This window comes from Actinoplanes sp. NPDC048988 (assembly GCF_043197815.1).
GTDB lineage: Bacteria > Actinomycetota > Actinomycetes > Mycobacteriales > Micromonosporaceae > Actinoplanes.
In genome coordinates this window covers 289130-345925 of the sequence record NZ_JBICTW010000001.1, presented here as the reverse complement: position 1 = coordinate 345925, position 56796 = coordinate 289130, and the positions used below count along the sequence as shown (strand labels likewise).

General features: G+C 71.1%; 52 protein-coding genes (1 of these 52 running past the window's edge). 34 read left to right on the top strand and 18 right to left on the bottom strand.

Annotated features, from left to right (window positions below):
- From ACGFJ7_RS01690 to ACGFJ7_RS01675, 4 genes are all read left to right on the top strand, one after another.
- Positions 1-1140: the 3' portion of a serine/threonine-protein kinase gene (locus ACGFJ7_RS01690; RefSeq protein WP_360241747.1), read on the top strand. Its footprint begins 537 nt before the window's first position; only the last 1140 of its 1677 coding nucleotides appear in the window; the start codon falls outside the window, past its left edge; it ends in the stop codon at positions 1138-1140.
- Positions 1141-1256: 116 nt separating this feature from the next.
- Entirely contained in the window at positions 1257-2549 is a 1293-nt protein-coding gene (locus tag ACGFJ7_RS01685) for a hemolysin family protein (RefSeq protein ID WP_360241744.1), read from the top strand.
- Positions 2546-3589, top strand: a complete 1044-nt coding sequence (locus ACGFJ7_RS01680; protein ID WP_360241741.1) for a hemolysin family protein — start codon at positions 2546-2548, stop codon at positions 3587-3589. Before ACGFJ7_RS01685 ends, ACGFJ7_RS01680 begins: the two co-directional genes overlap by 4 nt.
- A gap of 58 nt (positions 3590-3647) precedes the next feature.
- The gene (locus ACGFJ7_RS01675; protein ID WP_392640209.1) at positions 3648-4694 is read left to right on the top strand and encodes a sporulation protein; all 1047 of its coding nucleotides are present in this window, start codon (positions 3648-3650) and stop codon (positions 4692-4694) included.
- Positions 4695-4758: 64 nt separating this feature from the next.
- Here ACGFJ7_RS01675 and leuE read toward each other — a convergent pair whose 3' ends face one another.
- Both leuE and ACGFJ7_RS01665 read right to left on the bottom strand, forming a co-directional pair.
- Positions 4759-5403 (bottom strand): leucine efflux protein LeuE, encoded by a 645-nt coding sequence (gene leuE, locus ACGFJ7_RS01670; RefSeq protein ID WP_360241736.1) that lies wholly within the window; start codon positions 5401-5403, stop codon positions 4759-4761.
- A gap of 1 nt (position 5404) precedes the next feature.
- Positions 5405-6643 (bottom strand): bifunctional pyridoxamine 5'-phosphate oxidase family protein/GNAT family N-acetyltransferase, encoded by a 1239-nt coding sequence (locus ACGFJ7_RS01665; RefSeq protein WP_392640206.1) that lies wholly within the window; start codon positions 6641-6643, stop codon positions 5405-5407.
- Positions 6644-6693: 50 nt separating this feature from the next.
- Between ACGFJ7_RS01665 and ACGFJ7_RS01660 the strand changes: the two genes are divergently transcribed.
- Positions 6694-8040, top strand: a complete 1347-nt coding sequence (locus ACGFJ7_RS01660) for an aminotransferase class I/II-fold pyridoxal phosphate-dependent enzyme (RefSeq protein WP_392640204.1) — start codon at positions 6694-6696, stop codon at positions 8038-8040.
- Here ACGFJ7_RS01660 and ACGFJ7_RS01655 read toward each other — a convergent pair whose 3' ends face one another.
- A complete protein-coding gene (locus ACGFJ7_RS01655) occupies positions 8041-8820 on the bottom strand; it encodes an ABC transporter permease (protein WP_360241727.1) in 780 nt (259 codons plus the stop codon).
- Positions 8817-9749, bottom strand: a complete 933-nt coding sequence (locus tag ACGFJ7_RS01650) for an ATP-binding cassette domain-containing protein (protein WP_360241724.1) — start codon at positions 9747-9749, stop codon at positions 8817-8819. The genes ACGFJ7_RS01655 and ACGFJ7_RS01650 overlap by 4 nt, the downstream gene beginning before the upstream one ends.
- A gap of 75 nt (positions 9750-9824) precedes the next feature.
- Between ACGFJ7_RS01650 and ACGFJ7_RS01645 the strand changes: the two genes are divergently transcribed.
- A complete protein-coding gene (locus ACGFJ7_RS01645; RefSeq protein WP_360241721.1) occupies positions 9825-10571 on the top strand; it encodes a TetR/AcrR family transcriptional regulator C-terminal domain-containing protein in 747 nt (248 codons plus the stop codon).
- Here ACGFJ7_RS01645 and ACGFJ7_RS01640 read toward each other — a convergent pair.
- A complete protein-coding gene (locus ACGFJ7_RS01640; protein ID WP_360241718.1) occupies positions 10568-11233 on the bottom strand; it encodes a UdgX family uracil-DNA binding protein in 666 nt (221 codons plus the stop codon). The two genes, ACGFJ7_RS01645 and ACGFJ7_RS01640, sit on opposite strands and share 4 nt — an antisense overlap.
- 42 nt (positions 11234-11275) lie before the next feature.
- Between ACGFJ7_RS01640 and ACGFJ7_RS01635 the strand changes: the two genes are divergently transcribed.
- The 7 genes from ACGFJ7_RS01635 to rny all read left to right on the top strand — a co-directional run bounded on the left by ACGFJ7_RS01635 (position 11276) and on the right by rny (position 18921).
- A complete protein-coding gene (locus tag ACGFJ7_RS01635) occupies positions 11276-11476 on the top strand; it encodes a DUF3046 domain-containing protein (RefSeq protein WP_360241715.1) in 201 nt (66 codons plus the stop codon).
- A gap of 199 nt (positions 11477-11675) precedes the next feature.
- Positions 11676-12722 carry a recombinase RecA gene (gene recA / locus ACGFJ7_RS01630; protein ID WP_097318782.1) on the top strand — a complete coding sequence of 349 codons (1047 nt, stop codon included), beginning with the start codon at positions 11676-11678 and terminating at the stop codon, positions 12720-12722.
- 265 nt (positions 12723-12987) lie between these two features.
- A complete protein-coding gene (locus ACGFJ7_RS01625) occupies positions 12988-13662 on the top strand; it encodes a regulatory protein RecX (RefSeq protein ID WP_392641266.1) in 675 nt (224 codons plus the stop codon).
- Positions 13663-13690: 28 nt separating this feature from the next.
- Positions 13691-14311 (top strand): hypothetical protein, encoded by a 621-nt coding sequence (locus ACGFJ7_RS01620; RefSeq protein WP_360241712.1) that lies wholly within the window; start codon positions 13691-13693, stop codon positions 14309-14311.
- Between the two features lie 136 nt (positions 14312-14447).
- On the top strand, positions 14448-15389 hold the full coding sequence (locus ACGFJ7_RS01615) for a hypothetical protein (protein WP_392640199.1): 942 nt from the start codon (positions 14448-14450) through the stop codon (positions 15387-15389).
- 426 nt (positions 15390-15815) lie between these two features.
- On the top strand, positions 15816-16862 hold the full coding sequence (locus ACGFJ7_RS01610; RefSeq protein WP_392640196.1) for a hypothetical protein: 1047 nt from the start codon (positions 15816-15818) through the stop codon (positions 16860-16862).
- 343 nt (positions 16863-17205) lie between these two features.
- Entirely contained in the window at positions 17206-18921 is a 1716-nt protein-coding gene (gene rny / locus ACGFJ7_RS01605; protein WP_360243534.1) for a ribonuclease Y, read from the top strand.
- Here rny and ACGFJ7_RS01600 read toward each other — a convergent pair.
- The 5 genes from ACGFJ7_RS01600 to ACGFJ7_RS01580 form a co-directional block, all read right to left on the bottom strand.
- A complete protein-coding gene (locus ACGFJ7_RS01600) occupies positions 18895-19395 on the bottom strand; it encodes a DinB family protein (RefSeq protein ID WP_360241704.1) in 501 nt (166 codons plus the stop codon). The two genes, rny and ACGFJ7_RS01600, sit on opposite strands and share 27 nt — an antisense overlap.
- A 12-nt stretch (positions 19396-19407) precedes the next feature.
- On the bottom strand, positions 19408-20298 hold the full coding sequence (locus tag ACGFJ7_RS01595; protein WP_392640192.1) for an amino acid ABC transporter permease: 891 nt from the start codon (positions 20296-20298) through the stop codon (positions 19408-19410).
- Positions 20295-20969, bottom strand: a complete 675-nt coding sequence (locus ACGFJ7_RS01590; protein WP_360241698.1) for an amino acid ABC transporter permease — start codon at positions 20967-20969, stop codon at positions 20295-20297. Before ACGFJ7_RS01590 ends, ACGFJ7_RS01595 begins: the two co-directional genes overlap by 4 nt.
- Before the next feature lie 65 nt (positions 20970-21034).
- Positions 21035-21892: a glutamate ABC transporter substrate-binding protein gene (locus ACGFJ7_RS01585; protein WP_360241695.1), complete on the bottom strand. Its 858-nt coding sequence runs from the start codon at positions 21890-21892 to the stop codon at positions 21035-21037.
- A gap of 37 nt (positions 21893-21929) precedes the next feature.
- On the bottom strand, positions 21930-22673 hold the full coding sequence (locus ACGFJ7_RS01580) for an amino acid ABC transporter ATP-binding protein (RefSeq protein ID WP_360241692.1): 744 nt from the start codon (positions 22671-22673) through the stop codon (positions 21930-21932).
- A 140-nt stretch (positions 22674-22813) separates the two neighbouring features.
- Here ACGFJ7_RS01580 and ACGFJ7_RS01575 point away from each other — a divergent pair, with 140 nt between their 5' ends.
- Genes ACGFJ7_RS01575 through ACGFJ7_RS01565 form a run of 3 tightly spaced genes read left to right on the top strand, consistent with a single transcriptional unit; the run spans position 22814 to position 26180 of the window.
- Entirely contained in the window at positions 22814-23215 is a 402-nt protein-coding gene (locus tag ACGFJ7_RS01575; RefSeq protein WP_360241689.1) for a hypothetical protein, read from the top strand.
- Between the two features lie 21 nt (positions 23216-23236).
- A complete protein-coding gene (gene miaB, locus ACGFJ7_RS01570; protein WP_392640187.1) occupies positions 23237-24724 on the top strand; it encodes a tRNA (N6-isopentenyl adenosine(37)-C2)-methylthiotransferase MiaB in 1488 nt (495 codons plus the stop codon).
- Positions 24725-24761: 37 nt separating this feature from the next.
- On the top strand, positions 24762-26180 hold the full coding sequence (locus ACGFJ7_RS01565; protein ID WP_392640184.1) for a diguanylate cyclase domain-containing protein: 1419 nt from the start codon (positions 24762-24764) through the stop codon (positions 26178-26180).
- Between the two features lie 48 nt (positions 26181-26228).
- Here the strand turns inward: ACGFJ7_RS01565 and ACGFJ7_RS01560 are convergent, their stop codons facing one another.
- On the bottom strand, positions 26229-27437 hold the full coding sequence (locus ACGFJ7_RS01560; protein WP_360241680.1) for a DUF349 domain-containing protein: 1209 nt from the start codon (positions 27435-27437) through the stop codon (positions 26229-26231).
- A 159-nt stretch (positions 27438-27596) separates the two neighbouring features.
- Between ACGFJ7_RS01560 and miaA the strand changes: the two genes are divergently transcribed.
- From miaA to ACGFJ7_RS01545, 3 genes are read left to right on the top strand one after another with little or no spacing between them, the layout of a single operon-like run.
- Positions 27597-28526, top strand: a complete 930-nt coding sequence (gene miaA / locus ACGFJ7_RS01555) for a tRNA (adenosine(37)-N6)-dimethylallyltransferase MiaA (RefSeq protein ID WP_392640181.1) — start codon at positions 27597-27599, stop codon at positions 28524-28526.
- An 8-nt stretch (positions 28527-28534) separates the two neighbouring features.
- Positions 28535-29383, top strand: a complete 849-nt coding sequence (gene dapF / locus ACGFJ7_RS01550) for a diaminopimelate epimerase (RefSeq protein ID WP_360241674.1) — start codon at positions 28535-28537, stop codon at positions 29381-29383.
- Complete coding sequence (locus ACGFJ7_RS01545) at positions 29380-30204, top strand: glycerophosphodiester phosphodiesterase family protein (RefSeq protein WP_360241671.1); 825 nt, start codon at positions 29380-29382, stop codon at positions 30202-30204. Before dapF ends, ACGFJ7_RS01545 begins: the two co-directional genes overlap by 4 nt.
- 58 nt (positions 30205-30262) lie before the next feature.
- On the opposite strand, the gene ACGFJ7_RS01540 is transcribed toward ACGFJ7_RS01545, so the two are convergent.
- Positions 30263-31720: an NAD-dependent malic enzyme gene (locus tag ACGFJ7_RS01540; protein ID WP_360241668.1), complete on the bottom strand. Its 1458-nt coding sequence runs from the start codon at positions 31718-31720 to the stop codon at positions 30263-30265.
- A 223-nt stretch (positions 31721-31943) separates the two neighbouring features.
- Between ACGFJ7_RS01540 and hflX the strand changes: the two genes are divergently transcribed.
- Complete coding sequence (hflX, locus tag ACGFJ7_RS01535) at positions 31944-33362, top strand: GTPase HflX (protein WP_360241665.1); 1419 nt, start codon at positions 31944-31946, stop codon at positions 33360-33362.
- 71 nt (positions 33363-33433) lie between these two features.
- Positions 33434-35626: a hypothetical protein gene (locus ACGFJ7_RS01530; RefSeq protein ID WP_392640176.1), complete on the top strand. Its 2193-nt coding sequence runs from the start codon at positions 33434-33436 to the stop codon at positions 35624-35626.
- 371 nt (positions 35627-35997) lie between these two features.
- Here the strand turns inward: ACGFJ7_RS01530 and lexA are convergent, their stop codons facing one another.
- Positions 35998-36792: a transcriptional repressor LexA gene (gene lexA, locus ACGFJ7_RS01525; RefSeq protein ID WP_392640173.1), complete on the bottom strand. Its 795-nt coding sequence runs from the start codon at positions 36790-36792 to the stop codon at positions 35998-36000.
- A 293-nt stretch (positions 36793-37085) separates the two neighbouring features.
- On the opposite strand from lexA, the gene ACGFJ7_RS01520 reads away from it, so the two are divergent.
- The 4 genes from ACGFJ7_RS01520 to ACGFJ7_RS01505 all read left to right on the top strand — a co-directional run bounded on the left by ACGFJ7_RS01520 (position 37086) and on the right by ACGFJ7_RS01505 (position 42627).
- The gene (locus ACGFJ7_RS01520; RefSeq protein ID WP_392640171.1) at positions 37086-37409 is read left to right on the top strand and encodes a LysM peptidoglycan-binding domain-containing protein; all 324 of its coding nucleotides are present in this window, start codon (positions 37086-37088) and stop codon (positions 37407-37409) included.
- Between the two features lie 272 nt (positions 37410-37681).
- Positions 37682-38200: a transcriptional regulator NrdR gene (gene nrdR, locus ACGFJ7_RS01515; RefSeq protein ID WP_360241656.1), complete on the top strand. Its 519-nt coding sequence runs from the start codon at positions 37682-37684 to the stop codon at positions 38198-38200.
- A gap of 59 nt (positions 38201-38259) precedes the next feature.
- Positions 38260-41190: a vitamin B12-dependent ribonucleotide reductase gene (locus tag ACGFJ7_RS01510; RefSeq protein ID WP_360241653.1), complete on the top strand. Its 2931-nt coding sequence runs from the start codon at positions 38260-38262 to the stop codon at positions 41188-41190.
- Positions 41191-41442: 252 nt separating this feature from the next.
- Entirely contained in the window at positions 41443-42627 is a 1185-nt protein-coding gene (locus ACGFJ7_RS01505; protein ID WP_392640167.1) for an MFS transporter, read from the top strand.
- A 681-nt stretch (positions 42628-43308) separates the two neighbouring features.
- On the opposite strand, the gene ACGFJ7_RS01500 is transcribed toward ACGFJ7_RS01505, so the two are convergent.
- Positions 43309-44538, bottom strand: a complete 1230-nt coding sequence (locus tag ACGFJ7_RS01500; protein WP_392640164.1) for a WD40/YVTN/BNR-like repeat-containing protein — start codon at positions 44536-44538, stop codon at positions 43309-43311.
- 35 nt (positions 44539-44573) lie between these two features.
- Here ACGFJ7_RS01500 and ACGFJ7_RS01495 point away from each other — a divergent pair, with 35 nt between their 5' ends.
- Positions 44574-44984, top strand: a complete 411-nt coding sequence (locus tag ACGFJ7_RS01495; RefSeq protein WP_360241644.1) for an SRPBCC family protein — start codon at positions 44574-44576, stop codon at positions 44982-44984.
- On the opposite strand, the gene ACGFJ7_RS01490 is transcribed toward ACGFJ7_RS01495, so the two are convergent.
- Together ACGFJ7_RS01490 and ACGFJ7_RS01485 are read right to left on the bottom strand one after the other, a co-directional pair.
- The gene (locus ACGFJ7_RS01490) at positions 44959-45858 is read right to left on the bottom strand and encodes an alpha/beta hydrolase (protein ID WP_360241641.1); all 900 of its coding nucleotides are present in this window, start codon (positions 45856-45858) and stop codon (positions 44959-44961) included. The genes ACGFJ7_RS01495 and ACGFJ7_RS01490 overlap by 26 nt on opposite strands.
- Positions 45851-46357, bottom strand: coding sequence for a hypothetical protein (locus tag ACGFJ7_RS01485; RefSeq protein ID WP_360241638.1), 507 nt, complete (start codon positions 46355-46357; stop codon positions 45851-45853). The genes ACGFJ7_RS01490 and ACGFJ7_RS01485 overlap by 8 nt, the downstream gene beginning before the upstream one ends.
- Before the next feature lie 94 nt (positions 46358-46451).
- Here ACGFJ7_RS01485 and ACGFJ7_RS01480 point away from each other — a divergent pair, with 94 nt between their 5' ends.
- Complete coding sequence (locus tag ACGFJ7_RS01480) at positions 46452-47012, top strand: hypothetical protein (protein ID WP_392640159.1); 561 nt, start codon at positions 46452-46454, stop codon at positions 47010-47012.
- A 1-nt stretch (position 47013) separates the two neighbouring features.
- Here the strand turns inward: ACGFJ7_RS01480 and ACGFJ7_RS01475 are convergent, their stop codons facing one another.
- Positions 47014-47736 (bottom strand): metal-dependent transcriptional regulator, encoded by a 723-nt coding sequence (locus tag ACGFJ7_RS01475; RefSeq protein ID WP_360241632.1) that lies wholly within the window; start codon positions 47734-47736, stop codon positions 47014-47016.
- A gap of 217 nt (positions 47737-47953) precedes the next feature.
- On the opposite strand from ACGFJ7_RS01475, the gene ACGFJ7_RS01470 reads away from it, so the two are divergent.
- The 6 genes from ACGFJ7_RS01470 (at position 47954) to dtd (ending at position 54697) form a co-directional block, all read left to right on the top strand.
- On the top strand, positions 47954-49138 hold the full coding sequence (locus ACGFJ7_RS01470; RefSeq protein WP_392640156.1) for an acetoin utilization protein AcuC: 1185 nt from the start codon (positions 47954-47956) through the stop codon (positions 49136-49138).
- Positions 49139-49147: 9 nt separating this feature from the next.
- On the top strand, positions 49148-51694 hold the full coding sequence (locus ACGFJ7_RS01465; protein ID WP_360241629.1) for a GNAT family N-acetyltransferase: 2547 nt from the start codon (positions 49148-49150) through the stop codon (positions 51692-51694).
- Positions 51695-52077: 383 nt separating this feature from the next.
- Complete coding sequence (locus tag ACGFJ7_RS01460) at positions 52078-52626, top strand: macro domain-containing protein (protein ID WP_392640153.1); 549 nt, start codon at positions 52078-52080, stop codon at positions 52624-52626.
- A 580-nt stretch (positions 52627-53206) separates the two neighbouring features.
- A complete protein-coding gene (locus ACGFJ7_RS01455) occupies positions 53207-53557 on the top strand; it encodes a hypothetical protein (RefSeq protein ID WP_360241626.1) in 351 nt (116 codons plus the stop codon).
- Positions 53558-53596: 39 nt separating this feature from the next.
- Positions 53597-54274 carry a phosphotransferase gene (locus ACGFJ7_RS01450; protein WP_392640151.1) on the top strand — a complete coding sequence of 226 codons (678 nt, stop codon included), beginning with the start codon at positions 53597-53599 and terminating at the stop codon, positions 54272-54274.
- The gene (gene dtd / locus ACGFJ7_RS01445; RefSeq protein WP_392640148.1) at positions 54275-54697 is read left to right on the top strand and encodes a D-aminoacyl-tRNA deacylase; all 423 of its coding nucleotides are present in this window, start codon (positions 54275-54277) and stop codon (positions 54695-54697) included.
- Here the strand turns inward: dtd and ACGFJ7_RS01440 are convergent.
- A complete protein-coding gene (locus tag ACGFJ7_RS01440) occupies positions 54694-55482 on the bottom strand; it encodes a sporulation protein (RefSeq protein ID WP_360241617.1) in 789 nt (262 codons plus the stop codon). The genes dtd and ACGFJ7_RS01440 overlap by 4 nt on opposite strands.
- Before the next feature lie 245 nt (positions 55483-55727).
- Here ACGFJ7_RS01440 and sigB point away from each other — a divergent pair, with 245 nt between their 5' ends.
- Positions 55728-56699 carry an RNA polymerase sigma factor SigB gene (sigB, locus tag ACGFJ7_RS01435; RefSeq protein WP_360241614.1) on the top strand — a complete coding sequence of 324 codons (972 nt, stop codon included), beginning with the start codon at positions 55728-55730 and terminating at the stop codon, positions 56697-56699.
- Positions 56700-56796 lie beyond the last annotated feature (97 nt).

The following is a 56796-nucleotide window of genomic DNA, read 5'->3' as shown; positions in this document are numbered from 1 at the left end:
CAGTACGTGTCGCCCGAGCGGGCCCGCGACGGCACGTCCACGCCGCAGTCGGATCTGTGGTCGCTCGGGGCGACGCTGTACGCCGCGGTCGAGGGCCGTTCGCCCTACCAGCGCGAGAACGCCATGGCCACCCTGATGGCCCTGGCCACGGAGGAGCCGGATCCGCCGGTACGGGCCGGAATGCTGGGCCCGGTGCTGACCGGGCTCCTGCGGCACGAGCCCGAGGCCCGGCTGAGCGCGCCCGAGGTGGAGCGCCGGCTCCGGATGATCATCTCGTCGGCGCCCAGCCCGGGTCAGGTGGGCGTGCCGGCGCCGCGCCGGGCCAGAGCCGTCGTCGGGTCCGATATCGATCAGATCAGGGCGCCGGCTCGGGCGGCCGTGGCCGCGCTTCCGCCGCCGGATCCGCCGGACCCGCCGGCCAGCCCTTCGACCGCGCCGCGGAAACCGTTGATGGCCGCCGGGCTCGCATTGGTCACGGTGCTCGGTGTCGGCGGCATCCTGGCCGGTTATCTGGTGCAGCGCGACGAGGACACGGCGGCGCCCGCGCCCGTCTCGGCGCCGACGATCTCGCCTTCGCCCCTGCGGACGGTGACGGCCGGCTTCTCCCCGGCGACCTGCGACGTCGTCGCTCCGGAGAACCTTCCGGTCACCCCGCAGCGGTCCGCCGCCCGAGGGGTCAAGGGCTGGTCGCTGCTGGGCGGGTGGTCCTATTTCACGGACGGTTCCGGCTTTCACATGCCGGTTCCGGACGGCTGGACCTACCAGCGGATCGGTACGACGTTCTGCTTCCGCGACCCGGTCGGCACCCGCGTGATGACCCTGTCCCTCAACCGCGATCCGGCCGGCGATCCGGTCAAGGCCTGTCGCGCCGAGGCCCAGCGTCTGGTCCGCTCCGGCGCGCTGCCCGGATATCAGCAGATCGCCCTGGAGAAGAAGGAGCTGCTGAACAAGGCGGCCGACTGGGAGTACACGTACGTCACCGACGGCGCCCAGCGGCATGTGCGTACCCGCTGGCTGGCCACCGACAGCAAGGCGTACGCCATCAGCTGGGCCACCCGCGAGTTCGACTGGACCGCCGATCTGCCCAAGGTCAACATGGTGCTGAGCACGTTCTACGCCGATCGACCGGCCGGGTCGTAGCTCACAGCGATCACACAGCGGGACTTGCTACCGTCTCTCTTCATGATCGGCAGTAGTCAGCCGGGCTCGGCCCGGCTCCCCGTCGACCGTCCGCTCGCGTACGGACCTCCTCGGCCGTGTTAATCCTTACCGGCCTTCTCCTGGTAATCGTGGTGACCGCCGTCACCGGCTATTTCGTCGCGCAGGAATTCGGTTATGTCGCCGCCGACCGCGGACGACTTCGCCACGACGCCGCCCAGGGTGATGAGGCCGCCGCCCGCGCACTCAAAGTCACCGAACGCCTCTCCTTCGTGCTGTCCGGCGCCCAGCTCGGCATCACCGTCACCGCACTGCTCGTCGGCTATGTCGCCGAGCCGTACCTCGGTGAGGGTCTGGCCGACCTGCTCGGCGTGGCCGGCGTGCCGGCCGCCGTGAGCGTGCCCCTGTCGGTGGCGTTCGCCCTGCTCATCGCGACCGTCGTGCAGATGGTGCTCGGCGAGCTCGCGCCCAAGAACCTCGCCATCGCCCGCGCCGAGGCGCTGGCGAAGGCGCTCAGCCGCTCGACGCTGATCTACCTGACCGTCTTCGGCCCGGTGATCAAGCTGTTCGACAAGACCGCCGGCCGTCTGCTGCGCCGCATCGGCATCGAGCCGATCGAGGAGCTGCCCGAGGGCGCCACCTCCGAGGACCTCGAGCAGATCATCGCCGAGTCGCGGGCCAACGGTGGTCTCGACGCCGAGATGTCCACGCTGCTCGACCGCGGTCTCGACTTCCGCGGCCGGACGGCGGCCGAGGCCATGGTGCCCCGCGTCGACGTGCACACCGTGTCCCAGTCGGCGACCGCGGCCGACGTGGTGGCGCTGCTCGACACCCACCGCTCGCGGTTCCCGGTGCGCGGCGCCGTCCTCGACGAGATCGTCGGTGTGGTCGGCATCGCCGACATCCTGGCCATTGCGCCCGCCGACCGCGACAAGGTCGCCGTCTCCGAGGTGATGTCGGCCCCGATCCTGGTGCCGTCGTCGCTGCGGCTGCCGGCCGTGCTGGAGCGGTTGCGGTCCGCGCACCGCCAGCTCGCCTGCGTCGTGGACGAGTTCGGCGGCTTCGCCGGCATCATCACGCTCGAGGACATCGCCGAGGAGCTGGTCGGCCAGATCCGCGACGAGGACGACGAGGCCGAGCCCGAGCCGGTACGCCAGGACGACGGCTCGTGGCTGGTGCCGGCCCGCTGGCGGATCGACGAGATCACCGACGCGACCGGCGTCGACCTGCCCGTCGGCGACGACTACGAGACCGTGTCGGGCCTGGTCATGGCCCGGCTCGGGCGGGTGGTCCAGGCCGGCGATTCGGTCACCCTCGACGACGGTTCCCTGTCGGTACGCGTCGTGAGCGTCGACCGCCACGTCCCGCAGACCGTACGGATCAGCCGATGAACGTGCTCTGGATCGTCCTGTTGCTGGCCGGCAACGCCTTCTTCGTCGCGGCCGAGTTCGCGCTGGTGGCCAGCAAGCGTCACCGCCTCGAGCAGGCGGCCGCCGCCGGCAGCCGGGCCGCGCGCTCGGCGCTGGACGGCACCCGCGAGCTGTCGATGATGCTGGCCGGCGCCCAGCTCGGCATCACCCTGTGCTCGCTGGGCCTGGGCGCGCTGGCCGAGCCGTCGATCGAGCACCTGCTCGGCCCGGCCCTGCACGCCGTGGGCCTGCCCGAGATGGCCAGCCACGTGATCGCGTTCCTGATCGCGCTGATCGTGGTGACCTTCCTCCACCTGGTCATCGGCGAGATGATGCCGAAATCGTGGGCGATCACCGACCCGGAGCGGTCGGCCACCCTGCTGGCGCTGCCGTTCCGCGGCTTCGTCACGCTGGTGCGCCCGGCCCTGCGGGTGCTGAACGCGCTGGCCAACGCGGCGCTGAAACCGTTCGGCGTGCACGCCCAGGATCAGCTGGCGCAGGCGCACGGCCCGGCCGAGATGCGTATCCTGCTCGACCGTTCCCGCGCCGAGGGCCTGATCGAGGAGGAGCAGAGCGAGCTGCTGACCAGCGTGCTCGGCCTCGGCTCGCTCAAGGTGCGTGAGGTCCTGCTGCCGACGTCGCAGCTGGTCACGATCCCGGCCACGGCCGGCGCGGCCGAGATCGAGCTGGCCTCGCTGACCAGCGGCCGCTCGAGGATCGCGGTGACCGGCGCCGACGGCGACGTGATCGGCGTGGTCCACGTCCGCGAGGCCGTCCGGGCGACGGCCGCGGGCCGCGACGCCGAAGCCCGCGACCTGATGGAGCCGGCCTTCACGGTCGGCGCCGAGGTGAGCGTGGTGGAGGCGGTGGCGGCGCTGCGAGCGGGCCGCGCCCAGCTGGCGATCGTCTGCTCGGGCCCGGACCAGGTCGGCTTCGTGGCCCTGGAGGACCTGCTGGAGCAGGTGATCGGCCGTTTCGACGACGAGACGGACACCCCGGTGGCCGTCCCGTCGGCCAACTAGACCCGCCACCCCTGTCTGTTGAGTTGACGCACCGCCTTGTTCGAGGAGGAATGATCCGGTGGTTTTCAAGAAGATGATGCGCGCCTTCGGCGTCGGCGGCCCGTCCGTCGACACGGTGCTGGCGAACCCGAACACCCGTCCCGGGCTCGCCCTGGACGGTCAGGTGAACATCACCGGGGGCGACCACGACGTGCTGATCGACGGCGTCGTGCTGGGCCTGGTCACCCGGGTGGAGTCGGAGCACGGTGACGGTTTCGTCGAGTTCCACCGGCTGCCGGTGGCGGGGGCGTTCCAGCTGCACAAGGGCGAGAACCGGTCGCTGCCGTTCTCGTTCCCGATGCCGTGGGAGACGCCGATCACCGACGTCTACGGCCAGCGCCTGCACGGCATGACGATGGGCCTGCGCACCGAGCTCGCGGTGGCTAAGGCGGTCGACAAGGGCGACCTGGACCAGGTGGCGGTGCACCCGCTGCCGGCGCAGGAGCGGATCCTGGACGCGTTCGCCCGGCTCGGTTTCCGCTTCAAGAGCGCGGACCTGGAGCACGGCGGCATCTACGGCGTACGCCAGACCCTGCCGTTCTACCAGGAGATCGAGTTCTACCCGCCGCCGCAGTACGCCGGCGGCATCAACGAGGTCGAGGTGACTTTCATCGCCGACCCGCAGGGTGTCGAGGTCGTCCTGGAGTTCGACAAGCGCGGCGGCTTCCTCCAGCCGGGCCACGACGCGTACGGCCGTTTCCGCGTCTCGCACGCCGAGGCCGACACGACCGACTGGAACTCCGTGGTCGAGGGCTGGGTGAGCCAGGCCGCGGGCCGCTACCAGGGCCTGCGCAGCGCCGGCGGCTTCGGCGCCCCCGGCTTCGGCGGTCACGGAGGTGGCCACGGCGGGGGTTACGGCGCCCCGGGCGGCTTCGGCGGCCATGGCGGCTACCCGGCTCACGGCGGCGGTCACGGCTACCACGGCCACACCCGCCACCGCGGCGGCATCGGCATGGGCGGCGTAGCAGCCGGCGTGGCCGGCGGCGTCATCGGCGGCATGATCCTCGGCGAGGCCATGGACGACGCCTTCGGCGGCGACGACGAGGGCGACTTCGGCGACGAGTGACCCGAGCACCGGCGCCCCGCCCAGGCGGGGCGCTGTTGCCCGCGGGGCGCTGTTGCCGGCCGGGTCAGCCGACGCTGGCTGTGGCCAGCTTGATGCCGAAGCCGACGAACAGGGCGCCCACCCCGGCCGCGGCGCCGGCGGCCAGGCGGCGCCGGCGCTGGAACTGGCCGGCCAGGAACTTGCCGCCGAAGATCAGCGCCGTCAGGTAGAGCCCGCTGCACAACTGCACCACAGCGCCCAGCACCAGGAACGGCAGCACCGGATGCGCGTACCCGGGCTCCACGAACTGGATGAAGAACGACACGAAGAACAGGATCGCCTTCGGGTTGAGCAGGCTGATCACGGCCGCCTGCCGGAACGGGTGGCGAACCTCCTCGACCACCTCCGGCTCAGCGGACGAGGCCTTCCCCCGCCACCGCCGAATGCCGCCGCGGACGATGCCGAGCCCCACCCAGAACAGATAGGCCGCACCCGCGTACTTGATGACGGTGAACACCGGCGGATAGGCCCGCAGCAGCGAGGCCGCCCCGGCCGCGGACAGCGTCATCAGGATCGCGTCGCCCAGGAACACCCCGGCCGCCGCCTGGTAGCCGGCTCGCACTCCGCGCCGGGCCGCCGTCGACAGCACGAAGATCGAGTTCGGCCCGGGCAGCAGGATGATCGCGATGGTGCCCACCACGTACGTCCAGAAGTCGGTGACGCCGAGCATGTCAGGCCGCCGCCAGCCGCGCCCGGAGCCGCTCCGCCGCGGCCGGCCACTCGTCGACGGTCATGCCGAACACCACGGTGTCGCGCCACGACCCGTCCGGCCGCTGACGATGGCGCCGCAGCACACCCTCGTGGACCGCGCCGAGCCGCGCGATCGCCTTCTGTGACCGTTCATTGCGGTTGTCGGTGTACCAGAACACGCGCTCGGCCGCCAGCTTGTCGAAGGCGTGCTCGAGCAGCAGCAGCTTGGCCTCGGTGTTGACGCCCGTGCGCCACCACGGCTTGCCGATCATCGTGTGCCCGATCGCGAGCGACCGCCGCGCCGGATCGATGTCGTGGTAGCTGGTCATGCCGATCACCCGGCCGGTCGCCGGCTCGACCTGGGCCCAGCACACCTGGGAGCCGCTCCACCGATGGCGCTGAAGAGTGGCCAGGTAGTCGGTCATCGCCTCGACCGTCCGCGGCCGCGGCACCAGGAAGTGTTGCCAGAGCTCGTCGTCGCCGAGCGCCTCGGTCAGGCCCTCCGCGTGGCCGGGCGTGAGGGGTTCGAGCCGCACGTGCCGGCCCTCGAGCGGAACGGCGGAGGCCCAGGGCAACTCGGAGCCGGGCAGGTAGCCGGGGAGATCGGCGGTCACCCCGGCGCCGGTCTCGGGCGGCCCGAACTCGCGCCGGACGGGCAGCACGCCGGCCCAGTGGGGCAGTGGCAGGTCTTCCTCGGCCTCGTTCACCCCGCCGCCGCGGGCGCGGGCCGACACTTCCTCCAGCTTCAGCGCCAGTACGCCGGTCTGCGCCAGTTCCTGTCGGGTCGGCGGCCGGCTGTCGGCCGCGCGGCCCGCCCCGACCTTGTCGACCAGCGCGGTCATCGCGGCCAGTTTCTCGGCCGGGTCGGTGACCAGCCGGGCCGCGCCCATGGCAACCACGGAGCGGTAGTTGGCGCTGTGGTGGAACTGCGAACGCGCGTACACCAAGCCGTCGAGAAGCGTGACGCTCACGCAGACCTCGACATCGGAGCCCCGGGCCGACAGGCCGAATCGCCCTCCCGAGGAGCCGTGCAGATAGAGGGTCTCGCCGACGCGGACGTGCAGGGTGGGCAGCACCCGCGGTGAGCCGTCGACCACGAACGCGACGGAACAGTCGTACGCCTCGTCCAGAATGGCGTGGACCAGGGCGCGGTCGTAGTGGGTGCGATCGCGGTAGCGGGTGGCCGTCGTGCGGGCCGTTTGAGGATAGAGGTCGGACATCGAGGCCTCCTCGCTTGCGGAATCTTCTGTACTAGTACAAAATCTCTCGTGTGGCAGCACAATATCAGGTGACCGGCGACAGCGCCTCCACGATTTCCGCGAGCATCGAGTCGGGAGTTCTGCGAGGCGACTGGGTCTGGGGCGCCGCCCTCCCGCCCATCCGCGTCCTGGCCGACTCTCTGCATGTCAGCCCGGCCACGGTGGCCAAGGCCTATCAAGACCTGCGCCAGCGCGGCGTCGTCGAGGCCGACGGCCGGCGCGGGACCCGGGTGCGCTCCCGACCCGCCGTGGCCGGCCCGCGCTCCGACCTGCGCCTTCCCGTTCCCGAGGGGGTCCGCGACCTGTCGGCCGGCGAGCCCGACCTCCGGCTGCTGCCCCCGCTCGGCCCGGTGCTCCACGAGGTCGCCGACGACAATTCCCCACCACAGGGATATGCGGCGGCGGCCGCCATGCCGGAGCTGATCGAGGCCGCCCGTCCGCGTCTGCTGGCCGACGGCCTCCCGGTCGCCGACGCGCTCATCACCGTCACCTCGGGCACTCTCGACGCGATCGAGCGCCTGCTCACGGCCCATCTGCGCCCGGGTGACGCGGTGGGCGTCGAGGATCCCGGCTGGTCCAACCTGCTCGACCTGCTGGCCGCCATGGGCCTGCGCCCGGTGCCGATCACCCTCGACCGTGAGGGTCCCGCGGTGGCCTCGGTCGACGCGGCCCTGCGCGCGGGTATCCGGGCCGCCGTCATCACGGTGCGCGCGCAGAACCCCACCGGCGTCGCCGTCACCGCCTTGCGGGCCGAGGAACTGCGGATCCTGTTCGCCGCGCGCCCCGGGCTCCTGCTCATCGAGGACGACCACGCCGCCGAGCTGGCCGAGGCCCCGCCCCACTGCGTGGGTCCGGTCACCGGCGCCTGGGCCGTCACCCGCTCGGCGTCCAAGCCGTTCGGCCCCGACCTGCGGGTCAGCGTGCTGGCCGGCGACGAGACGACCATCTCGCGGGTGGTCGGCCGGATGCGCGTCGGCTCCGGTTGGGTGTCGACCATCCTTCAGCGGGCGCTCCTGCGCCTCTGGCGCGATCCCCAGGTCACCGAGCTGGTGGCGCACGCCGCCGGCGCGTACGGCCGGCGGCGGCGCCTCCTGCGGGACGAGCTCCGGGCCCGCGGTCTCGCGGCCGAGGGCGAGACCGGCATCAACGTCTGGGTGACCGTGCCCGACGAGACCCGCGCGGTCGGTCTGCTCCGGGACGCCGGATGGGCGGTGGCGCCCGGCTCCCTGTTCCGCACCTCCACCCCGTACGGCATCCGTATCTCGATCGGCCCCCTCGATGAGGAGGAGATCCCCAGGGTGGCCGACGCGGTGGCCGCGGCCGTCCACCCCTCCGGCCTCACCGCCCCGGCGCGATGATCAGGCGCGCAGGCGGCGGTAAGCCCGGGCCGACAGCGGAAGGAAGACCGCCGTGATCACCAGCGGCCAGGCCAGGGCGAGCCAGACCGCCCCGTCCGCCAGGGGACCCGACGTGATCCCGGTCGGGTTGCCGAACAGCTCGCGGGCCGCCGAGGCGGTCGCCGACAGCGGGTTCCACGCGGCGATCGTGCCCAGCCAGCCCGGCATCGTCTCGGCCGAGACGATCGCCGTCGACAGAAAACCGATGGGCCAGACCAGCACCTGTACGGCCATGGTGGCCCCCTCGCCGCGGAAGGAGAGCCCGACGAAGATCCCGATCCAGAGCATCGCGAAGCGCAACCAGAGCAGGAGCACGACGGCCAGCGCCACCGGCGCCGGATCCGAGGTGATCCGCCAGCCGATCAGCAACCCGCCCACGATCAGCGCGAACAGCTCGACCGCCGAGTTGGCCATGTCGGCCCCGACCCGGCCCAGGGCCACCGAGGAACTGCCGATCGGCATCGAGCGGAACCGGTCGGTGATGCCCTTGCGGGCGTCGTTGGCCATCGTCGTGGCCGTGGACTCGACGCCGAACATCATGCTCAGCGCCAGCATGCCGGGCAGCAGGAAGTTGATGTAATCGCCGCCGCCGGGCACGGTGATCGCCCCGCCGAACAGGAAGCCGAAGACGAGCAGCAACATGATCGAGAAGAGGAGGCCGAAGAGCGGCGTCCAGGGCTGCCGCGCCCAGTGCGCCAGCTCCCGCTGCGTCATGATCCATCCAGCGCGCAGGGTCGTCATCGCGCGGCCTCCTCGGTCAGGGTCAGGAACGCCTCGTCCAGGGTCGGCCGCCGCAGCATCAGGTCCTCGGGATCGATCCGCAGCTCGTCCAGGCCGCGGACGATGTCGGCGAGCGCGCCGAGACCGACCTCGAAGGTGAGGCTGTGCGCCTCGGCGTCGGTCACCGCGGGCGCGCCCACCGCTCGGGAGAGCCGCTCGGCGACGTCGTCCAGGGATGTCCGCAGGGGCAGGGTGACGGTGACCCGGTCGCCGCCGACCCGGCGTTTCAGCTCGTCCGGGGTGCCCTCCGCGATCACCCGCCCGTGGTTCATCACGGAGATCCGCGCGGCGAGCTGATCGGCTTCGTCCAGGTACTGCGTGGTCAGCAGCACGGTGGTGCCGCGGGCGGCGATCTCCCGCACGCTCTCCCACACCTCGTTGCGGGCGCGGGGGTCCAGGCCGGTGGTCGGCTCGTCGAGGAAGAGCACCGCCGGCGTCATGATCAGCCCGGCCGCGATGTCGAGCCGCCGGCGCATGCCCCCGCTGTAGGTCGAGACCGCCCGCTCGGCCGCCCCGATCAGCCCGAAGACGTCCAGCAGCTCCTCGGCCCGCCGCCGCGCGTCGCTTTTGGACAGGCCGAAGAGCCGTCCGAACATCACCAGGTTCTGCCGGCCGCCGAGGATCTCGTCGACCGCCGCGTGTTGCCCGATGAGGCCGATCCTGCGCCTGACCTGCGGCGCCTGCCTGCGTACGTCAAATCCGGCGACCGTCGCCGCACCCCCGTCGACATCGATCAAAGTGGCCAGCGCCTTCACCGCCGTGGTTTTGCCCGCGCCGTTCGGCCCGAGCAGGCCGTGGATCACGCCCGAGGGCACAGCCAGGTCGAAACCATCCAGGGCGGGGGTCTTCCCGTACGTCTTCTGTAGTCCGTCAGCCGTCAGTGAGTTCACGTCGCTCCTAACTCCGTATGCCTTACGGAAATTGGTGCGCGGTACACCGTACACCCCACGGGGTAATCTCCGCACATGGAAAGTCAGAACGTCGACCGCACGCTGAGCCTGCTCTGGCGGCGCACTCTCGGCACGCCGCAGGGCTCACGCGGTCCCAAGCAGCGCTTCAGCGTCGATGAGGTGGTGCACGCGGCGATCGCCGTGGCCGACGAGGAGGGCCTGCCCGCGTTCTCGATGCGCAAGGTCGCCGACCGGCTCGGGCTCAAACTGATGTCGATCTACACGTACGTTCCGGGTCGCTCCGAACTGATCGGCCTCATGGTCGACGAGGTGATGGGGGAGCGGGAACTGCCGCCGCACCAGGGCGACCTCCGGGAACGGCTCACCGGGGTCGCCCGGCAGATGTGGGACGAGTTCCACCGGCATCCGTGGCTGCTCCAGGTGGAGGAGAGCCGGCCGTGGATCGGCCCCAACGGTTCCGATCGCTGGGAGTGGCAGCTGGCCGCGATCGAGGGCGCCGGCTTCACCGATCTCGAGATGGACCAGGTCATCACGTTGGTCGGCGGCTTCACGGCCGCCGCCGCGCGAGCCTCCATCGCGGCCAGCCGGACCGCCGAGCAGTCCGGCATGTCGGACCTCGAGTGGTGGGAGATCAACGCGCCGATCCTCGAGCGCGTCATGCCGCCGGGCGCCTACCCGCTCTCCGGCCGCGTCGGCACGGCCGCCGGCCAGGAGTACAACGCGGTCGGCGACCCTTCGCGATCCTTCTCTTTCGGGCTCGATCGCATCCTCGACGGCATCGAGGCCCTGCTCGACCGCTAGCTGCTCAGGGCGCCGGCCGCGATCTTCAGATCTTCGACCAGGGTGCGGTACGCCGTCTCGCGATCATCCGCGCGCAGGACGGCCGACGGGTGGAACGTGGCCAGGGCCTGGATCTCGGCCACCGGGAAGTCGCCGGGATGCTGGGCCGAGGCCGGCCACGGCATCAGCTTGCCGCGCTGCTGGGTGACCCGGAACGACGGGCCCAGCAGCGCCTTGCCCGCGGTGGCGCCGAGGATCACCACGAGCTCCGGCTCGAGCAGCGAGAACTCGGCGACCAGCCACGGCCGGCAGGCGGTGATGTGGGCCGGGCCCGGATTCTGGTGGATGCGCCGCTTGCCGCGCGTCTCGAAGCGGAAGTGCTTCACGGCATTGGTGATGTAGACGTCACTCGCGTCGAGGCCGGAGTCGTCGACCGCCTCGCGCAGCAGCCGCCCGGCCGGCCCCACGAAAGGCAGGCCCTTCTGATCCTCGACGTCGCCCGGCTGCTCGCCGACCAGCACCACCCGGGCGTTCGGCGCGCCCCGCCCGAAGACGGTCTGAGTGGCGTCCGCGTGCAGCTCACAGCCCTGACAGTCGGCTGCGGCGGACTTGAGCTTGTCGATGCTCCATGGCTGGGGCGGCACCCACTCCTGCGCGCCGACCGGAGCTTCGGTCCTAGGCATGGAGACGTTTTTACCCCCATCCGGTCTGAGTACCCTCGTGGGGTGCGGTTGACGGATTTCTGGGAGCGACTCAACGAGTCGTTCGGTGGCGCCTATGCGCGGAGCATTGCGGCAGATCACTCTTTTGCGGCACTGGGCGACCGAACCATCGATCGGGCGATAGCTGACGGTGTCGATACGGCTACTATCTGGCGAGCAGTGGTGGCCGCGTACCCCGATCGGGTGCCCTCTCGCCTGCGATAACGCTGCTTTCGTACACCCGTTCTGGCGTGTCACTCGATAGTCGTACACGTGTTCGGCTATTGTCCACAACGGCTTGGTTATCCACAGCCGGAGGCAGGGCAGCGGATTTTTGTCATACCCACCCCCTACCTTGGTGCGCGTGGTGAACAGAAGCTCATCGGCGAAGACGCCTGCGAAATCGAGTACAGGGGTGGCGGACATGGGGAACGGACCTGACCGGGACAAAGCGCTCGATCTGGCATTGGCACAGATTGACAAGCAGTTCGGCAAGGGCTCGGTGATGCGGCTTGGGGAGCGGCCGGTCGTGGAGACCGCCATCATCCCCACCGGGTCCATCGCCCTCGACGTGGCGCTCGGCGTCGGCGGCCTGCCGCGCGGCCGCGTCATCGAGGTGTACGGGCCGGAGTCCTCCGGTAAGACGACGGTCGCCCTGCACGCGGTGGCCAACGCGCAGCGCAACGGCGGTATCGCGGCGTTCATCGACGCCGAGCACGCCCTCGACCCGGAGTACGCGAAGGCGCTCGGTGTCGACACCGACGCCCTGCTCGTCTCCCAGCCCGACACGGGTGAGCAGGCGCTCGAGATCGCCGACATGCTGATCCGCTCCGGCGCGCTCGACATCATCGTCATCGACTCGGTGGCCGCCCTCGTGCCGCGCGCCGAGATCGAGGGCGAGATGGGCGACAGCCACGTCGGCCTCCAAGCCCGGCTGATGAGCCAGGCCCTCCGCAAGATCACCGGTATCCTCAACAACTCCGGCACGACCGCGATCTTCATCAACCAGCTCCGCGAGAAGATCGGCGTCATGTTCGGCTCGCCCGAGACGACGACCGGTGGCCGCGCGCTGAAGTTCTACGCCTCGGTCCGGCTCGACGTGCGCCGCATCGAGAGCCTGAAGGACGGCACCGACGTCGTGGGTAACCGCACCCGCGTCAAGGTCGTGAAGAACAAGGTGGCCGCGCCGTTCAAGCAGGCCGAGTTCGACATCATGTACGGCAAGGGCATCTCGCGCGAGGGCTCGCTGATCGACGTCGGCGTCGAGCAGAGCATCATCCGCAAGTCCGGCGCCTGGTACACGTACGACGGCGACCAGCTCGGCCAGGGCAAGGAGAAGGCGCGGGAGTTCCTCAAGGAGAACCCCGACGTCGCCGCCGAGATCGAGAAGAAGATCCTGGAGAAGCTCGGCGTGGGCCAGACCACCGGCGACGCCGCCGGCGGCCCGGAGCTGCCGCCGGTCGACTTCTGATCCCGGCCGGGCTCACCACATGACCGGACGACGCGGCGCGCGAGCCGGGCGCGGATGGGATGCCATCCCGCCCCGGCCGCCCCGCCCTTCCGATGAGCATCCGCCCGGCGAGTCCCCCGGCGGCGAGACGGAACGCGGCAACGTTCCGCCACGTCGCGGCGGCGACTCGCCGGGCGGAACCTCCCGCCCCGCCCGCCAGGGCCTCCCGTGGTCCCGCGCCGACCCGTTCGGCCTCGGCGTGGGCTCCACCGGCCGAGACGAGTCCATTCCGGACGACTCGGAGCAGGACCAGCCCGACGAGGCCCGTCCTCCTTCGGCTCGCTCCGGCCGCTCCGGCTCTCGCCGCGCTCGCACCGGGCGTGACAGCTCCGGAGAGGCCGGCTCAGGACGGCCGGCTCAGCCCGCGCAGAGCGAAGGGGAGCGCGCCCGGGAGATCTGCCTGCGTCAGCTGGCGGTGCGGCCCCGTACCCGGGCCGAGCTCGCGAAGGTCCTGGCCCGCAAGGAGATCTCCGACGAGGTGATCGCCGAGGTGCTCGACCGGTACGACGAGGTCGGCATCATCGACGACGCCGCCTTCGCCCGCGCCTGGGTGTCGAGCCGCCACCACGGCCGCGGCCTGGCCCGGCGTGCGCTGGCCAACGAGCTTCGCCAGCGCGGGGTCGACGCCGAGACCGCCAGCCAGGCCCTGGAGTCCGTCGACGAACAGGACGAGGCCGCCGCCGCCCGCGCCCTGGTCGACCGCAAGCTGCGCACGGCCACCGGTCCTCCCGACGCCGTCTTCCGCCGCTTGGTGGCCATGCTGGCCCGCAAGGGCTACCCGGCGGGCACGGCCTTCCGCGCCGTCAAGGAGGCTCTGGCCGCCCGCGACGCCGAGGCGGCCGAGTTCGCCGACGCCGTTGACGCCGACGCCCTGGCCGACGAAAGCACCGACCTCTCCTGACCCCGGGCTTCCCTCTACGATGCGGCGCATGGCGTTGATTCATCGTGCTCAGATTCGCCCCACCAAGCTCGAGCTGTTGGCGAAGTGGCTTCCCGCGCAGGACTGGGCCGGCGGGGCCGGGGGCTCGGAGCTCGAGCGGGTGGCGGCCTATCGGTTCGACGACCCGGCCGGCGAGGTCGGGATCGAGACCTTGCTGGTACGGGCGGGGGACGGCCCGGTTCTCCAGGTGCCGCTCACCTACCGCGGGTCGCCTGTGGACGACGGCGACTCCCTGCTGGTGGGCACGTGTGAGCATTCGGTGCTCGGGCCGCGCTGGGTGTACGACGCGACCGGCGACCCGGTCTACGCGGCGGCACTGACCAAGGCGATCATCAACGGCGAGGGCCAGGCACAGGAGTTCATCGAAACCGACGGCCGGCTCGAACCGCGCCCCCTCAGCATGACGATCGTCGTCGCCGAAGCCGCGGCCGACCCGGGCGACCCGGCGCTCATCGGGCCCGGAGATCCGGCGCTGGTGGCGACGGAGGCGGCCGAGTTCGCTGTGGTTCGGCGGATCGGCGCCGGGGGAGTGCCGGACGGTCTGCGGTTGAGCGGTTCGTGGAGCGGGCAGCCCGCGCTGGTTCCTCTGGTCTTCGTGTGGAATAGGTAACCATCAGTATTTTTATCCCTCTATATTGTCGTACGTGGATGGCGCAGCCGGCTTGACCTCGGTTAAGTTGCTTCCTCGCATCGCGGGGGGATCGCTGACATGTGTGCTCTCTTCGCGTGCGACAACGGGGAGGGACATGCGGATCAATCAGCTTGCGCGGCATCGCGGCTTGCGCGCGGCCGCGCGGCTCGGCGTGCTGGCCGGCGCGGTCGGCGTGGCAGCGCTGACCAGCGCCCACGCGGCCGGCGCCGCGACCACGAACGCCGCCACCCGCGGCATCGTGGTCGTCGCCGAGAAGCAGGCGGGCGCCACCGACGAGAAGACCACCGAGGCGCCACCCACGAACGAGGCCGACCCGGCCCCAGCCGCAAACGATGAGGACCCGCCCGGCGACGACAACCCCGGCACCCCCGGCGACGGCACTCCGCCCGGCGACGGCGACGGCACTCAGCCGGGCGGCGGCGACGGCGGTGGTACTCCGCCGGGCGACGGGGACGGTGGTGGTGCCCCGCCGGGGGACGGCGGCGGCGGTACTCCGCCAGGGGACGGCGGCGGTGGTGGTACTCCGCCCGGCGATGGCGGTGGTGGCACTCCGCCGGGGGACGGTGATGGAGACGGCGGTGGCACTCCGCCCGGTAATGGTGGTGGCACTCCGCCCGGGAATGGCGGTGGCACTCCGCCTGACAACGGCGGTGGCACCCCTCCCGGCGACGGGGAAGGAAACCCGCCCAGCGACGGCGGTGGCGACGGGAGCGAGAACCCTCCCGGCGGTGCCGGTGGCAACGGCAGCGAGAACCCGCCCAGCGATGACGGCGAGACACCGCCCAACGACGACGGAGCGGACGACAACCCGCCCGCGGCCGACCCCGGCCCGATCGGAGACGCCGACGAGAACGGCAGCGTCACTCCGAACGATGACACCGACAACGCAGGCGGCGCCGGCGGCTCCAGCAACCCGATCCTGGCCCTCACCGGCGCCAACTCGGCCGGCATGGCCGGAACCGGCGCAGCCGTCCTAGTCGGCGGCGTGGTCCTGCTGTTGGTAACCCGCCGACGCCGGTCCGAGCCGCAGACCTGACAACGCCGGCCCGGGTCCCGGCCTGACATCGCGGGCCCGGGTCCCGGCCTGACAACGCCGGGTCCGAGCCGCAGGCCTGACAACGCTGGCCCCGGGTTCCGGCCTGACAACGCCGGTCCTTTCGTTGGTCTGGCGGCGCGGGTCCTGGTTCCCGAGGGCTGGCGGAGCCGGTCGGTTTGCAGCTGGACGGCGGCATCCGGCCGTGGCCCTTCGGGGGTCGCGGCCGGATAGCTCGGCGCTGGTGATCGGGTCTTGACGGACATCGGCGTTGGCCACTGCCTGGTAATCTGTAACGTTGTGACCGATCAGAGCCGTATGCCGGGCTACGGTCCCTTCCAGGAAGGCGCCGACCCGACAGCGCCGATTTTCCCACCGGCCTCGGCCTCAGCGCCGCCGCCGTCACCCTCGAGCGACCAGCCAGCCGTAATGCCCGGCCAGCCCGGCATTTCCGGCCAGCCCGGCATTTCCGGCCAGCCCGGCGTTCCCGGCCAGCCCGGCACTCCGGGCCAGCCGGGGGACAGTCTCGGTCAACCCGGGGACGGCCTCGATCGGCCCTACCCGGCCAGTGCCGCCGATGGCACCCCGCCCTCCAATGGCATCCCGGCTGATGGCGGTGCCTCCTGGCCCACGAGCGGGTCGCCCTCCCCAACCAGTGGCATCCCCGGCCCGGCGAGCGGCACCCCGTACCCGGCTGCCCCCGCCAGCCCGGCCGGTGGCCGCGCCTCGTACGGCCCTTTCCACGGCGACCCCTATCCGGCCCCGGCTGAAAGCAACCCCTACGGCTTCTCCTCCCCGCCCGGTCGCCGCATCGAGCCCACCCCGCCCCCGAACCGGGGCCGCTTCGTCGCCGGGCTCCTGGCCGGCCTCGTCGCCGGCCTGCTGCTCTTCGGCGCCGGGGGCTTCTTCGCCGGCCGTGCCTCCGCCCCCGAGCGGGGGCCGGCCGCCAAGGCCCCGGCCGCGACACCGTCGCTGGGGGTCTTCGAGCAGAGTCAGGCCACCCTCAACGCCCCCGACTTCGACGGCACCGCCCTGGTCACCCTCGCCGAGGGCTGGCTACCGTTCCTCTCCACCTGCGGCCGCAGCGGCACCTCCGGCGGCCCTCGTCTGAGCCCGGGTGAGAAGGTTCGCGTCCGCTGCACCCTCGACGGCATGAGCGCGATCTTCGTCGAGTACGAGAACGTCGCCGAGCGGGACAAGGCCCGCGTCAAGGCCATGGGTCAGGCCGTCGACGCGCGCACCCTCACCCCGGGGGTGGGGCCGGCCACCGAAGGGCCTACTCCGAGCGGGCGAACCACCGGTAACTACGTGGAATACGCGTATCGTCTCACCGAGGGCGGAACCACCCGAACCGTGAGCGGTGTCTGGTGGGATGACGCTCAGACTCCCGTGGCGGGTTTCCTGCTCGCCTACTGGAAGGAGGGCGTCGGTGAGAAGTGGGAGCCGATGCGCGATCTCTGGTCCAGGTACGCCTGAATTGCGGTGACCTGGGGGTAAGCGGTACCGAATCATGGATCCTTGACCGAAGTGGCACTCGCGACCTAGCCTCGCGTTACACAAGGTTTGTTCGACCATCGCATGCAACACGCACAACATAGATCGCATTACATTACGGCATCACTTATCCAGTAAGATGCCGCCCGGAGCGCCGAACCGCGGAACGAGAGGCGCTCAGGGCTTGACATACAGCGGTCGGCCCCGGCGTACCCACGCCAGCGGAGGGGCCTGATTTCTCCTGCGCATCCGCGGCCTTGGTCGGGCATCCCACAGATGGCCCGCGCGCGTGTTCGTGCCGGGCGGCGAAGGGAGACGCGGCGTGCTGACCGCCCTGGACTGGGTGCTGGTGGTGGCGATCGTCGTCCTCGCCGCCTTCGTGGTCGCCGGCATGCTGCTCGGCGCCCGGGCGCTGCGTCACCTCAAGAAGACCGACGCCCAGGGTTCGGGTCAGGCGGTCGACGACGCGCTGGCCAAGGTCGACGACGCCAATGCCAAGGCCGCTTCGGTACGGGCGGAGGCCGCCGCCGCCAAGGCCGAGGCCAACGCCGCCCGGGCCGAGGCCCGCCGCGTCCTGGAGGACGCGCACAGCGAGGCCGACACGATCCTCGAGCGGGCCCACCGCCAGGCCGAGGCCGACGCCGAGCAGGTCCGGTCGGCCGCCCGCCGCTCCGGCGAGCGCGAGGTGGCGCTGCTCAACGCCACCGCCAAGGAGCAGGCGGCCGAGGTCGAGCGCCGCGCCGCCCGCATCGACGAGCGGGAGCGGCTGCACGCCGACGAGGTCGAGCGCCTGGTCGAGCGGGAGCGCCGCCTCGCCGGCATGGACACCGACCTTTCCGCCCGCGAGGCCGCCCTCTCCGCCAAGGAGACCGAGCTGGCCGGCGCCGAGGACGAGAAGCGCCGCGAGCTGGAGCGCATCGCCGGCCTGACCGCCGAGGCGGCCCGGGCCGAGTTGGTCGAGAGCATCGAGGCGCAGGCCAAGCGCGAGGCCGCGATCATCGTCCGGGATGTCGAGGCGGAGGCCAAGAGCACCGCCGACACCCGGGCCCGGCACATCGTGGTCGACGCCATCCAGCGGATCGCCAGCGAGCAGACCGCGGAGAGCGTGGTCAGCGTCCTGCATCTGCCCAGCGACGAGATGAAGGGCCGGATCATCGGCCGTGAGGGCCGCAACATCCGGGCCTTCGAGTCGGTCACCGGGGTGAACCTGATCATCGATGACACCCCCGAGGCGGTGCTGCTCTCCTGCTTCGACCCGGTGCGCCGCGAGGTGGGCCGCCTCACCCTCGAGAAGCTGGTGCTGGACGGGCGGATCCACCCGCACCGCATCGAGGAGGTCTTCGAGAGCGCCAAGAACGAGGTCGACGTGCTCTGCGACCGGGCCGCCGAGGACGCTCTGGTCGATGTCGGCATCACCGACCTGCACCCCGAGCTCAAGAAGCTGCTGGGCCGGCTGCGTTACCGCACCAGCTACGGCCAGAACGTGCTCAAGCACCTGGTCGAGACCGCGCACATCGCCGGGATCATGGCGGCCGAGCTGGGCCTGGACGTGCCGTCGATGAAGCGGGCCGCCTTCCTGCACGACATCGGCAAGGCGCTCACCCACGAGGTCGAGGGCAGCCACGCGCTGATCGGGGCCGACCTGGCCCGTAAGTACGGCGAGTCGGAGGACGTGGTGCACGCGATCGAGGCGCACCACAACGAGGTTCAGCCGCAGACGATCGAGGCCGTGCTGACGCAGGCGGCCGACGCCTGTTCGGGCGGGCGCCCGGGCGCTCGGCGGGAGAGCCTCGAGGCGTACGTCAAGCGTCTGGAAAGGATCGAGGAGATCGCGGCCGGCAAGGTCGGCGTGGAGAAGGTCTTCGCCATGCAGGCCGGCCGGGAGATCCGCGTGATGGTGCGGCCGGACGACGTCGACGACATCGGCGCCGCCGTCCTGGCCAGGGATGTTGCCAAGCAGATCGAGGAGGAGCTGACCTATCCGGGTCAGATCCGGGTCACCGTGGTGCGCGAGTCACGCGTCACCGAGCTCGCTCGTTAGGCCGAGCTGCTCGCGGAGGATGTCCGCGTGCCCGCAGTGCTGGGCCAGCTCGCGCAGCAGGTGCATGTAGGCCCAGCGCAGCGGGAGCGGCCCGCGCCGGTTGCCCGGCAGCAGGTCGTCCAGCGCGATCGAGGCCGCCGCCCGCCGCGAGTTCTCGATCGTCTCGCGGTACGCGTCCTGGATGCTCTCGATGGTGTCGTCGTCGTCGAGCAGGAACGACTCGTCGGCGGTGAGCGGGATGCCGAGCTCGGCCCGCGACTTGCCGGTCACCGCCTCGCCGAACCAGACGTTCTCCACCATCGTCACGTGCTTGACCAGGCCGAGCAGCGTGGTGCGCGACGGCACCAGGGAGGCGCGGGCCTGCTCCTCGGTGACGCCGTCGAGGCTGTCGAGGAGCGCCTTGCGGTGCTCGTCGAGAAAGGCCTCGAACTGGACCTTGGCGGGCTCGTGAATGGCGTCGTCGGCGGAAATCATGCGCTCAGCATCTCAGACGACACCGCCGCCACCACCCATGCCCGGATCGGTTGCTCCCATCACCACGCTGCGCCCCGTGACGCGGGGCGCCTTGCCGCTGCGCCGGGTGCGGCGGCTGAGCCAGCCGGCGAACGCGGTGAGCATCGAGTTGACGATGATGTAGATGATCGCGGCCACGATAGCGGCCTGGACGAGGTTGCCGAAGTTGGCCGCGACGTTGTTGACGCCGAGCTGGAGCAGTTCGTTGTACGAGATGATGTAGCCCAGCGCGGTGTCCTTGACCAGCACGACGAGCTGGCTCACGATCACCGGCAGCATGGCCCGGGCCGCCTGGGGGATGAGGATGTGGCCCATCACCTGGCCCTTGCGCATGCCGATCGCGTACGCCGCCTCGCTCTGCCCGGCCGGCACCGACCGCACGCCGGCCCGGAACGCCTCGGCCAGCACCGACCCGTTGTAGAGGGTCAGGCCGATCACCACGGCCCAGAAGATCGACATGGGCTGCTGGGTCAGGAAGGGGATGCCGAAGAAGATGAAGAACATCATCAGCAGCAGGGGCACGGCCCGGAAGAACTCGACGACCGCCCCGGCCGGTACCCGCACCCACCAGTGGTCGGAGAGCCGGCCGACCGCGAAAATCACGCCGAAGACCAGCGAGAGAACCGCCGCGACGATGGCCGCCTCGAGCGTGTGCAGCAGGCCGGGCAGGATGTAGTCGGTCCACGTGCTCGACTGGGTGAAGGGCTTCCACAGGGCGGCCGCCCACTGGCCCTTCTCGTCGAACTTCCGGTAGATCCAGTAGAGCAGCGCCAGCAGCAGGACGCTGAAGACGACCGTGAGGATCCGGTTGCGTGCCTTGGCGCGAGGCCCCGGGTGGTCGTAGAGAACCGCGTCGGTAGTCATCGCTTCACCGCCAGGCGGTTGGCCAGCCAGCCGAAGGCGTAGCCGGTGGGGATCAGGACGATCGCGAACGTGCCGGCGAAGACCAGGAAGATCGGGATGACCGCGTCACCGTTCTCGTTGATCAGTTGCTTCATCGCGCTCGACGACTCCACGAGGCCGATCGTGCCGACGATGGTGGAGTTCTTGCAGAGCGCGATGATGATGCTGCCCAACGGCGCGATCACGGCCCGGCCGGCCTGCGGCAGGATGATGATGGTCAGCGTCTGCCAGAACGTCATGCCGATCGCCCGGGCCGCCTCGGCCTGGCCCGCGGGCACCGTGTTGATGCCGGAGCGGATCGCCTCGCAGACGAACGCCGCTGTGTAAACCGACAGGCCGGTGACGCCGAGCCAGAAGACGTTCAGATCGAGGTCGTCGGAGAACGCGACGCCGAGCGCCGAGTAGAGGCCGAAGTAACAGAACAGGATGATCAAGGTGAGTGGCGTGTTGCGGAAGATGTTCACCCAGGCCGTACCGAATGCGCGCAGCACCGGGATGGGGGAGACCCGCATCGCGGCGATGAGGACGCCGAGCACCAGGGCGCCGACACCGCCGGCGAGGGTGAGCTTCAGGATCCAGAGGAACCCGGTGAGGTAGACCTCACGGTTGAGGGGATCGGAGAAGACGTCCATCGGCACCTTCGAGCGAAGAAAACCGCGAGGGCCGGATCACCGGCCCCCGCGGCACTGAAGAGGGATCAGGAGCAGTTCGTCAGCTTGGAGGCGTCGAGCTCGGGCGCGGCCTTGCCGCTCTTGCCGAGGGTGTCGTCCCAGGCCTTCTTGTACGACCCGTCGGCGGCGGCCGCCTTCAGGATGTCGTTGATCTTGTTGCAGCCGGCGGTGTCGTCCTTCTTGAGGCCGATGCCGTACGGCTCCTCGCTGAACGGCTTGCCGACCACCTTGAACTTGCCCGCGTACTGCTCCTGGGCGGCGTAGCCGGCCAGGATGATGTCGTCGGTGGTGACCGCGTCGACCTGACCGCCGGCCAGTGCCGTCACGCACTTGGAGTACGAGTCGAACTGCTGGAGCTTGGCGTCCTTGTAGTCGCTCTGGATCCGCTTGGCCGGGGTCGAGCCGCTCACCGAGCAGACCTTCTTGCCGGCCAGCGACTCCGGCCCGGTGATCGTCGAGTTGGTCGGCACGAGCAGGTCCTGACCGGCGACGAAGTACGGGCCGGCGAAGTTGACGACCTTCTTGCGCTCGTCGTTGATCGTGTAGGTCGCCACGACCAGGTCGACCTGACCCTGCTGGATGTAGGGCTCGCGGTTGGCGGAGACCGTGGTCTTCCACTCGATGCCGCTGTCGGCCAGGCCCAGGCCCTTCGCGATGATCTTGCCGATCTCGACGTCGAAGCCGGAGTACGTGCTGCCGGTCTGCAGGCCGAGGCCGGGCTGGTCGGCCTTCACGCCGATGACCAGCTTGCCGCTCTCGGCCTTGCCGACGATGCCTTTGGCGCTGCTGCTGCCGCTGCCCGCGTCGTCGTCCCCGCCGCACGCGGCCACGGTCAGCGCCATGGCGACCGCGCCGAGCGCGGCTGCCAAACGGGTGATGCGCATCATTGGGCTCCTCGAATATTCCTAGATGGACAACGGATCAGTGCGTGAGGATTTTGGAAAGGAAGTCCTTGGCGCGATCGCTTTTCGGATTGGCGAAGAACTCCGCCGGCGGCGCTGATTCGACCAGTTGGCCGTCGGCCATGAAAACGACGCGGTTGGCCGCGTGCCGCGCGAATCCCATCTCGTGCGTCACGACCACCATCGTCATTCCCTCGCGGGCCAGCGACGTCATCACGTCGAGCACCTCACCGACCATCTCGGGGTCGAGCGCGCTGGTCGGCTCGTCGAACAGCATCGCCTTGGGCTGCATGGCGAGGGCCCGCGCGATCGCCACGCGCTGTTGCTGGCCGCCGGAGAGCTGGGCCGGATATTTCTCGGCCTGGTTGCCGATGCCGACCCGGTCGAGCAGCGACATGGCCCGTTCGCGGACCTCGGCCGGCTTCTCCTTGCGCACCTTGACCGGCCCGAGCATGACGTTCTGCAGGATCGTCTTGTGCGCGAACAGGTTGAAGGACTGGAAGACCATTCCGACCTCGCTGCGCAGCCGGGCCAGGGAGCGGCCCTCGGCGGGCAGGGGGCGGCCGTCGAAGGTGATGGTGCCGGAGTTGATCGGCTCGAGCCGGTTGATCGCGCGGCAGAGCGTGGACTTCCCGGAGCCCGACGGTCCGATAACGACGACGACCTCGCCTCGGGCCACCGAGAGATCCACGTCCTGGAGCACGTGAAGCGGCCCGAAGTACTTGTTCACCTTGTCGAGGACGATGAGAGCCTCGTCGGACACTGCTGGACCACCGTCCCGTCATTGGGGTTCACCCGGATGGGCACACTCTATGTGGGTGCTTGTATCGGTTCACGCCGAGAATGGTCACGGACTGGTAACTCAGCACTCGCAATAGGCCATCATTGTCCACCATGTTCGGTATGGCTGACACCGATCCGACAGGTGGCCTCTGGAACTGGGCGGTCGCCTGCCCCCTCGACCCGGATCGTGTGCGCGGTGCGTTGGCCGGCACGCTGGAGCGCTCGGTAGTCCCGTTGGAAGCCGAGGGTGACATTCTCTGCGACGTCTACGAGGTCGGCGGTGACTTCCCGACACTGGTCGACGTCTATCTGGCGCCCTCGCGTGTCGACGAGGCCACGGCCGCCAGCGCCGTCTCGGTCCGGCTGGGTGCCGCGGTCCTTCTCCCCGACGACTCCCTGGACCCTTCGCGGTACGTCCTGGCGACGCCGGACGGAAGCCTGGTCGCGGTCCAGGTCGACGAGGTCGAGACCGACGACGGGCCGGAACGCCGCAACGTGCGCCCCGCCACCACGGGGAGGTAGGCAGTACCCTGGTCAATTGCCATGACTACCGAAATTCAGGGCGCCGCGCGTACGTACGACGTACGCACCTATGGCTGCCAGATGAACGTGCACGACAGCGAGCGCATCTCCGGGCTGATGGAGGACGCCGGCTACGTGCGCGCGGCCGATCCCGAGTCGGCCGACGTGGTGGTCTTCAACACCTGCGCCGTACGGGAGAACGCCGACAACCGCCTCTACGGCAACCTCGGCCATCTGCGCCCCACCAAGGTCAAGAACCCCGACATGCAGATCGCCGTCGGCGGCTGCCTGGCGCAGAAGGACCGCGGCGACATCGTCAAGAAGGCGCCCTGGGTCGACGTCGTCTTCGGCACCCACAACATCGGCTCGCTGCCGGCGCTGCTCGAGCGCGCCCGGCACAACTCCGAGGCCGAGGTCGAGATCCTCGAGTCGCTCGAGGTCTTCCCGTCGACCCTGCCGACCAAGCGCGAGTCGACCTACGCCGGCTGGGTGTCGATCTCGGTGGGCTGCAACAACACCTGCACCTTCTGCATCGTGCCGTCGCTGCGCGGCAAGGAGAAGGACCGCCGCCCGGGCGAGATCCTGGCCGAGGTCGAGGCGCTGGTCGCCGAGGGCGTCCTCGAGGTCACGCTGCTGGGGCAGAACGTCAACTCGTACGGCGTGGAGTTCGGCGACCGGCTCGCCTTCGGCAAGCTGCTGCGCTCGACCGGCGCCATCGAGGGCCTGGAGCGCGTGCGGTTCACCAGCCCGCACCCCAAGGACTTCACCGACGACGTGATCGCCGCGATGGCCGAGACGCCGAACGTCTGCCACTCGCTGCACATGCCGTTGCAGTCCGGATCCGACCGGGTGCTCAAGGCCATGCGGCGCAGTTACCGCCAGGAGAAATACCTGGGCATCATCGACAAGGTCCGGGCCGCCATGCCGGACGCCGCGATCACCACCGACATCATCGTCGGTTTCCCGGGCGAGACCGAGGAGGACTTCGAGCAGACCCTCGAGGTCGTACGCCGTGCGCGGTTCTCGAGCGCCTTCACGTTCCAGTACTCCAAGCGGCCCGGCACCCCCGCCGCCGTGATGGCGGAGCAGCTGCCCAAGGCCGTGGTGCAGGAGCGCTACGAGCGTCTGGTCGCGCTCCTCGAGGAGATCACCTGGGCCGAGAACAAGAAGCTGGTCGGCGAGAAGGTCGAGGTCCTGGTCGCGGTCGGCGAGGGCCGTAAGGACGAGCGTACGGGCCGTCTCAGCGGCCGCGCCCGCGACGGCCGCCTGGTCCACTTCGCCACCGGCGAACTCACCCCGCGCCCCGGCGACATCGTCGAGACCGTGGTGACGTACGCGGCCCCCCACCACCTGAACGCCGACGGCGCCCCGCTGAGCTACCGTCGCACCCGCGCCGGCGACGCCTTCGAGGCCGGCCGCACCCCCAAGCTCAAGGGCGTCTCCCTGGGCCTGCCCACGATCGGCGTCCCGGCTCCCCTGCCGGCGTCGACCGGCGGCTGCGCCGTCTGATCCTCAGACCGCACCGGGGACGGCCGATGAGCTGTTCATGGTGCTGCGGTGGTACGTAGCCTTCGCCGGGGCGATGGTGGCCGGTTACCTGCTGTGGCCCTACGAGCTGCGGCAATGGCCGTTTCTGCTGGTGACGCTGGCGACCCTGCCGGCCGTCGGCGCCGCACTGCGCCGGGCGCCCCGCGGTGAACGGTCGCCGTGGTGGCTGCAACTGGCGGCGCTCGCGCTCTTCAACGTCGGCAACCTCTGGTGGATCTGGCTGGTCATCGTGCGGGGCCGGGAGACCGGCGACGGCAGCGCGGCCGGCCTCCTGTTCAGCGTGGCCAACGTCGTGGTTCTGGCCGGGGCCCTCGTGGTGGTGGTCAAGCGCGGCCGGGGCGACGCCGGCGGAGTGATCGACTCGGTGATCACGGCGGTCGCGCTGAGCGGCGTGCTGTGGGACGTCGTCCTCCTCCCGGCGCTCACCGTCGACGGCGTCTCCGCGAGCGGGAAGATCAGCGCGTTCGTCAACCTCATCGTGCTGACCGGCGCGCTGGGGGCGCTGATCCGGCTCTCGTCGGTCGGGGCCGGGCAGATCACCGCCGTCCGTCTGCTCACCGCGGGGATCGGGCTCACCCTGATCGGCAACGTGGCCGGGACGCTCGCCGTCGACGCGTCCGGCCTGCGCGCGGACTGGACGAACATGGTCTTCCTGGCCGCCTACATGGCGCTCGGCTGCGCCGCGCTGCATCCGTCGGCGGCGGTCGTCACCGCGGCCGGCCCGGCGCCGGACGACCACCTGAGCGTGGCCCGGCTGACCTTCCTGGGTGTCATGCTCGCGATCGGTCCCGTGATCGGCGGCGGCCGGGTGCTGCTGAGCCAGCCCGCCGACGGCGTGTTGCTGGCGGTCTCCTCGGCGGCCCTGATCCCACTGGTCATGGTGCGCGTCGGCCGGTTGTCGGAGGCCCGGCGCTCGGCCGAGCGGGCGTTGCGCCGGCTCGCCACCTCGGACGCGCTGACCGGCCTGCCCAACCGCGCGGCCTGGATCGAGCACGTGACAGCGGAACTGGCCGACCGCCCGGCCGAACTCACCGTGCTCTTCTGCGACCTGGACGGCTTCAAGGCGGTGAACGACCGGCTCGGCCACGCCGCGGGCGACGAGCTGCTCGTCGGTGTGGCGAACCGGCTGCGAGGCTGTGTCCGCGAGGACGACCTGATCGGCCGGTTCGGCGGCGACGAGTTCGTCATCGTCTGCCGGGGCGCCGGCGCGGTCGATGTGATCAGCGACCGGATCCGCGCGATGGTGGCCGAGCCGTTCCCGGCCGGCGCCGAACCGGCGTGGATCGGGGTCAGCATGGGCGTCGCCCAGGCCCGCGCCGGCGACTCCACCGACGACGTCGTCGCCCGCGCCGACCTCGCGATGTACGAGGCCAAGCGGGCCAAGACGATCGGCGCCCTCAGCCTCGCGGTCGCCTGAGAAACGCGACGGCCCGGTTCCCGCGGGAACCGGGCCGCTCGACGTCGATCAGTTCGCCTGCTCGGCCAGAGCGAGGAACTGCTTCTTCGAGTTCAGCGCCTGCTCGGCTTCCTTGATCCGGCGGGCGTCGCCGGCGGCCTGGGCCCGGGCCAGCTTGTCCTCGGCCTCGGCGACCTGCTCGCGCATCTGCTTCAGCAGCGGGTTGTCCTGCGGCGAGGTCTTGCGCCAGGCCGAGTCCATCGCCACGCGGATGCGCTCCTCGGCGGCCCGCCAGCGACGGTCGAGCGAGGCCGCGGACTCGCGGGGGACGCGACCGGCGTCGTGCCACGCGGCCTGGGCGTCACGCAGCTTGTTCTGCGCGCCGCGCGGGTCGGCGTCGACGTCGAGCGCCTCCACCTCGGCCAGGATGGCCTGCTTGCGGTCGAGGTTGCCCTTGTACTCGGCGTCGCGGGCGGAGAAGACCTCGGAGCGGCGGGTGAAGAACGCGTCCTGCGCGGCCCGGAACCGCTCCCAGAGACGCTGCTCGGCCTCCTTGGCGGCGCGCGGCGCGGCCTTCCACTCGGCCATCAGGTCCTTGAGCCGGTTGGCCGTGGCCGACCACTCGGTCGACTCGGAGAGGGTTTCGGCCTCCTTGACCAGTTCTTCCTTGGCGGTCTGGGCCTGCTTGCGCTGACCGTCGAGGGTGGCGAAGTGGGCGCCGCGGCGGCGGGTGAAGCCGTCCCGCGCGGTCGCGAAACGCTTCCACAGCTCGCCGTCGGTCTTCTTGTCGACGCCGCGGATCGTCTTCCACTCGTCGAGGATCTCCTTGAGGCGGTCGCCGGCGGTCTTCCAGCCGGTGGCCTCGTTGGCGATCTTCTCGGCTTCCTCGACGAGGGCCGTCTTGCGGGCCAGGGCCTCGCCCCGGGCCACCTCGCGGGCCGCGCGGGCCTCGCCCGCCTTCTCCTCGGCGAGCGTGGCGAGCTTGTCGAGGCGGGCGTTGAGCCCGTCGATGTCACCGACCACGTGCGCCTCGGCGAGCTCCGTGCGCAGGCGCTTGACGCTGCTCAGCGAGTGTGCCGCGTCGGCCGCTCCCGACTTCAGCCGCGCCTCGACGAGGTCGACCTCGGTCACCAGGTCGGCGAAGCGCCGGGCGAAGTGGGCCAGTCCCTCCTCCGGGGTGCCCGCCTGCCAGGAGCCGACCACGCGGTCGCCCTCAGCGGTCTTCACGTACACGGTGCCGTCGGCATCCACGCGCCCGAAGGCCGTCCAGTCGTTCATGACCCATCCTCGTCTTCCCGGCGTCGCCGGCCAGCAGAGCCGGTGACCACCGCCACAGCACAGTCGAACGCCAAGCTTCTCCATGGCATTCTTTCTCGCGCATTGTCACAGGTCCAACCGGGTTACGGGGAAGCGCCCGAGGATGACCGTGGCCAAACAGTGTCCTACCGTGGCTTCGTGCCGTCGCCAGCCCCTTCACGCGTGATAACCGTCGTCGGGCCCACCGCGGCGGGCAAATCCGCCCTGAGTATCGCGCTAGCCCACGAACTGGGCGGCGAGGTCGTCAACGCCGACTCGATGCAGCTCTATCGCGGCATGGACATCGGCACGGCCAAACTGACCCCGGCCGAGCGCGACGGCGTGCCCCACCACCTGCTGGACATCTGGGACGTGACCGAGCCGGCGGCGGTCGCCGAATACCAGGGGCTGGCCCGGGCCGCGATCGACGACATCGTGGCCCGCGGACGGGTTCCGATCCTGGTCGGCGGCTCGGGGCTGTACGTGCGGGCGGTGCTGGAGGAGTTCTCGTTCCCGGGCACCGACCCGGCGGTGCGCGCGCGTCTCGAGGAGGAACTGGCCGCCGGGGGCCCGGCGCCGCTGCACGAGCGGCTGCGCACGCTCGATCCGCCGGCCGCCGAGAAGATCCTGCCGTCGAACGGGCGGCGGATCGTGCGGGCGCTGGAGGTCATCGAGCTGACCGGGCAGCCGTTCACGGCGTCCCTGCCCGACCCGGCGCCGTACTACCCGTCGGTGCAGATCGGGGTGGACCGCGCCACCGAGGATCTGGACGAGCGGATCGCGCTCCGGGTCGATCTGATGTGGGAGGCGGGACTTCTGGACGAGGTCCGGCGGCTGCTTCCGCTCGGCTTGCGAGAGGGCCGTACGGCGGGACGCGCGCTCGGCTACCAGCAGGCGATCGCCGAGCTCGACGGCCTGATGTCCTCCCCGGAAGCGAGAGAGGACACCGTACGGGGGACCCGGCGGTTCGTACGCCGGCAACGCTCCTGGTTCCGCCGTGACCCGGCGATCCACTGGCTGGACGGGGCGTCGGGCACGCTCGTGGCGGACGCGCTGGCACTTACGGGATGATGGACGGCGTGTTGTTCACCAAGGGCCACGGCGCCGGCAACGACTTCGTCATCGTCCCCGACCCCGACGGCGCGCTCGACCTGACGCCGTCGCAGGTCGCCGCCCTCTGCGACCGCCGCTTCGGCATCGGCGCCGACGGCGTCCTGCGCGTCGTGCGCACCGCCAAGGACTCCGACGGCGAGGCCTGGGCGGCCGAGGCCGAGTGGTTCATGGACTACCGCAACGCCGACGGCTCGATCGCCGAGATGTGCGGCAACGGCACCCGCGTCTTCGCCCGCTACCTGGTCACCCACGGGCTGGCCACGCCCGGTGCGGAGGGCCTTCCGATCGCGACGCGGGCCGGGGTGGTGGTCGCGGTCTTCGCCGGCGACGAGGTCCGGGTGCGGATGGCAAGCCCTCGGGTGTACGCGGCCGGCACCGCGACCACCGGGCCGCTGACCTTCCCGGGCGTGGCCGTCGACTGCGGCAACCCCCACCTGGTCTGCGCCCTGCACGACGGCCTGCGCCTGGAGTCGCTCGACCTGACCGTCTCGCCCGGCTTCGACCCCGCCCTGTTCCCGGCCGGGGTGAATGTCGAGTTCGTGACACCGGCGTCCCCGATCGAGGACGCCGACCTCCACGTGGACATGCGTGTCTACGAGCGCGGCTCCGGCGAGACCATGGCGTGCGGCTCCGGCGCCTTGGCCGTGGGCGCGGTGGCGCTGCGCGACGCCGGCCTGGCCCACGGCGTCGTGGCGGTCGACCTCCCGGGCGGCCGTCTGACCGTCACCCACGACGAGAACGACGCCTGGTGGCTGGCCGGCCCGGCCGTCCTGGTCGCCACCGGCGAAGCCGACCTGGACGCCCTCACCCGATGACGCCACCCGGCGGCATCCCCGCCGGCTCCGGCACGGCCGAACGCGGCGCGGCCGAGCGCGGCGCCGAGTTCGGTCTGCACCGGGTCGCGCATCGGGGCTATTCGGCGGTCGCGCCGGAGAACACGCTGCCCGCCTTCGCGGCGGCCGTGCGGGGCGGCGCGACCTTCGTCGAGTTCGACGTGCGCACCACCGCTGACGACGTCCCGGTGGTCATCCACGACCGGACGGTCGACCGCACCACGACCGGGGCCGGCCACGTCGGGGACCTGACCCTGGCCGACCTGGCCACCCTCGACGCCGGCGCGTGGTTCTCGCCCGCCTGTTCGGGCGTGCGCGTCCCCACCCTGACCGAGACGCTCTCGCTGCTGGCGCCGCCCGGTCCGCAGCTCCTTCTGGAGATCAAACCCCCGGCCACCCTGCCCGAGATCAAGACGATCATGGAGATGGTGACCGCCGCGGGCCTGCATGACCGCACCGTCGTGCAGAGCTTCGACCCCGAGGTGCTCCGCCTCGTGCGCGAGGCCGCTCCCGCGGTCCGCCGGGGCCTGCTCCGCCTGCGCTTCGAGGCCGACACCCTCGCGCTCGCCGAGGACCTCGGCGTCGTCTGCTGCAATCCGTCGACCGCGGACGTCCTCGGCGACCCGGACACGGTCGCCGAACTGACCGCGCGTGGCGTCGACGTCATGCCGTGGACGGCCAACGACCGTGCCGGGTGGCCGGCGCTGGCCGCCGCCGGAGTCGCCGGTTTGATCACCGATCACGTGGCGGAGCTGACCGGCTGGTCCTCAGCTTTCGTTGCCGGACAACCCGGAAGCCCGTAACGGCCCGCACCACCCACCCAGCCGTTCGCTGGAATGGGTGGTGTCGGACGACCCGTACTTAAAAGGTCTCTTCTGGCGCTGTTTCCAGCTCGACCTCGGGGAGCGCGGCCGCGTTGTGCTGCGCCGGGCCCCGCACCGCCGCGCGGATGGCGGCCGCGACCGCCGGAGTCACCCGCGGGTCGAAGACGCTGGGGATGATCACCGTCGGGTTCAGCTTGTCCTCGCCGACGACGTCCGCGATGGCGCGGGCCGCGGCCAGGGCCATCTCCTCGGTGAACTCCTCGGCGCTGACGTCGAGCATGCCCCGGAAGACGCCGGGGAAGGCCAGCACGTTGTTGATCTGATTGGGCTGATCCGAGCGGCCCGTCGCGACGACGGCCGCGTGCCGGCGGGCCTCACGCGGGTCGACCTCGGGGTCGGGGTTGGCCAGCGCGAAGACGATCGACTTCTCGGCCATCTTGGCGATGTCGTCACCGGTCAGCAAGTTGGGCGCGCTCACGCCGATGAAGACGTCGGCGCCCACGATCGCGCCGGCCAGGTCACCTTCGTAGTTGCTCTTGTTGGTGTGGTCGGCCAGCCATTGCCAGGTCTCCGACATGTCGGCCATACCGCGATGAAGAGCGCCTTTCCGGTCGTACGCGATGATGTCGCCCACGCCCTGGCGAAGCAGCAGCTTCATGATCGCGGTACCGGCCGCGCCGGCGCCCGAGACGACCACGCGGACGTCCTCGAGGCGCTTGCCGACGACGCGCAGCGCGTTCGTCAGCGCGGCCAGCACGCAGATCGCCGTGCCGTGCTGATCGTCGTGGAAGACCGGGATGTCGAGCTGTTCGCGCAGGCGGGCCTCGATCTCGAAGCAGCGCGGCGCGGCGATGTCCTCGAGGTTGATGCCGCCGTAGGCCGGCGCGATGGCCTTGACGATCTTCACGATCTCGTCGGTGTCCTGCGTGTCGAGGACCACCGGCCACGCGTCCACGCCGCCGAAGCGCTTGAACAGGGCGGCCTTGCCCTCCATGACCGGCATGGCCGCGGCCGGGCCGATGTTGCCCAGGCCCAGCACGGCCGAGCCGTCGCTGACCACGGCGACCGTGTTGCGCTTGATCGTGAGGCGGCGCGCGTCGGCCGGGTTCTCCGCGATGGCCATGCAGACCCGGGCCACACCGGGTGTGTACGCCCGGGACAGCTCATCGCGGTTGCGGAGCGCGACCTTGGAGCTCACCTCGATCTTGCCGCCGAGGTGCAGCAGGAAGGTGCGGTCGGACACTTTGCGGACGTCGACGCCGTCCTGCTCCTCGAGCTGCTTGACGACCTGGTCGGCGTGGCTCGAGTCGGCGGTGTCACAGGTGAGGTCGACCAGGACACGGCTGGGGTCGGAGTCGACCACGTCGAGAGCGGTCACGATCGCGCCGGCCTCGCCGACGCAGGTGGTGAGCCGGCCGATGGACGAGGCGTCCGCGGTCACGGCTATCCGGATCGTGATCGAGAATCCTGCGCTGGGCAGGCGGGTGGTCACCACGGTGTTCCCTCCGACGTTGGCGGGTGCTTCACCGTAATCTTGCTCCTGTGGAATACCGGATTCCATGCGGGGCGTTATGCCTGGTTCCAACACCCGTCCAACCGCCCCGCCCGCCACCCTGAACCAGCCTGAAGACCCATCCCATCGATAACGCCCGGCCACGTTATGTGGATGCGCTCGGTAGGCCGAACGTGCCACGATCGGGGCCGAGGAGGTCACACTTTTGCGAAACTCTTACCAGGCACCCGTACTCGAACTGGACGAGCCGGATCCCACGACCGGCGAGCTCGAGCTCGAGGAGCGGCATTCGCTGAGGCGGGTCGCCGGTCTCTCCACCGAGCTCACCGACATCACCGAGGTCGAGTACCGTCAGCTGCGGCTCGAGCGGGTCGTCCTGGTCGGCGTCTGGACCGAGGGCTCCGTCGAGGACGCGGAGAACTCGCTCACCGAGCTGGCCGCGCTCGCCGAGACCGCCGGCTCCCAGGTGCTCGAGGGTCTGATCCAGCGACGTTCCCGCCCCGACACGGCCACGTTCATCGGCCGCGGCAAGGTGCAGGAACTGCGGGACGCGGTCGTCGCCACCGGCGCCGACACCGTCATCTGCGACGGCGAGCTGTCCCCGTCGCAGCTTCGTAACCTCGAGCAGCAGACCAAAGTCAAGGTGGTCGACCGCACCGCGCTGATCCTCGACATCTTCGCCCAGCACGCGAAGAGCAAAGAGGGCAAGGCGCAGGTCGAGCTGGCCCAGCTTCAATACTTCCTGCCGCGTCTGCGCGGTTGGGGTGAGTCGCTGTCCCGGCAGGGCGGTGGCGCCGGTGGCGGTTCCGGTGGTGGCGGCGTCGGCACCCGTGGTCCGGGTGAGACCAAGCTCGAGACCGACCGTCGCCGCATCAACCAGCGCATCGCCAAGCTGCGCCGGGAGATCAAGGCCATGCGGACCGTACGGCAGACCAAGCGCTCCCGCCGCCAGAGCAGCGGCGTGCCGTCGGTGGCGATCGCCGGCTACACCAACGCGGGCAAGTCCAGCATCCTCAACCGGCTGACCCAGGCCGGCGTGCTGGTCGAGAACGCGTTGTTCGCCACACTCGACCCGACCACCCGGCGCACGGCGGCCGAGGACGGCCGTGTCTACACACTGTCCGACACCGTCGGCTTCGTCCGGCACCTGCCGCACCAGATCGTGGAGGCGTTCCGCTCCACGCTCGAGGAGGTGTCGTACTCCGACCTGGTCGTGCACGTCGTCGACGGCTCCCACCCCGACCCCGAGGGTCAGGTGAGCGCGGTCCGCGAGGTGCTGGCCGAGGTCAGCGCCGACACGCTGCCCGAGCTGCTGGTCATCAACAAGATGGACGCCGCCGACGAGGAGACGATTCTGCGGCTGAAGCGGACCTGGCCCGACGCGGTCTTCGTGTCGGCCCGCTCCGGGCAGGGCATCGCCGAGCTGCACACGGCCATCGCGGAGCGGCTGCCGAAACCGGCGGTCGAGTTGCGCGTTCTGCTGCCCTATGACCGAGGTGATCTGGTCGCCCGGATTCATCGATCCGGTCAGGTCTTGCAAACCCGCCATTTGGACGAGGGAACGGAGCTCCGGATCCGCGTCGACGAGCGGCTTGCTGGCGAACTGGAGTCGTTCCGACACTGAGCGTGCGGCGTCACCGGCGAGGTGATCCACGCGTAACACCGGCACGGGACGCCGCATGCGACACTGATCGGATGCGGCGTCTCGTCTTTCCGGTCATCGTGGCCTCCGGGCTCGTGATGGCCGGTCCGTCCAGTGCGTTTGCCGACGATCCGGCACCAGTTGTCAGCGCGCCCTCGGTCGCCGGCAAGAAGATGTGCAAGATCGCCGACAAGCGGCTCGACGAGGTCTCCGGGCTCGTCGCCACCAAGACCGGCTACATCGTCGTCAACGACGGCACGCTCGACGACACGAAGAAGAAGATCTTCTTCCTCAACGCCAAGTGCGCGGTCGTCAAAGAGGTCTCCTACAGCGGCAAGGGCCCGTTCGACACCGAGGACATGGTTCTCTCGGCCGACGGTTCGACCCTGTGGATCGCCGACATCGGCGACAACAACTTCGACAACGACAAGACCCGCGAGTCCATCGCCCTGTGGAAGATGCCGGTCTCGGGCGCGTCGGAGCCGGTGCTCTACCGGCTCACCTACCCCGACGCCCACCACGACGCCGAGGCGTTGCTGCTGAACGGCAACGGCGTCCCGCTGATCGTCACCAAAGAGATCCAGAAGCAGGACGCGTCGGCCTACATCTACCAGCCGACGGCCGCGCTGAAGACCGGCAAGACCGGCGTGCCGATGAAACTCGCCGCCAAGCTCACGGTCTCGGGCACCCAGACGGCCGGCAACCCGTACGCCCGGATCGGCAACAAGACCATCTCCGGCGCCGCGATCGCCCCCGGCGGCGGCAAGGTCGTCCTGCGCACGTACACCGACGCGCTCGAGTGGGACGTGACGAACGGCGACGTGCTCGGCGCGATCAAGAACAAGCCCCGCACGACCGGCCTGCCGAACGAGACGCTCGGCGAGGCGATCACCTACAGCCCCGACGGCAAGTTCTTCTACACCACGTCGGACATGAGCGGTGACAAAGAGGCGGCCAACTACATCCTGCGCTACGCCCCGGCCACGACGGTGGCCAAGGCGGCCGCCAGCGGCGGCGAGGGCGAGGAGAAGAAGTGGTACGCCGACCTCGAGCTGAGCGACATCACGTACGCGGTGGCCGGCGTCGGCGTGCTGGGCCTGATCCTGGTCGGCGTCGGCGTGCTCGGCATCGTCCGCTTCCGTAAGCGGGCGGCCGAGGAGCCCGACGAGCCGGTCGACGGCTTCGACAACCCGCTGGACGGCGAGCCGGAAACCGAGCTGATCGGCGTGGGCGGCACCCCACAGCGGGCCGGCGTCTACGGCGGCAAGGGCGGCCCCACACGCCCCTCGACGGACGGCGCGAATTCCGGCGCGGTCTACGGCGGAGCCAAGCCACCGTCCGGCGCGGTGCCGGCCGCCGCGGGTTCGGGCCCCGGGGTCTACGGCGGCGCCAAGCCCGCCCGCGGCCCGCAGGGCCAGCCCGCCCGCGGCCCGCAGGGCCAGCCGGCTCGCGGCCCGCAGGGCCAGCCGGTGGGTGGCGCCAAGGGCCAGCCCGGTCGCACTCCGCAGGGTCAGCCCGCTGGTGGTCCGGCTCGCGGTCCTCAGCGCCAGCCGGCGAGTGGTGCGCAGGGCCAGCCCGGGCGTGCCCCGCAGGGCCAGCCGGCTCGGGGCCCACAGGGTCAGCCCGCGGGTGGTGCGCAGGGCCAGCCGGCTCGTGGTCCGCAGGGTCAACCGGCGCGTGGTCCCCAGGGCCAGCCCGCGCGGGGCCCGCAAGGTCAGCCCGGTCGCGCCCCCCAGGGTCAGCCGGCTCGCGGTCCTCAGGGTCAGCCCGCGCGTGGTCCGCAGGGTCAGCCCGCGCGGGGTCCGGAGGGTCAGCCCGCTCGTGGTCCGCAGGGCCAGCCGGCGCGCGGTCCGCAAGGTCAGCCGGTTCGCGGCGGGCAGCAGCCGCCGGCGCGGGGTCCCCAGGGTCAGCCCGCGCGCGGTCCGCAGGGCCAGCCGCCGCGAGGCCCGCAGGGCCAGCCCGCGCGGGGCCCACAGGGCCAGCCCGGTCGCGGTCCCCAGGGCCAGCCGCCTCGTGACGGTCAGCCGCCCTCCCGTAACCCGCAGGGCCAGCCCTCACGCGGCGGCCAGCAGCCTCCGCGCGGCCCCCAGCCGCCGCGCGGCGCACAGGGCGGCGGCGTCTACGGCGCCGGCCCACAGCAGGGCCGCCCCGAGCCGGGACGGCAGCGCAACGACTACGCCCGCCACCCCGAAGGCCGCTTCGACAACCCGCAGCACGGCTACGGCCCGGGTTACGGCCCTCGCTAGCCACCCCGTCCCAGCTCTCTGTACGCGCCCGGCGGACCTGTTCCTCCGGGCGCGTCCCGTTCCCGGCCAACCGGGATGTTCCTACCGGCCCGTCCGTCCGCTCGCCGACCGCGGTCCCGCTGGCCGGCTTGTTCTGCTAGCGGCCCCGGTCTTGGCCGACTTGTTCTGCTGGCCGTCCCGGTCCCGCTGGCCGGCTTTTGCCGCTGGCCGTCCCGGTCCCGCTGGTCGACTTGTGCCGCTGCCTGTCCCGGGATCGCTGGCCGCCCGGGTCTCGCTGGCCGCCCAAGTTTCCCGGTCCGCCCAGGTTTCCCGGTCCGCCCCGGTCCGCTGGCCGGCTTGTTCTGTTGGCGCGCGCCGGTCGCGGGAACCGGCTAGACCCGGCGGAGGACGGCCACGACGCGGCCCATGATGGTGGCGTCGTCGCCGGGGATCGGGTCGAAGGCCGGGTTGGCCGGCATCAGCCAGACGTGGCCGTCGCGCTGGCGGTAGCTCTTCACCGTCGCCTCGCCGTCGATCATGGCGGCCACGATGTCGCCCGCGTCGGCGGTGGGCTGCTGGCGGACGACCACCCAGTCGCCGTTGCAGATCGCGGCGTCGATCATCGAGTCGCCCTTGACCTCGAGCATGAAGACGTCGCCCTCGCCGACCAGCTCGCGCGGCAGCGGGAAGAACTCCTCCACCGCCTGCTCGGCCAGGATCGGCCCGCCGGCCGCGATCCGGCCCACCAGCGGCACGTACGCCGGCTGGGGGCGCGCCGACCGCAGCGCCTCGTCGTCGACCAGCTCGTTGGGTGAGCGCACGTCGACCGCGCGCGGCCGGTTCGGGTCGCGGCGCAGGAAGCCCTTGGTCTCGAGCGCCTTGAGCTGGTAGGCGACGCTGGACGGCGACACCAGGCCGACCGCCTCGCCGATCTCACGGACGCTGGGCGGGTAGCCGTAGCGCTCGACCCAGCCCCGGATGAACTCGAGGATCTTGCGCTGGCGCGCGGTCAGCTCGGCGGTGACCGGGTCGGGGAACTGGCTGACCACCGGGGTGACGGAGCGCAGTTGCGGTGCGTCGGCGGCGCGTCCGCGGCTCGGCGAGCGACGTCGCAGGGCGGCCGTGCTGGTCGCTCCGTTGTCTGGCTTGCTCTCGTGTTGCCGGCTCGTCCGGTCGTCGGTCGACACGTCCGCCCTCCCTGTCGGCCAGTGCCTCACGGCACGTGGTGCTCTCGCGGAGCCGGTGCGGAACGCCGTGGGGATGGCGCCTGCCCGGCTGACCCCTCTTGAGGGAGAACCGTAATGGCGCGGTACGACATATTCAAACATCTGTACGACATTCTTCCGGCGTGTCGCCCGGAAGTGCTCGACTTCCGTACGCCTGTTCTGATAGACCGTCGTACGGGCGTTCGATCGAACGCCCGTACGATGATCACATTTCCCGTGATCATTTTCCGAGGTCGAGCGGGGTGGCGAGACTGATGGTGACCAACGGCGTACGGCACGCGGAACCGCCCCTGCGGCTCACCCGGCGCGGACGGACCGTGGTCCTTGGTCTTCTCGTTGTCCTGGCTTCGCTGGCCAGTGCCGTGTTGTTCACCACGGCGTCGCGGGCTGACGAGCCGCCCGCCGGCCCGCCGCCTACGATCGTCGTCCGGCCGGGTGACACGCTCTGGGATCTCGCGGCGCGCGAGTTGCCTGGCCGTCATGGTCAGGCGGGCGTCGACGAGTTGCGCCGGCTCAATGGATTGAGCGGGTACGGCGTACACCCGGGCGATGTTTTGATCTTGCCCTACGGCTCTTGATCGACTCGAACCGTAACGAAAGATCAACCGCTCGTGTTGAGTCGGAAAATACGGCGCGTCGGCACGCCACTGAACTTGCGTCCGCGTCCGCCGGGGCATAGCGTCTACCCCAACATCTAGTAGTTATAAGGGTGTAAGTCATCCACAGGTTGGGGTTACCTCCCACCGGTTATCCACAGGCCGTCCACAGCGGCGAGCTGGTGTCCACCAGCGCGACGCTGCGTTTTGCCATGTCCGGATTCCGTGTCGGAGGTTGCTGAAGGGGGTTCACGGTGCGCTGCCCGTACTGTCGTCACGCCGACTCGCGCGTCGTCGACTCACGTGAGGCCGACGACGGTCAGCTGATCCGTCGCCGCCGCTCGTGCCCCGAGTGCGGCAAGCGGTTCACCACGGTCGAGGAAGCGGTTCTCGCCGTCGTGAAGCGCAGCGGGGTCACCGAGCCCTTCAGCCGTACGAAGATCATGAGTGGGGTCCGCAAGGCCTGTCAGGGCCGGCCCGTCGACGAGGACTCGATCGCGCTGCTCGCGCAGAAGGTCGAGGAGACCGTCCGGGCCAAGGGCGCGGCCGAGATTCCCAGCCACGAGGTGGGCCTGGCGATCCTCGTCCCGTTGCGTGATCTCGACCAGGTGGCTTACCTGCGCTTCGCCAGTGTGTACAAGTCCTTCGACTCGCTCGACGAGTTCGAGAAGGAGATCACCGCGCTCCGTGAGGCGGCGACCGCCCGGGAGGCCGCGGTGCGACACGCCGTGGCGCCGCGATCCGGCGGTCGCGCACCCAAGATCAACAGCTAGAGCAAGCTTCAGCGGCACACGTAGTAGTGGCAGACGTAGTAGTTACGAGGGGGAGCAGTATGGCCGGGGACGGCGTAACAGCAGGCAGGCAGCGCAGCCGGGCGAACGGCAACGGCGCGCCGGCCGGCAGCGGGGGGCTGCGGGTCGAGCGGGTCTGGACGACCGAGGGCGTCCACCCGTACGACGAGGTCGAGTGGGAGCGCCGCGACGTCGTCATGACGAACTGGCGGGACGGCTCGATCAACTTCGAGCAGCGCGGTGTCGAGTTCCCGAAGGACTGGAGCGTCAACGCGGCCAACATCGTCACCACCAAGTACTTCCGGGGCGCGGTCGGCACCCCGCAGCGTGAGCAGTCGCTCCGCCAGCTCATCGACCGGGTCGTGCAGACGTACCGCAAGGCCGGCGAGGACTTCGGCTACTTCGCCACCAAGACCGACGCGGAGGTCTTCGACCACGAGCTGACCTGGATGCTGCTGCACCAGGTGTTCAGCTTCAACTCGCCGGTCTGGTTCAACGTCGGCACGTCGTCGCCGCAGCAGGTCAGCGCCTGCTTCATCCTCTCGGTCGACGACTCGATGGACTCCATCCTCGACTGGTACAAGGAGGAGGGGCTGATCTTCAAGGGCGGCTCCGGCTCCGGCGTCAACCTCTCCCGCATCCGTTCCTCCAAGGAACTCCTCTCCTCCGGCGGCACGGCCAGCGGCCCGGTCAGCTTCATGCGCGGCGCCGACGCCAGCGCCGGAACCATCAAGTCCGGTGGCGCCACCCGCCGCGCGGCCAAGATGGTCATCCTCGACGTCGACCACCCCGACATCGAGGAGTTCGTGCAGACCAAGGCGCGCGAGGAAGACAAGATCCGCGCCCTGCGCGACGCCGGCTTCGACATGGACCTGGGCGGCTCCGACATCGTCTCGGTGCAGTACCAGAACGCCAACAACTCGGTCCGCGTCTCCGACGAGTTCATGCGGGCGTACGAGGAGGGTGGCGACTTCGCCCTCCGCGGCCGTCTGCACGGCGAGGAGATCGAGCGGGTCGACGCCAAGAAGCTGTTCCGCGACATCGCGAAGGCCGCGTGGGAGTGCGCCGACCCCGGTCTGCAGTACGACGACACGATCAACGACTGGCACACCAACCCCGAGACCGGCCGCATCACCGCGTCCAACCCCTGCTCGGAGTACATGTCGCTGGACGACTCGTCCTGCAACCTGGCCTCGCTCAACCTGATGAAGTTCCTGACCCCCGAGGGCGGCTTCGAGGTCGAGAAGTTCGTCAAGAGCGTCGAGTTCATCATCACCGCGATGGACATCTCGATCTGCTTCGCCGACTTCCCGACCGAGCGGATCGGCGTCACCACCCGCGCCTACCGCCAGCTCGGCATCGGCTACGCGAACATCGGTGCCCTGCTGATGGCGTCCGGTCTTCCGTACGACTCGGAGGCGGGCCGCAGCGTCGCCGGCGCGATCACCTCGCTCATGACCGGTACGGCGTACCGCCGCTCGGCCGAGCTCGCCGGCGTGGTCGGCGCGTACGACGGCTACGCCCGCAACGCCGAGGCCCACAAGCGGGTCATGCGCAAGCACGCCGCCGCCAACGACGCGATCCGCCCGGCCAACGCCGTCGCGACCGCGATCGTCAAGGAGGCCACCAAGCAGTGGCAGGCCGGCAACAAGATCGGTGAGAAGAACGGCTGGCGCAACGCCCAGGCCTCCGTGCTCGCCCCCACCGGCACCATCGGCCTGATGATGGACTGCGACACCACCGGCATCGAGCCCGACCTGGCCCTGGTCAAGTTCAAGAAGCTCGTCGGCGGCGGCTCGATGCAGATCGTCAACCAGACGGTTCCGCGCGCGCTGCGCAGCCTCGGCTACCCCGAGGAGCAGGTCGAGGCGATCGTCGAGCACATCTCCGACCACGGCAACGTCGTCGACGCCCCCGGCCTCAAGCCGGAGCACTACGCGGTCTTCGACTGCGCCATGGGCGAGCGCGCGATCGCCCCGATGGGCCACGTGCGCATGATGGCCGCGGTGCAGCCGTTCATCTCGGGCGCCATCTCCAAGACGGTGAACATGCCGGAGACGGCGACCGTCGAGGAGATCGAGAACATCCACTACCAGGGCTGGAAGCTCGGCCTGAAGGCGCTCGCGATCTACCGCGACAACTGCAAGGTCGGCCAGCCGCTCTCCGCCGCGGGCAAGAAGAAGGACGCTGCGCCGACCGAGCCCGCCGCCACCTCGACCGAGGTCGAGAAGGTCGTGGAGAAGGTCGTCGAGTACCGCCCGGTCCGTAAGCGCCTCCCGAAGAAGCGCCCGTCGGAGACGGTGTCGTTCTCGGTCGGCGGCGCCGAGGGCTACCTCACCGCGTCGTCCTACCCGGACGACGGCCTCGGCGAGGTCTTCCTCAAGATGTCGAAGCAGGGTTCCACCCTGGCCGGCGTCATGGACGCCTTCTCGGTGGCGATCTCGATAGGGCTCCAGTACGGCGTCCCGCTCGAGACGTACGTCAGCAAGTTCACCAACATGCGGTTCGAGCCCGCCGGCATGACCGACGACCCGGACGTCCGCATGGCCAGCTCGGTGATGGACTACATCTTCCGTCGCCTGGCCCTCGACTTCCTGCCGTACGACACCCGCGCCGACCTCGGCATCTTCACGGCCAAGGAGCGCGCCGCCCAGGTGCAGGCCGAGGCCGCCGCCGAAGCCGCCGCCGCCCCGGTCGACCTGGCCGGCATGGCCGCCTCGGCCCCGGTGACCCCGGCCGCCGAGGTCACGTCCGCCGAGATTCCGGCCGAGCCCAAGCTCGTCGTGACCGAGCCCACGACCGACCCCGAAAAGGCCGCCCCGGCCTCGGTCGGCTCCTCCACCGAGCTGCTCGAGATCGTCATGGGCCAGTCCGCCGACGCCCCGCTCTGCTTCACCTGCGGCACCAAGATGCGCCGCGCCGGCAGCTGCTACGTCTGCGAGGGCTGCGGCTCCACCTCCGGCTGCAGCTGACCTTCAGCCCTGGCCGAATCCGACAGCCTCCTCGCCCACACCGGGCGGGGAGGCTGTCGCCTTACCCCCGCCGGGCCGGATGCGCATGGCGGGCTCAGACGTGGGCGCGATGGTTGGGCCGGAGGGGCATCTCGCCCGGGTCGTCGCCGGCCTCGATACGACGGTTTTCGCCCTCAGGTAGACCGTCGCGACCAGGATCAGGAGCGCGCCGAAGCCGATCAGGGCCGGACCTTTAACGTGTAAGTTCGGGGCGTGACCGCTATCGACCTCGAACGCCGGCGCCTCGACCGAGCGAAGTTCGCGGTCGGCTTCACCTTCGCCACCAACGGCCTCGCGTACGCCGGGTGGCTCGCCCGGGCGCCTGCCGTGCGCGACGGCCTGGACCTTTCACCGGCCGGGTTCGGGCTGCTCCTGCTCTGTCTCTCGGCGGCCGCGATCTCGGCCATTCCGCTGGCCGGCCCGCTCGTGCAACGGGTCGGCCCGGCCCGGGCCATCCTCATCGGCAGCACGTCGATGGTCCTCGGCCTGACCGGGCTCGCCACCGGCACGCTGCTCGGCTCGGTGCCGCTGGCCGGCTTCGGGCTGGTGCTGGCCGGCCTGGGCAACAGCACCTGGGACGTCGCCATGAACGTCGAGGCGGCCGACGTCGAGCGGCGGATCGGTCGCACCCTCATGCCGCGCTTCCACGCCGGTTTCAGCCTCGGCACGGTGCTCGGCGCCGGCGTCAGCGCCCTCGCGGCGGCCTCCGGCCTGCCGATCTGGGCGCAGCTCTATCTCACCGCGGCGCTTGCGGCTTGCGTGACGACCCCGACGGTACGCCGTTTCCTGCCCCACCAGCCGCTGCCCGCGGGCCAGAAGCCCGCGATGAGCGTGCGGCAGGCCTGGCGCGAACCCCGTACCGTGCTGATCGGCCTCATCATGCTCGGCTTCGGCTTCACCGAGGGCACCGCGAACGACTGGCTGGCGATCGGCCTGGTCGACGGCTATCACGCCAGCGAAACCGTCGGCGCCATCGCGTTCGGCGGCTTCGTCACGGCGATGACCCTCGGCCGCCTCTTCGGCGGCTACGCGATAGAGCGCTGGGGCCGCGTCGTCACCCTGCGGGCGACCGCCGCCTCGGCCGCACTGGGCCTGCTCCTGGTCGTCACCCAGATCTCGGTGCCGGTAGCCATGGCCGGCGCCCTGCTCTGGGGCGCCGGCGCCTCCCTCGGCTTCCCGATCGGCATGAGCTCAGCCGCCGACGACCCCACCCGCGCCGCCATCCGCGTCTCGGTGGCCGGCTCCATCGGGTACGGCGCTTTCCTGGCCGGCCCACCCCTCATCGGCCTCCTGGCCGACCACATCGGCGTACTGCGGGCCATCCTCTGCGTCTTCGCCGCCCTGGCCGTCGGCCTGTTCGCCTCATCCGCCGCCCGCCCCCTGCGCCCCGCAGAGTAACCAAGACGAGAAGCGCCGCGCCCTCTGCGGAGTAACCAAGACGAGAAGCGCCGCGCCCTCTGCGGAGTAACCAAGACGAGAAGCGCCGCGCCCTCTCCGCCCTGCGGAGTAATCGAGACGAGTAGCGCCGCGCCCCCTGCGGAGTAACCAAGGCGAGAAGCGCCGCGTGCTCCCTGCCCCGCGGAGTAACCGAGACGAGAAGCGCCGCGCCCCCTGCGGAGTAACCAAGGCGAGAAGCGCCGCGCCCCTCCGCCCGGCCGGGTTGGCCCGGGCGCGAAGCGCTGGCGCCACTTCGAGCCGGGGAGCGGCCCGAGGCGAGGAGCGCCGCCTGCCCGCACCGCCAAGCCGGGTGGCGCAAGGCGGGAGGTAACGCACTGCCCGCCCGCACCGCCGCGCCGGGTGGCGCAAGGCGGGAGGTAACGCGCTGCCCGCCCGCACCGCCGCGCCGAGTGGGGCAAGGCGGGAGTGCCGCGCTGGCCGCCCACCTCCTGCCGGGGAGCGGCCCGAGCTGGGAGGTGCCGTACCTTTCGTCCGCCTTGTGCCGGGCGCTGGTCTGAGCTGGAAGGTTCCATGCGATCCGCCCGCTTTGTGCCGGGCAGTGGTACAGCTGGAACGTTCCAGTGGCATCCCGGCGGCTCGCGCGAGATGGGTCAAGGGAAAGGGTGAGGCATGCTGCTCGGCTCAGGGGGCGGCGGCGCGTAGCCACAAGTCGCGGTTGCCGGCTATGAGGACGCGGCCGTCGCGCAGTGTGGTTACCGCCTGGGGTGGGGCGTCGCCGCAACCCAGTTCGCCGCGCTGCCATCTGGTGCCGTCGCCCAGCCAGACGACGCCGCAGTAGTCGCCGGGAGTCGGGCGGGAGTCGTCGATCACGCCGGTCGCCACCATTGTGCCCGATCTGTCCACCGTGACGTCCGTGAGCCGTCCCACGCTCAGGCCCGCCGTCGGGCCCGGCTTCCAGTGCAGCCCGTCGGTGCTGGTCAGCACGTACGTCGTGTCCTGCTCACCCTTTTCCGTCCGGTCCACGCCGCCGAACGCCGTCCACCGGCCTCCGCTGTGGACGATGCGGGTCAGGATCAGCTGTTCCGGCAGACCGTCGACCGTTGCCACCCGCCAGGTGCGGCCGCCGTCCGTGGAGCGCCAGGCGCCGGGCCTCTCCCAGCCGTACCCGATCGCCACGACCGTGTCGCCGTCGGCGGCCAGGACCGCCAGGAGCTGGCGTACCGCCCGGGGCGGGCCACCCGGCGCCGGCAGGTTCACGCGGCGCAGCGACCGGCCGTTGTCGTTCGAGATCAGCACCGCCGGTGGCGGCCCGGCCGCGTCGATCAGGTCGGCGTTGATGATGATCCGACCGCTGCTCGTACGCACCATGCCGCCGACCCGGCTGCGTGACCCCTGCCCCTCGAAGCCGGGCTTGGACAGGTCGGCCCGGGCCAGCTCTTCCCGCTCGCCGTTGCGGTAGCGGGCCAGGCCGCTGCTGGAAGCGGCCAGAATCGTGCCGCCCGGTTCGGCGACTGCCGCGTCCGCGCTCACCCCGCCGCCCGGCCAGCCGTCGGGCAGTTCGCCGCTGCCTCGTGCGGCGGAGGGCGCCGGATCCAGGCGCAGCCGGTCGCATGCCGGCGTGCCCGTCCAGTTCGCGTTCACCGCGCGGTAGCCGTTCTGGTAGTCGCCGAGGGCCAGCACGCACGACTTCAACGGCATCAGCGCGCGCACTCCGCTGCCCGGCGGCACCCAGTCCGAGCTGGCCGGCCACTCCACCGCGCCCGCGTGACGCTCGAAGCCCAGGTCGGCGGCGGCCACGGTGCCCAGACCCGTACGGTCCGCGTCTTTGCCCACCGCCGGCCGCGACCGGGCACATGAGACCGTCGTCAGCAGAAGGCCGAGGGCGACCAGAGCGCGCACAGTACGAGTCATGCCCACGATCATGCCCGAGGCCCTAGGGTCGGGTGATGAGCCATGACAAGCAGGCTGTCGTCACGTCTCATGTGGACGCGCCGCCCGAGCGGGTGTGGACCGCGCTGACCGACGCCGCCGAGCTCGCCGCCTGGTACTGGCCGGCCCGGCTGCGCCCGCGGGCCGTCTCCGATCCTGTGGTGGGCGGCGGATTCGGCATCGACGCCGACGGCATGGGCTTCGCCGGGCGTTACCTCGAGCTCGACCCGCCCCGGCGCCTCGTGCAGTCGTGGCGCTGGTCCGGCGACGACCGCGACAGCCGGGTCACCATCGAGCTGACCCCGGCCGGCGCGGGCACCGACGTGCGTGTCGTTCACTCCGAGATCGACGAGGAGACCGCCCGGATGTACGAGGCGGGGTGGTCCAGCTGTCTGGCCCGCCTCACGCCGTACGCAGGAAATCGGTGATCAGCCCGGCCAGCACGGCCGGCTGCTCGATCACCATCGCGTGCGAGGTGTCCTCGAGCGAGATGTAGCGGGGGTGCCGGGCCGCCTGGGCCTGCTCCACCACGAACCGCCGGTGGGCCGCGTAAAGCTCGGCGAACGGCTCCTGCTCGGGCAGGTCGCGCGTCGGCAGCACGAGCAGTTCGGGGCAGGTCGTACCCGCGTACACCGGACCCAGATCCAATTCGTTCATCAGCTCGCGCAGCTGCGAGGTGGCCGCGGCGGACGGGCGCGTCGAGGTCTCGCCGTTCTCGTGGACCAGGTTGCGGCGGAAGCCCTCGATCCACACCTTCTCGTTCGCGCCCATGTCGCGGGCGGCCATGCGCTGCGACTCGACGATGTCGGGCAGCTGGTCGGCCTCGATCACCTGACCGGCCCGGGCCTCGAGCTGGTCGAAGATGGCGTGCAGCCGCTTCAACTCGGCCGCGGCTTTCCGCGGTTCCATTCCGGGCAGGTGCTCGGTACGGGTGGGTGGCGGATTGCCGTCGAGGCTGACCACACCCGGCGTCTCGGGGTGCCGCTGGCCCCACATCGCGGCCAGCATGCCGCCGAGCGAGTGGCCGACGACGGCCGGCCGGTCGAGTTCCATCTGGACGCAGACCGCGGCCAGGTCGCCCAGCGCCGCGTCCCAGGTCCAGGTGCCCTCGCCGGAGCGGCCGTGCCCGCGCAGGTCGACGCTGATCACCCGGTGGTTCGGGCGCAGCGCGCGAGCCAGGGTGGTCATCTGGGCCAGGTTGCCGCCGGCGCCGTGCAGCAACAGCAGCGGCGGCTGGTCGCCACCGAAGTCGCGGACCGCGAGTGGCAGGTCGCCGGCGTCGATCAGGCGGTCGTTAATCATGGTGTCCTCCTCGCGGCTCGGTGCCGCGTAGCCGGTCTCGGATGGCCGCCGACGGCACGCCGCCGTTCGGATGGCGGGGAAGGCGTCCCCGTTTGACCAGGTCGTGCACCCCTTGCCGGGTGATGCCGAGCATGGCGCCGGCCGTGGCGTACGACACCGCCTCGGCGCCCGGGTGTCCGGCCCGCCGGGCCACGGCCCGCCCCAGCGGGGTGCCCCACCACTCGGCCGGCGGGTCGAACGGCGTGTCGGCCGGGTGGAGCGTGGCGATCAGGCGGGCCGCCATCATCAGAGCCGCCGTCTCGTCGTCGCCGTCGAGCGTGGCGGCCCATCGGCGCGCCCGGGCCCGGACGAGCGACCGCAGCGCCTCGACCGCGTCGTCGCCCTCGAGCAGCACCTCGAGCGGGTCGAGCAGGCGGACGCCGAGCAGCCGCACGATCTGCTCGACCAGCTGGTTCTCGCCCACCGCGCCATCCTCCCGGCGCTTGACGACGGGTGTCAAGTTACCCTGCGTACATTAAGGGTGTCTTTGGTGGCCTTTCGCTGCGCGAGGCGGGCCAGTACCGTGTGCCCGGATCTCACCGGAAGGATCGCCCGTGCGCTCGCGTCCCGTCGTGTTCGGCGCTGTCACGTTGCTCGCGCTCGCGGCCTGCGACGACAAGCCCGTCGCGGAGCAGCCCGCGGCGCCGCCCCCGGTGGAGAAGGCCGAGCAGCTGCCCGCGGCCTCGGCCGGCGGAGCCTGCGCCCTCTGGGATTACGCGTCCATCAAGAAGGCGATCGGCGTCCAGTTCACTGTGGCCGCCGCCAACCAGGTCGATTCCACGTCGACGTGCGTGGTGCAGACCGTCGGCGCCGCGTACCCGGACCTGACCCTGTCCGTCGTCAAGAGCACCACGGCCACCGCCGACCAGTTCCTCGACGACCTCATGCCGGCCAAGGGCACCCGGCTCAAAGGGCTGGGCCAGGCCGCCTATCTGCTCAAGACGCCGGCGGGCGGCGGGCACGGGCCGGCCACCGAGATCGGCTGGCTCAGCGCGGCGAAGCAGATGCGGACGCTCCGCTTCACCTTCGCCGCAAACGCGAAGCCCACCGCCGTGACGGCGATGAACAAGAATCTGTTCACCTACGCCAAGGCGATGGACACGACGAACGGGTAGTTCAGTGCGCCGCCACGAACACGCGTGACGCCACCTCGCGAGGCAGCCGGATCTTGTCGCCGGAGCGATCGATGGTCACGCCGTCGCGCTCCTGGGCCACCGTCACCGTCGTACCGGGGTCGATGCCGGCCGCGTGCAGCTGGCGCAGCACGTCGGAGTTGGTCTGCACGCTCTCGCAGATGCGCTGCACCACGACGCTGCCGGTCAGGCCCGGGAACGCCAGGTTGCGCTCGCCCGCGCTGACCTGGGCCGCGCTGTCCAGCAGGTCCTCGTCCTCCTCGTCGGGGACGCCGAGCGCCTCCAGGCCGGGGATCGGATTGCCGTACGGCGAGCGGGTCGGCTTGTTGAGCAGCTCGTAGACCTTCTTCTCCACCGAGTCGCTCATCACATGCTCCCAGCGGCAGGCCTCCTCGTGGGCCTCCTCGTAGGGCATGCCGATGACGTTGACCAGCAGAAGCTCGGCCAGCCGGTGCTTGCGCATGACCGAGACGGCGGTGGTCCGGCCCTCGTCGGTCAGCACGAGGTGACGGTCGTTCTCGACGGTCAGCAGACCGTCGCGCTCCATCCGGGCGACCGTCTGGCTCACCGTGGGGCCGCTCTGGTGCAGCCGCTCGGCGATCCGCGCGCGCAGCGGCGGCACACCCTCCTCCTCGAGCTCGAGGATGGTGCGCAAATACATCTCGGTTGTGTCGACGAGGTCGTGTTTGTGTAGTGACGTCTTCATGCTTCGACCCCCCAGTGCTCACGGCCAACAGCCGGCCTGCCCCGGGTGTCGACGAGATAATTCACGGTGTGGCCCTCCAGCAGCGATATTACCTCGTTACATGGGGTTGACAGCGGCCCCGAGCTGGTGGGCATAGACCCTACCCGACCGGGACAGTTCACCGCGGGACGCCGCCGCGAGCCGGAAGTTGTCGGTGGTGCGTGGCAGCATGACGGGCATGGTGGACCGGACGACCGCGGTGGTGTGGGATCGAGCGCTCCTCGACTACGACATGGGTGATCACCCGCTCAATCCCGTGCGCGTCGAGCTGACCATGGCGCTCGCCCGCGAGCTGGGCGTCCTCGACCGTCCCGGGGTGCGGATGATCACACCGGTCCCGGCCACCGAGGCCGAGCTCACCCGGATTCACCGGGCCGACTACCTCGACGCGGTCCGCGCCGCCCCGTTCGACCCGTTCTTCTCCGGCTGGGGGCTCAACACCCCCGACAACCCGGTCTTCGACGGCATGCACGAGGCCTCCGCCCGCATCTGCGGCGCCAGCATCGCGGCGGCCGAGGCCGTCTGGCACGGCGAGGCGACCCGGGCGGTGAACGTCTCCGGTGGCCTTCATCACGCGCTGGCCGCCCGGGCGTCCGGCTTCTGCGTCTACAACGATCCGGCCGTCGCCATCGCCAAACTCCTCGACCAGGGCGCCCAGCGAGTGGCCTACGTGGACGTCGACGTCCATCACGGCGACGGCGTCCAGGCCGCGTTCTACAACGACCCGCGGGTCCTGACCATCAGCCTGCACGAGACCCCGCTGACCCTCTTCCCCGGCACGGGCTTCGCCGACGAGACGGGCGGCCCCGGCGCCGAGGGCACCGCGGTCAACATCCCGCTGCCGCCGGGTACGGGCGACGGCGGCTGGCTGAAAGCCTTCCACGCGATCGTCCCGTCGATCCTGCGCGCGTGGGCCCCCGAGATCATCTTCAGTCAGTGCGGCGCCGACGCCCACCGGCTCGACCCGCTGGCCGACCTGCGGCTCTCGGTCGACGGCCAGCGCGCGGCGTACGTGGCGATGCGCGACCTGGCCGACGAGCTGTGCGACGGCCGGTGGGTGGCCATGGGCGGCGGGGGATACGCGCTGGTCGAGGTCGTGCCCCGGGCCTGGTCCCATCTGCTGGCCGTCGCGACCGGTGAGCCCCTCGACCCGTACACCAGAACTCCCGCCCCCTGGCGCAAGCTGGCCGCCGAGCGTTGCCCCCGGTCCGAGGTCCCCGAGTCGATGACCGACGGCACCGAGCCCCCGGTCGAGCGCTGGCAGCCGGGCACCACGCCCGACGCCGTCGACCGGGCCGTCCTGGCCAGCCGCACCGAGGTGTTCCCGCTGCACGGCCTCGACCCGCACGACCCCCGGGACTGAGGGGGCGGCGTGGACAAGAGCGCTGACGTCCTGCTCTCCGACGGCACGGCCGTCCACCTGCGACAGATCCGGCCCGACGACGCCCCGGCCATCGTGGAGTTCCACTCCCGGATGAGCGACCGCACCCGTTACCTGCGCTACTTCTCGCCCTACCCACGCATCCCCGAGCGCGACCTCGAGCGCTTCGTGAACGTCGACCATCGCGACCGCGAGGCGTTCGTCATCGTCACCGGCCCGCGGATCATGGCGGTCGGCCGCTACGAGCGCCTCGGGCCCGGCGCACCCGACGCCGAGGTCGCGTTCGTCGTCGAGGACGCCCATCAGGGCCGCGGCATCGGATCCGTCCTGCTGGAATACCTGGCCGAGGCCGCGCGGGCCAACGGCATCACCCGGTTCGTGGCCGAGGTTCTGCCGGAGAACTCCGGCATGCTGCGGGTGTTCGGCGACTTCGGCTATCAGGTCCAGCGTAAGTACGCGGACGGCGTGGTCCACCTGAGCTTCCCGATCGCGCCGACCGAGAAATCGCGTGAGGTGCAGGAGTCCCGCGAACAGCTCACCGAGGCCCGCTCGATCGCCCGGCTGCTGGCCCCGCGCGCGGTGGCCGTCTACGGCGCCAGCGCGAGCGGCCAGGGCATCGGCGCCGCGATGCTCGGTCATCTGCGCGACGGCGGCTACACCGGCACGATCGTCCCGGTGCACCGCAGCGCCGAGCGGGTGGCCGGCCTCCGGGCGTACCGGTCCGCGGCCGACGCCGGCGCCACGGTCGACCTGGCGCTCATCGCCGTGCCACCCGAGGGAGTCGCCGATGCCATGGCCGACGCCGCCGCCAGCGGTGCGGGCGGCCTGGTGGTGGTCTCGGCCGGCTTCGCCGAGACCGGCGCCGAGGGCGCGGCCGCCCAGCGCGAGCTGATCCAGCGCGCGCACGACGCCGGCCTGCGCGTCGTCGGCCCCAACAGCATGGGCGTGGCGAACACCGATTTCCAGGTACGCCTGAACGCCACCCTCGCGCCGCGGCTCCCGGCCGCCGGCCGGGTCGGCTTCTTCAGCCAGAGTGGAGCGCTCGGCGTCGCCTTGCTGGCCGAGGCCGACCGCCGCGGCCTGGGCCTGTCCAGCTTCGTCTCGGCCGGCAACCGGGCCGACGTCTCCGGCAACGACCTGCTCCAGTACTGGCAGGACGACCCCGGCACCGACGTCGTCCTGCTCTACCTCGAGACGTTCGGCAACCCGCGCAAGTTCGCCCGCCTGGCCCGCCGGATGAGCCGCGTCAAACCGGTGGTGGCGGTCGCCTCGGCCACCCGCCCGGCCGGACTCGCCGGCGACGGCCCCGGCCCCGACCCGTACGCGGTGACCGCCCTTTTCGCCCGCTCCGGGGTCATCCGCGTCGACACCGTGCGCGAACTCTTCGACGTCGGCCTGCTCCTGGCCCACCAGCCCCTGCCCGGTGGCCGCCGGGTGGCCGTGGTCGGCAACTCCTCGGCCCTCTCCGAGCTGGCCGTGTCCGCCTGCCGCGCCGACGGCCTCACCGTGGCCGAGGGCTACCCGGTGAACATCAGCCCGATGGCCAGCGCCCACGACTTCGCCGACGCCCTGGCCGACGCGGCCGTCGACGACCGCGCCGACGCCCTGGTCGTGGTCTTCGCCCCGCCACTGCCCGGCCAGCTGGCCGACGAGGACGCCGACTTCGCCGCGGCCCTGGCCAGCGTCGCTCTGGCCGGCGAGAAACCCACTGTCGCGACGTTCCTGCTCGAGGACCTGTCGACGAGGGTGCCGTCCTACCCGTCGGTCGAGGAGGCGGTGCGGGCCCTGGCCCGGGTCGCCTACTACGCCGACTGGCTCCGCCGCCCACCCGGCGTGCTGCCGGCGCTGCCCGACATCGCCCCCGAGGCAGCCGAGCTCGAAGGACCCCCTTCAGACCTGCTTGCGGCGTACGGGATAAAGGTCGTCCCCTCCACCCTGGCGTCCACGGCCGACGAGGCGGTCGCCGCGGCCGCCGCTCTCGGCTACCCGATCGCCCTGAAAGCGGCCGGCGGCGCCCTGCGCCACCGCATCGACCTGGGCGCGGTCCGCCTGGCCCTGGCCGACGAGGAGGACGTCCGCGCCGCCTGGGCCGAGCTGGCCGCGGCCTTCGGCCCCGACGTGCTCGTCCAGACGATGGTCGCCCCCGGCGTGGCATGCCGCATCGAGGTGATGGAGGACCCGGCCTTCGGCCCCGTGGTCGGCTTCGGCCTGGGCGGCGTGGCCAGCGAACTCCTGGGCGACCTGGCCTGGCGCGCGGCCCCCCTGACCGACCGCGCGGCCGAGGCCCTGGTGGACGAGCCCCGAGCCGCCCCCCTGCTGCACGGCTACCGGGGCTCGGCGCCGGTCGACCGGGCCGCCCTGATCGACCTCCTGCTCCGCGTGGGCCGCCTGGCCGACGACCACCCCCGCCTGCGAAGCCTCTCCCTGAACCCGGTCCTGGCCCGCCCCGACGGCTTCTCGGTCCTGCACGCCGCCACTGAAATAGGAGACCCGGCCCGCCGCCCCGACACCGGCCCCCGCCGCCTACGCACCCCGTGACGCCCACGCGACCTCCCCGCCCGCATCGTCCAACGGCCGCCTTCCCCAGCGCACTGCCCTCCCGCGCGCCCTTCAGAGAGCGCCGCCGGTGAGCCGGTATCCCGTGCGTCGCCCTGGGAACGGCGCCACCGCCCGCCGCCTCTGCCGCCTGCTGCGGCTACCGCTGCCGCCGCCCGCTGTCCGCCGCCCGCTGTCGCGCGCCGCCCGCCGCCGCCCGCTGCCGCGCGCCGCCCGCCGCCGCCCGCTGCCGCGCCGCCCGCCGCTGCCACCGCCCGCCACCGCCGCGTCGGCTACCGCTGCCGTCGCCCGCCACCTCCGCCCCTGCTCCCTGCCGGCCGCCCGCTGCCGCCTTCATCGATGCCGGCGGCGCGACGGATCCTTGAGTGCGTCATCCGGTCGGCCATGGTCGGCTGGGGCTTCCCGGCGAAAATGTCGTACCCCGGCGATACGGTCGCTGCGCTCGGCAGTCACGAGGGGACGGGCAAGCGATGATCGAAGCAGGACGAGGGGATCTCCTGACGGCCGACGCCGAAGCGCTGGTCAACGCGGTCAACACGGCCGGCGTCATGGGCAAGGGGATCGCGCTCCAGTTCAAACGGACCTTCCCGGCGAACTGCCGGGCCTACCGAGCGGCCTGCTCCCGCGCCGAGGTGCGCGTCGGCGAGATGTGGGTTTTCGAAGAGGGCGGGCGAAGCATCGTCAACTTCCCGACAAAACGCCATTGGCGCGACAAATCACGCCTTGGCGACATCGAGACCGGCCTCGATTCGCTCGTGTCGCTGGTCCGCGAGCGGGGCACCACCTCGATCGCTCTCCCCGCCCTGGGCTGCGGCGCCGGAGGTCTCGCCTGGACCGACGTCCGCCCCCTGATCGAGCGGGCATGCGCCCGAATTCCCCAGGTCCGCGCCTTGGTCTTCGCCCCGCAGTCATGACGCTGTCGGGCGGGGCGCGGCGCTGTGGTTGGCCTGGACGTCAGTAGGAGCGATGGTGGCTGCGCGTGGCCGCGAGCGAAGTCGCGGGCCGATCGCCGCGACAGCCGGTCATGACCCGGCCGCGCCGGAAGGATGGGTACTGCCGCCGAGTGGTGAGTGCGTACTGGCGCCGTCGCCCGCCATGGTGGCCGGCCACCGGGCGGGCGGCCGAGCGACCGACCGGGCGGGCGGCCGAGCGACCGACCGGGCGGGCGGCCGAGCGACCGGGCGGGCGGCCGAGCGACCGACCGGGCGGGCGGCCGAGCGACCGGGCGGGCGGCCGAGCGACCGACCGGGCGGGCGGCCGAGCGACCGACCGGGCGGGGTGGGCGGCCGACCGGGCGACCGGGTGGGCGGGCGAGCGGGCGGGCCAGCGACCGAGCGCGTGGGCGGGTGAATGAGCGGGCGGGCGGGTTTCAGCAGTCATCCGGCTCATGCGGGGGACGGGTGGGTCGGCGCATGATGGCGGCCACAGCGAGGGTTTACGTCTCGGCTGCTCGGGCACGATGCAGCGGCCGGACCCTGAAGAAGGAAGAACGAGATGAGCGACTCGCAGGAGAGCATCGAGCGGGAGATCGCCGGGGGCGACTACGGCCCCGGAATCTTCGACGAGCCCAGCACGTATCGTCCCGAGAAGGGTGACGACGACGCCGGTCTGTCCAGCACGCTGGCGGCCGGTACCGACACCGACCAGCTCCAGGACGGCGGGCCGCACCCCGAGCACGGTGTCATGACCACCACCGGCGGGACCGCGGGGCCGAACAGCTTCCGCACCCGTCCGCGTTCGGGGCCGGGCGTGGCCAACACGACGACCGGCGACGCCACCACGGGCGCCATGGAGACCCCGGTCGACGGCTACACGAGCGACGCCAGCAGCAACGCCGTCGACTGACGGCCCGCCGGCCCCGCCGGTTCCGCTACGGTCACACGCGTGACGGGACGGGACATGGCGGGGCCGGATGCTGTCGGGCTGCCGTTCGCCTTCGGGCGTGAGGCGGACGTGTACGCGCTCGGTGACGGCCGGGTCCTCCGGCGTTACCGGAACGGGGCCGATGCCGAGCCGGAGGCGGCCGTCATGGCGTACGCCGGGAACCAAGGTTTTCCCGTTCCCCGGGTTTTCGCCGCCCGCGGCACCGACCTGGTCATGGAGCGGCTTGACGGGCCCACCCTCGCCCAGGCTTTGATGGCCGGCGATGTCACCCTCGACCGCGGCGCCACGATTCTGGCCGATCTGCTGCGGCGGCTGCACGAGCTGCCGCCGATGGGTGACGCTGACACGATCGTCCACCTCGATCTGCACCCGGAGAATGTGGTGCTCAGCCAGCGCGGGCCTGTCCTCATCGACTGGCGCAACGCCGGCGACGGCCCGGCCGATCTGGACACCGCCCTTGCCGCGCTGATTCTCGCGCAGGTCGCCGTCGGCTCGATCGATCACGAGCTGGGCGGGCGGGCCGGCGAACTGCTCGACCTTTTCCTGGCCCGCGTCCCGGGCGATCCGGTTCGTCTGCTGCCGGAGGCCGTCGAGTTCCGGCGCGGGCAGCCGACCATGTCGCCCGAGGAGATCGAGCAACTGTCGGTGGCCGCCGCCCGAGTGCGAGGAGTGAAGTAGATGCGGGCTCTTGTGCAGACCGTGAGCCGGGCCAGTGTCACCGTCGACGACGAGGTGGTCGGCAAGATCGAGGACGGGTTGCTGGTGCTCGTCGGTGTCACTCACGACGACACGCCGGAGAAAGCCGAGCAGCTGGCCCGTAAGACCTACGAAATGCGCATTTTGGACGACGGGAAGAGCGCCTCCGACCTGACCGCGCCGATCCTCGTGGTCAGCCAGTTCACTCTCTACGGGGACGCCCGGAAGGGCCGCCGGCCCACGTGGAGCGCGGCGGCGCCGGCGGAGAAGGCCGAACCGCTCGTCACCGCGTACGTCGAAGCGCTGCGCGCCCGGGGAGCGACGGTCGAGACCGGCCGCTTCCGGGCGCACATGCTCGTCGAGAGCGTCAACGTGGGGCCACGCTCGATCTGGCTGGAGATCTAGAAGAACAGTCCACGCCGCTGCGCCGACTGCCGCAGCCAGTTGTCGAGCTGGGCGCCCCAGTCGGTGTGGTCGACTGTCGCGTAGTCCACGTCGAAGCGCCCGAACGCGTCGTGCCCCTCGGTGAACAGGCCGCCCCGCTTGTCGATCTCGAGGATCACCTGGAGCTTGTGCGGCGTCGGGATGAACGTCAGCTCGAGCTGGTTGATGCCGCTCGCGTACGCCGACGGCGGGTAGAACTCGATCTCCTGGTAGAACGGCAGGCTCTGCTGCGCCCCGTACACCCGGCCGCGCTCCACGTCGGCCCGGCTGAACCGGAAGCCCAGCCGCAGCAGCGCGTCGAGGAGCCGTTCCTGCGCCGGCAGCGGGTGCACCGCGACCGCGTCCAGGTCGGACTTGTCCACGGCCCGCGCCACCTCGAGCTCGGTGGCCAGGCCCATCGTCATGCCGTGCAGATGTTGCCCGTACACCTCGGTGATCGGAGTTTCCCACGGCACGTCGAATCGGAAGGGTACGTCGTATTTCGCGCCCGGCTCGAGACGGAACGAGCCGGTCAGCCGCTGGCGGTGGAACTCCTGATCGGTGTTGTACTCACTGTCACCGCTTTCCACCTCGACCCGCGTGACCAGGCCGACCGCGAGATATTCGACGTCGACGGCGTGGTCGCCGCCGACGACGTGCACCTGGCCCTCGAGGAATCCGCCCGGCCGGCAGTTGGGGTTGACCAGCACCGTCTCGACTGACGGGCCGCCGACCCCGAAGGCCTGCAACATCTTTTTGAAGACCACTGAACCATCTCCTCCTCGCGGGCGTGTGGGGAACAGTATCGACGCACAGCAACCGACCGGTAGCGGCATTTCGGACACTTGTCGGCTTGGCGACGTCAGGGTTCTCCCTGATTCATGCCACCTGGACGCTTGCCTCACCTCGGCTTAACGCGTCCCGGGCCAAGCTATCGATCACCGGCACGCAAGTGACTGGACAGCTCGAGACGGTTTATCAGCGGGGAGGGGACTGAAAGGTGGTCCTGCAGATGAAGGCGACCGACAACAGCATGACGGACGGTGTCGAGCTCCTCACCGACCTGGACGCTACCGACGAGCGTGGCGTTTCCGCGGACCTGGTCCGGGCCTACCTGAACGGCATCGGCCGGACCCGCCTGCTCACCGCCGTCGAGGAGGTCGAGCTCTCCAAGCGGATCGAAGCCGGCCTCTACGCCGACGAGAAGCTGCCGGAGGCGTCCGACGACCTGGCCCCCCTCCTGCGCGTGATCATCGCCGAGGGCAAGGCGGCCAAGAACCACCTCCTCGAGGCCAACCTCCGCCTGGTGGTCAGCATCGCGAAGCGCTACACCGGCCGGGGCATGGCCTTCCTCGACCTGATCCAGGAGGGCAACCTGGGGCTGATCCGCGCGGTCGAGAAGTTCGACTACACCAAGGGCTACAAGTTCTCCACGTACGCGACGTGGTGGATCCGCCAGGCGATCACCCGCGCGATGGCCGACCAGGCCCGCACCATCCGTATCCCGGTGCACATGGTCGAGCAGGTCAACCGCATGGTCCGCAGCCGTCGCGACCTGGCCGCCACACTGGGCCGCGAGCCCAGCATCGCCGAGATCGCCAAGGCCATGGGCGTCGAGGAGTTCCAGGTCATCGAGCTCATCTCGTACGACCGCGAGCCGGTCAGCCTCGACCAGGCCGTCGGTGAGGACGGCGAGAGCGCCCTGGGTGACTTCGTCGCCGCCGTCGAGCACCAGCCGGGCGTCGGCCACGGCCAGGGCGAGCTGCGCAGCGAGGTCGAGATCGTGCTGGCCACGCTCTCCGAGCGCGAGTCGGCCGTGATCCGGCTGCGCTTCGGCCTCGACGACGGCCGTCAGCGCACTCTCGACGAGGTCGGCCGCGAGTTCGGCCTGAGCCGCGAGCGCATCCGCCAGATCGAGAAGGTCACGATGCTCAAGCTCCGCGACCCCGAGCGCGCTTCCCGCCTCGAGGCTTACGCCAGCTGAGAAGGCTTACGCCAGCTGAGAAGGCTTACGCCAGCTGAGAAGGCTTACGCCAGCTGAGAAGGCTTACGCCAGCTGAGAAGGCTTACGCCAGCTGAGA

Bases quoted from the DNA above. Each gene is read 5' to 3' on its own strand.
- recA (WP_097318782.1), top strand. From the start codon at position 11,676: ATGGGGAACGGACCTGACCGGGACAAAGCGCTCGATCTGGCATTGGCA.
- ACGFJ7_RS01615 (WP_392640199.1), top strand. From the start codon at position 14,448: ATGCGGATCAATCAGCTTGCGCGGCATCGCGGCTTGCGCGCGGCCGCG.
- ACGFJ7_RS01500 (WP_392640164.1), bottom strand. From the start codon at position 44,538: ATGACTCGTACTGTGCGCGCTCTGGTCGCCCTCGGCCTTCTGCTGACG.
- dtd (WP_392640148.1), top strand. From the start codon at position 54,275: ATGCGGGCTCTTGTGCAGACCGTGAGCCGGGCCAGTGTCACCGTCGAC.
- ACGFJ7_RS01520 (WP_392640171.1), top strand. From the start codon at position 37,086: ATGGTGACCAACGGCGTACGGCACGCGGAACCGCCCCTGCGGCTCACC.
- ACGFJ7_RS01610 (WP_392640196.1), top strand. From the start codon at position 15,816: ATGCCCGGCCAGCCCGGCATTTCCGGCCAGCCCGGCATTTCCGGCCAG.
- ACGFJ7_RS01640 (WP_360241718.1), bottom strand. From the start codon at position 11,233: ATGCCTAGGACCGAAGCTCCGGTCGGCGCGCAGGAGTGGGTGCCGCCC.
- miaB (WP_392640187.1), top strand. From the start codon at position 23,237: ATGACTACCGAAATTCAGGGCGCCGCGCGTACGTACGACGTACGCACC.
- ACGFJ7_RS01510 (WP_360241653.1), top strand. From the start codon at position 38,260: ATGGCCGGGGACGGCGTAACAGCAGGCAGGCAGCGCAGCCGGGCGAAC.
- ACGFJ7_RS01585 (WP_360241695.1), bottom strand. From the start codon at position 21,892: ATGCGCATCACCCGTTTGGCAGCCGCGCTCGGCGCGGTCGCCATGGCG.
- leuE (WP_360241736.1), bottom strand. From the start codon at position 5,403: ATGCTCGGCGTCACCGACTTCTGGACGTACGTGGTGGGCACCATCGCG.
- ACGFJ7_RS01490 (WP_360241641.1), bottom strand. From the start codon at position 45,858: ATGATTAACGACCGCCTGATCGACGCCGGCGACCTGCCACTCGCGGTC.
- ACGFJ7_RS01645 (WP_360241721.1), top strand. From the start codon at position 9,825: ATGGAAAGTCAGAACGTCGACCGCACGCTGAGCCTGCTCTGGCGGCGC.
- ACGFJ7_RS01665 (WP_392640206.1), bottom strand. From the start codon at position 6,643: ATGTCCGACCTCTATCCTCAAACGGCCCGCACGACGGCCACCCGCTAC.
- ACGFJ7_RS01530 (WP_392640176.1), top strand. From the start codon at position 33,434: ATGCGGCGTCTCGTCTTTCCGGTCATCGTGGCCTCCGGGCTCGTGATG.
- ACGFJ7_RS01575 (WP_360241689.1), top strand. From the start codon at position 22,814: ATGGCTGACACCGATCCGACAGGTGGCCTCTGGAACTGGGCGGTCGCC.
- ACGFJ7_RS01680 (WP_360241741.1), top strand. From the start codon at position 2,546: ATGAACGTGCTCTGGATCGTCCTGTTGCTGGCCGGCAACGCCTTCTTC.
- ACGFJ7_RS01495 (WP_360241644.1), top strand. From the start codon at position 44,574: ATGAGCCATGACAAGCAGGCTGTCGTCACGTCTCATGTGGACGCGCCG.
- ACGFJ7_RS01620 (WP_360241712.1), top strand. From the start codon at position 13,691: ATGGCGTTGATTCATCGTGCTCAGATTCGCCCCACCAAGCTCGAGCTG.
- ACGFJ7_RS01600 (WP_360241704.1), bottom strand. From the start codon at position 19,395: ATGATTTCCGCCGACGACGCCATTCACGAGCCCGCCAAGGTCCAGTTC.
- ACGFJ7_RS01590 (WP_360241698.1), bottom strand. From the start codon at position 20,969: ATGGACGTCTTCTCCGATCCCCTCAACCGTGAGGTCTACCTCACCGGG.
- ACGFJ7_RS01595 (WP_392640192.1), bottom strand. From the start codon at position 20,298: ATGACTACCGACGCGGTTCTCTACGACCACCCGGGGCCTCGCGCCAAG.
- sigB (WP_360241614.1), top strand. From the start codon at position 55,728: ATGAAGGCGACCGACAACAGCATGACGGACGGTGTCGAGCTCCTCACC.
- ACGFJ7_RS01470 (WP_392640156.1), top strand. From the start codon at position 47,954: ATGGTGGACCGGACGACCGCGGTGGTGTGGGATCGAGCGCTCCTCGAC.
- ACGFJ7_RS01565 (WP_392640184.1), top strand. From the start codon at position 24,762: ATGGTGCTGCGGTGGTACGTAGCCTTCGCCGGGGCGATGGTGGCCGGT.
- ACGFJ7_RS01560 (WP_360241680.1), bottom strand. From the start codon at position 27,437: ATGAACGACTGGACGGCCTTCGGGCGCGTGGATGCCGACGGCACCGTG.
- ACGFJ7_RS01545 (WP_360241671.1), top strand. From the start codon at position 29,380: ATGACGCCACCCGGCGGCATCCCCGCCGGCTCCGGCACGGCCGAACGC.
- ACGFJ7_RS01475 (WP_360241632.1), bottom strand. From the start codon at position 47,736: ATGAAGACGTCACTACACAAACACGACCTCGTCGACACAACCGAGATG.
- ACGFJ7_RS01655 (WP_360241727.1), bottom strand. From the start codon at position 8,820: ATGACGACCCTGCGCGCTGGATGGATCATGACGCAGCGGGAGCTGGCG.
- ACGFJ7_RS01455 (WP_360241626.1), top strand. From the start codon at position 53,207: ATGAGCGACTCGCAGGAGAGCATCGAGCGGGAGATCGCCGGGGGCGAC.